We start from the raw sequence: 51,979 nt of genomic DNA, 5'->3' as shown, positions 1-51,979 counted from the left end.
CCTCAATTGCTTTCTTCTCTTCTGGAGTTAAGCTATCTGGATTTGCTACGACTGTCTTAGATGCTGGTGTAACTACATCGTCGCCTGCATTTGGTTTAGCAGCTGCTTCTGCTGTCTTCGTTAATGCTGATGCTGGAATAACTGCTGTCTTACCTGACGGTGTTGTAACAGTTGCGTTACCCTTATCATCCACTACTACCGTAGCACCTGGGTTAACTTCTTTAACCTTATCCTCAATTGCTTTCTTCTCTTCTGGAGTTAAGCTATCTGGATTTGCTACGACTGTTTTATCTGATGGTGTGTTGATGTCGTTTCCTGCGTTTGGTTTCTTAGTATCTTCAGCAGTACGTACTAATTCATCTACAGGAATCACTTGGGTTTGTCCATCTGGAGTTGATACTTTAGCATTTCCTTTTTCATCTACTGTTACTACAGAATTTGGATTTACTGCTTCTACAGCTGCTTTAATTTTTTCTTTTTCAGCATCTGTTAATTTAGCTGGATCTGCTACAACCACTTTATTCGCTGGTTTAACTACATCATTTCCTGCTTTTGGTTCATTTGCTGTATCAGACGTTTTCACAACTTGTTCAGGAGTGATGGTTTCTTGGTGCCCATCTGGAGTTGTAACTGTAACATTTCCATCTGCATCTTGAGTAATTTCTTGAGCATCTGGATTTACTTTCTTAACAGCTTCTAAGACCTTAGCTTTTTCATCATCTGTTAAAGCACTTGGGTCATTTACAAGAACTTTATCAGCCGGAATATTCACTTCACCTACAGCTTTAATAGCCGCTTTATCTGACTCTTCAATTCCATCAACAGCTTCTGCTGTTTTAGCGGCATCTACAGATTTTTTAGCTTGTTCTACAATCTTATCTACTTGAGCTTTAAGATCTTCTTTTGCTTTAGGAGTTAAATCTGGACGTGCATCAATTGCTGCTTTTTTAGCTGTTGCTTCTTCGTCAATTGCTTTACGAGCATTTGGTTTATCCTCAACTAATGGTAAAGATTTTTCGATTTCAGCTTTTGCTTCGTCTTCTAAAGCTTTAACATCTGCATCTGATTTAGCTTTGTCGATTTCTTCCTTAGCTTCATCTGCTAGAGCTTTAGCTGCATCTGCTGCAACTTTCTTCTCATCATCTGTAGCATCTGGAGTATTAGCAATGTCTTCTAATTGTTTTGCTAATTTATCATCAATTGCTTTTTTAGCAGCTGGTTTTACTTTCGCTTCTGGGTTAATTGCTTTAACATCTGATACTCCAGTATTTTTCGCTGCATCTACTGCTGTTTGTGCTGTTTGTGCAGCTTCTGGTGTATCTGCTACATCTGGTTGTTTAGCGATTACTGCTAATTGTGCATCAGCTTTATCTTTCGCTTCTTTCTTAGCTGTAGCTTTTTCTTCTTCTGTTAAGTCCGTACGTTTGTCGATTTCGGCATTTTTATCTTCTAATGCTTTCGCGATTGCTTGTTTAGCTGGTTCTTTTGCTACTGGAGTTACATTTGCAACTGCTGTTTCACCATCTGTTTTAGCTTGATCTACATCCGCATCTGTTGTTGCTTTATCAATAGCATCTTTAGCTGCATCTGCTTTTGCTTTCGCTGCTTCTTTTGCTGCTGTTTTTTGCTCAGGTGTTAAATCATCACGAGCGTCAATTGCGTTGTTTTTAGCTGTTAATGCATCTTCAATTGCTTTCTTAGCCACATTTTTCTTAACCGCTTCTGGATTTACTGCTTTAACTTCCGCAACACCCGTAGTTTTAGCTGTGTCTACTGCTTTTTTGCGCCGCTGTTGCTTTATCTGAAGTATCTGCAATCGCTGGTTGAGCGTTGATGGCATCTGTAGCCTTTTTAGCTAAGTCTTGCGCTTCTTTCTTAGCTGCTGCTTTTTCTTCTGTTGTTAAATCTTTACGTTCATCCAGTTCTTTTTCTTTCTTGGTTAATTCATCTGCTACTGCTTTTTTCGCTTGTTCTTTAGCGATTGGGTATACAGATGTTACATCTGCAACACCTTTATCTTCTGCATCGTTTACAAGTTTTTGTGCTGCTGCCGCTGCTTCAGCCGTTTCTGCATTATCAGGTTGAGCATTAACTTTTGTAAGTTCTGCATCTGCTAATTTCTTAGCTTCAGCCTTAGCCGCATCTTTTTCTGCTTGTGTTAAATCTTTACGACCATCGATTTCATTATTCTTAGCTGTTAATGCATTCCCAATAGCTTCTTTTGCATTTTCTTTTGCAACTGGATTAACCTTACCAATTTCTGTAATTCCAGTACCTTTTGCTGTATCTACAGCTGCATCTGTTGTTGCTGCATCGATTGCTTTTGTTGCATCTTCTGCTGCTTTAGTAACTTTAGCAAGAGCCGCATCTTTTTCTGCTTGTGTTAGATTTTTATCAGCATTAATTGCACTGGCTTTCACTTGGCGCGCTGCTTCAACATCTGCTTTAGCAGCAGCCTTTTTAGCTACTACTGGATTGTCCCCTGCGATTGCTGTAGTGCCAGCATTTTGGGCCTTATCAATAGCATCTTTTGTCGTTACATTAGCATCGTTAATCGCTGCTACTGCTTTTTCTTTATCTGCATTTACTTTGGCGATTGCTGCTGCTTTTTCTTCGTCAGTAGCGTTTGGAGTTTTGTTAATCTCAGCAATCTTATCTTCTGCTGCTTTGTTAACTGCATTAATTGCTGGCTGTTTATCTAAACTTACAAATTCTGATAATTTACGTTTATCTGTAGAACCATCTTTATACGTTACAACAAGATTTCCTTGGTCATCTTTTGTTACTGATTGGATTCTAGAATCTTTATCATCTACATTCTTACCTTTTTTATCAGCTAAGTTAGCATCATCATTGTTGTTAGAATACTCAAGTTTTAGTTTTCCTTCAATCTTCGCTAAGTCTTCTTTAGTTACGTTGTCTGGGTCTGCTACTGCAACTTTTTCTGTTGGTGCAGTAATATCGTATTTAGATGTTTGATCTTTAACGATAAACTGAATATATCCAGGTTTAGATTTTGCATCAGGGTCCTTATCTAAAGCGTTAAAGTTACGCTCTGCTGGCATTGAGCTAAAGTTATCATTGTCATTAGCAACAACAAAACTTGTCCAACGGTCTGACGCTTTAAGTTTAGTGACACCTGTCATTTTAATGGTTGCTTCCTGTTTGTTATCAGAAATTGTACCCCCACCAGTAACAACACCATTATTTACTACACCCATAGAGAATCCAAAATCTGTAGTATTATTCCAGTTAACATCTCCAGGTCCACGCAAGTACATATCTTTAACTGTAGTATCGTCTTTTGCTTTGAATGTCAAGTCTGTATTTTCACCAGTATAAACATAAATTTGTTTCTCAGCTAAATTCGAGTACGGAAGTTCTACTGTTGGAGCAGGATTTTTACGTACAAATTCTGATAATTTACGTTTATCTGTAGAACCATCTTTATACGTTACAACAAGATTTCCTTGGTCATCTTTTGTTACTGATTGGATTCTAGAATCTTTATCATCTACATTCTTACCTTTTTTATCAGCTAAGTTAGCATCATCATTGTTGTTAGAATACTCAAGTTTTAGTTTTCCTTCAATCTTCGCTAAGTCTTCTTTAGTTACGTTGTCTGGGTCTGCTACTGCAACTTTTTCTGTTGGTGCTACAATATCATACTTAGATGTTTGATCTTTAACGACAAAACGAATATATCCTGGTTTAGATTTTGCATCAGGATCAATATCTAAAGCGTTAAAGTTACGATCTGCTGGCATTGAACTAAAGTTATCATTGTCATTAGCAACAACATAACTTGTCCATTGTTTACCCGCATCCAGATTGGTTACACCAGTCATCTTGATAGTTGCTTCCTGTTTGTTATCAGAAATTGTACCCTTACCAGTAACAACACCATTATCAATCTTACCTGTTGTGAATCCAAAAGCTTCAGTATTATTCCAGTTAACATCTCCAGGTCCACGCAAGTACATATCTTTTACAGTAGTATCGTCATTCGCTGTGAATGTTAAATCCGTATTTTCACCCGTATAAACATAAACTTGTTTCTCTGCTTGGTTTGAATATGGCACTTTTACTGTAGGTAGAGGATTGTTGCGTAAAACACTCGTTAAAGCAACAGAATCTGTTGAGCCGTCTTTATAAGTAACAACAATCTGATCTCCTTGTTTAGTTACAGTGTCAATGTAGTTTGAAGCATTTTCTACTAATTTACCGTTTTTATCAAGCAATCTTGCATCGTTTGCTGTATTATAAGTAATTTTTATATTATTTTTAATTTTCTCAAAATCAGCTTGAGAAAGATTGTTTACATCAGCAACAGCAATCTTACCAGCTTCATTAGTTTGTGCTTGAATATCATATTTTTGAGTTTGTTCACGAACCCATAACTTAAAATATCCTTCTGGTAGTGGATTCGCAGTTTCCGTATTGCCGGTAGGTTCTGAGAACACTGCCCCATCTAAATCTTCAGCGACTAGATAACGTGTCACTAACTTACCTGTATAAGTTGGTTTATTTGGCACCGATATATTCCCCGTAATAGTTACCTTAGCAGGATTATCTTGTGTTGCTACAATTCCGTCAGTTTCATTTCTCTGAGATGAGAACGTTAGTCCATACTCATTTTTTATTTTCGAACCAGCAGCACCTGGAGCATTAATACCCCTTGATCCTTCTCCTATACGAATATCCTTAATTTTCCCAGAATCATCTGTTACTGATAATTCAATATTCGTTTCTTCACCTTTATAAACATAAATATCTTTGTCAGTCGCATTAGAGAACGGAATGTTCCCAACTGGTTTCTTATTCGTAACAGCTTCTGTACGGAAAGCATTATCTCTATCTAACGCTTTTCCATTACGTAAATCATTAGAACCTGTATTTTCAATTGAGTTAGAATCAGATTTTTTCTCCGTATTCTCTGCTTTCTTACCTACAGTTTCTTTACCATCTGTAGTATCTACTGTTGGTATATCTTTTTTCTCAACTGGTTTGTTTCTTAATTTTGAGTTAACAGCCATTACAAGTTTATTGTAAGCTGCCGTTAGTTCTTTTTGACTTTTTGCATTAACAACTGTTGATTTTACTGAATCAACTACTCTTTGTAATTCTGATAAACTTTCTTCTGTTTTATTATTATAGGCCCCACTAGAAATCTTTAATTCAATTTCAGCAATATATTGGATTAATGCTGTTTTATCTAGTTCTTCTTTTAAATCAGTATTTTCAACATGTGGAACAGCAGTATTTTTATTAATTACTTTTCCTAATTTATTCAACTCTTCTTTTGGCTGAACAACTACATCGTTTTTATCTACTGGTTCAGAAACGCCCGCTTCATTAGCAAATACCGCTCCATTCCCCATAAATAATAAGTATGATGCAATTGCTACAGATGCTGCACCAAAACTATACTTGCGAATAGAAAACCTCTGGATTCTATTAAAATTATTCTTGTTTTTCAAATATATCCCTTCCTCTCAATATAATAATTTTTTTCAACATATTATATCATACTACATTTTAATTTCCAAAAATTTATATATTCCAAAGAACAGAACAACTTACAGAAACATAAACATTTGTGATATAAACCAGTTTTTTATAACTTGTGTTGATTTGTACACAAATCAATGTATTAACCGATACACATTAATCTAATTGTAACAAGTACTGGTTTACTATTTGGTTTGGAATTTTAAATTATAATACACATCTAGCTTAATTATTCCCACTACTAATATATCTTGTATAAGTTTTCACTACACTATATAAACTTTTAAATACTCAGTGATTCAACATTTAAGATAAATAAAATATTATATTCTTGATTCAAATCCGAAATCTTATTAAGGATAATACGAAAAGTTCGACTACTATTTTAACTAAAAAATGTGAGTTAGCTATTCAATATTGTAACTACTCAAAAACAAAGAAAATACACTTTTTGTATATTTATAATCTAAGTTCCATCTTCTCTTAAATAGTTTAGATACTTTCAACATAAGTAATGAAGCCTTTTTGTATAGAATTAAATAGAATTAATGGATTTTCTCCATCACCCCTATAAATTATAAAACCGATTGTTTCATCAATCCTATTTGACAAAGAGCCAAAAAAATAAACCTACACATAAAGTGTAGGCTTGATTGTTAAAATTATGCTTCTTGAGAAACAACTTCTTTTCCATCGTATTGTCCACATGATGGGCAAACATGGTGGCTTTTTCTTAATGAACCACAGTTAGGGCATGTGTTTAACCCTGGTACTTCTAATTTGAAGTGAGTACGACGTTTAGCTTTTCTAGCTTTTGATGTTTTACGTTTTGGTACTGCCATTTTGTACACCTCCTAATCAATCTTCTTTACATAAAATGCTTTTTACTTTTCAGTCTCATCGGAATCGAAGAAAGACTGTAGAGCCGCTAACCTTGGATCAATTTGTTGTTCTTTTGCAACTGTTCGTCTTAAAGACAACTCTTCTTGAGAAATGACTTCCCAATCTTGACCACTTGGCATTCGGTCTTCACTCAATTCCTCTGGCGATAAGACTTGTAAAGGAATTGAAAGTAAAATATGATCTTCCACAGCAGGTTGTAAATCTATCCAATCAGTTTCTAACGGAATTACAATTTCTGTTAATTCCTGTTCTTCAAATGAAGTTCCTTTTGGAATATATCGTTCAACAATTTCTATTGACAATGGCACAACCACTGGCTCTAGAGACCTGGATGAAGGAAGTGTGATATCGACAGCACAAGTAAATTGCGCAATGACTGTTTCATTTTGATAAACAAGAAAACCTTTTGCTACAGCAGGAGAAACAGCTATTATCGTATCATCACGACTCTTTAAGTTGTCCTCTACTTGCATTTCCTCTTCAAAATAAACAGGCATTCCTTGAGAATTTTCAAGTTGTTTTAATGATATTTTCACATTTTTCACCCCTAAAGCAACATAGAGAATTATACTAAGGAATCTCTTGTTTGTCAATGTTTTCTACTTGACAATTGTATATTTCTCCATCATTTTATTTTATAAACTGATTCTACAGATTTCTGACAAAGATTGCAATCATTTTTTAGTAGCAACTTTTTCTACTACCATAAATAGTCCACCTAGTTCATTATCCCCTTCATCGAAACTTCTACCCTTTCCTTTTTTCTATTTTATCTCCGGCTTAAACTGCTGAGCAGATTTATAATTAGACGGGTTCATTATATCATATATGTTATCAAAGTTCTTTTGTGTTTCTATGGATGAATCCGCATAATTTGTAATAAATTCTGTTTCTTCTTCTCTTAAAGTTTTTAAATATTCTCTTCCTCTTTCATTAAATCCTAAAACAGTCACTTTATTCGGTTTTCGTATACTTTCAAAATGCTTTTCCACTTGTTTCTTTGTAATTCCTAATAACACATATAAGCATAAGCGTTGTAATCTTGCCCAAGTCCAACGTTTATTTTTCAATAATTGAATAAAATCATGAAATGAATTTGCTTGAGGTAAGATTTTTTTTAATCGATATTCAATCCCTTCATCCATTTGATAGATATTTCTCAATTCTTCCACACTACTTCGCTCTAATTGATACTTCAATAACAACCAATATGGTTCCCAATGATTACGATATTTGTCTGAAGAAATTTCTTCTAAATAAGGTAATTGAGCATATAATTTTGGATTTCTTTCAGACTTTAATAGTTGCTTCCGTAATGCAGTTCCGCTAGCAAACTGTCCTTCTAGCAAAATCTCATCCAAATGTCCATTTCCCATTCGTTCAATAGTTAAGAATTTCATTGGTACATTTCTCGAAAAAATTTCTTTTACATAGGCAAATCCTAATTGTTGATTTGGCTGTTGCATTAATCGATAGAGTGGACTATTTTCTCCAAAATTCTCTTTTGCAATGAGTGAAAGTCGACTTGCATAAGTGAGAGATTTCATTTCATCATTTGTGACGTCTTCTTTTATTCTTGTTTGTAAGGCAGTCCATTCATCAAATGCTATTTGATAATCAATTCTTATATTTTCTACACCAAAAGCAATTTCTTGACATTTAGCAGCATGCAAAATACCAACGCCCCCAGCTGCAAACCAATCTGTGGCTTGTGCGCTTGAAAGTGTTGGTAATTCTAATATTAGATCTGCTCCATTTTCTAGAGCCATTTTTGCACGATGCCATTTGTTCTCAATAGCTGGTTCTCCTCTTTGAACGAAATTCCCGCTCATCACAACAACAATGACATCTGCATCTGTTTGCTTTCTAATTTGTTCGATTTGATAATGATGACCTTTATGAAATGGATTATATTCTGCAATAATTCCACAAGCTTTCATGTAATTCCTCATTTCAATGCAATAAAAAACCAACGTGGAGAAGTTTCTTCCACTTCTGATTCACCAAAATTGGCTCTTATCCATACTTTTTTAAATCCTACCATTTCAAGTCCTTCTTGATACCATTCCATAGGGAAAGTTTGCTCCACATGTACTTCTTGAAAATGCTCAAATAATGCTTTACTCGTTTGAGATTCATCACGAACAAACATATCAATGACATGTTCTACACTTCCAGGTTCCTCTAATTCATAACTTTGCCATAAAAACGCTAAATTTTCACTTGTATAATGATATTGATATCCTGGAAATACTTCTTGCATTTGATACAGAGAATGCACATCAAATAAAAATAATCCATTCTCTTCTAAATGCTCGTAAACAGTTTTAAATACTTTGATTGTATCTTCAAACTCCGTTAAATAACAAAGTGAATCAGAATATAATGTAATCGCGTCAAAATTCTCTAATCCTTTTAAATCACGCATATCTTTTTGAACCCAATCAATCGAAGGATAATCTTGTTGATATTTTTCTTTGGCAATATCTAACATTTCGTTCGATAAATCAACTCCAGTCACTTTGTAACCTGCTTCTGTTAGTAATGTCGAAACTTCACCCGTTCCACAAGCCAATTCCATAACTTTTTGAATATTTCTACTCGTATACGTTTTAAAAGAATCTTTTGTAAAATTCACCCATAATTGGTATTGTTCATGATCCATTACTTCGTCATATACATGTGCAAAGGTTTGATAGGTCATTCTTTTTCACTCGCAATATTAACGATTGGTGCGTCATTCCATAATTTTTCTAAATTATAATATTCACGGTCTTCATAGTAGAATACATGTACAATGACATCATTTAAGTCCATTAAAATCCAACGTGCGTTGTCTTTTCCTTCGATGCTTTTCACTTCAAAGCCTTCTTTATGTACTTCTTCTTCAATTGCATCGACAATGGCTTGTACTTGTTTTTCATTTTTCCCATGAGTAATAACAAAGTAATCTGCTACAGGTGTTAAGTGTCCCACTTCTAGCGCAACGATTTCTTGCGCTAATTTATCATCTGCTGCTTTTAATACTACATCTAATAATTGTTTACTACGATTTTCTGTCATACGTTTCCTCTTTCTATTACTAAATAATTATAAACTTCTAATGTTCCAGGATAAATATATACTTCTTTTTCAATTAAATACTGCAAAGTATGTCTCACTAAATATCGAACTGCTTCATCAATATTATGACTAGCAATTTGTCTAGCTTCTTCTACTCCTGGATAATTTCTTCCATCTTCAATGGCATCTGCTACAAATAAACATTTGGATAACAGAGTCATTTTTGTTCCACCAATCGTATGTTCACGAATAGCGTCTAAAATTTCTTCATCTTGAATATCTAATTCATCTTTTAAAATTTCTGCACCTACTGGTCCATGTAAAATTTCAGAAGATTGATTTTGTAGTTGTTCTGACAACTGTTTTTTGACCACTAATTCTTGTAATTCTTCTAAGGGTCTTTCTTTTGCATAATCATGAATTAACGCTGCTAAAGAAGCTTTTATAACATCTGCTCCATATAATGTTGCTAATTCCATGATTTTCTTTTCCACTCTTAAACAATGGTCAAATCTTCTTTGACTCATTTGAGAGCGAACTTGATGTAAAATTTTTTCACGACTCAAAGAAGAATACGGAGAAAAATCTAAAACTGTCATTCTTGATACAGTCCTTTCTCAAAAATATATTCTTCTACACTTTCTGGAACAAGGTAACGAATACTTTGTCCCCATAACACATTTTTTCGAATTTGTGTTGAACTAATTTCCATTTGAGGCGCTTCAATCCATAATACTGGATATGGAGTTTCTTTTGGATATCCTGGACGACAAACTCCCACAAATTGAACTTCATGAACTAATTCATCAATTCGATGCCAAGTTGGTAAATAATCCACCATATCGCCACCGATAATAAAGTAATAATCTACATCAGGATTTTTTTCTTTTAATAGTTGAATCGTATCAAAGCTGTAACTTTTTTCTGTACGTTCTAATTCAATCGTTTCAAGATCAAAATGATAATTATCTCGAATGGCTAATTGGGTCATTTCTACTCGATAATTAGCATCAATCGTTTTCTTTTCATCAACATGAGGTGGAATATGGCTCGGCATAAAATAGATTTTGTCCAAATTCAACTGCACTCTAGCTTGCTCTGCCATAATTAAATGTGCCACATGAGGAGGATTAAAACTTCCTCCTAAAATTCCAACACGCTTTTGTTTCCCACTAAAATCATTTTGTTTTACTTTTGGACAAAGCTTGATGGATTGCATCATAATTATCGCCCTCTTTTTACAAATTCTGCAAATCGAATCGAAATATCACGATTTTTTGGATTTCTAGCTTGTTTATACAATACAATCGTATGTCCAATGACTTGAACAATCGTGCTTCCTGTTTGTTCTGCTAATACTTCAGCAGCTTCCTGAGGTTCTTCCATTGTATTTTGTAATAAACTAACTTTAATTAATTCACGTTTTTCAATCGCAAATTGGATTTGTTGAATCATTTCTTCACTTAAACCGCCTTTTCCAATTTGAAAAATCGGTTTAATGCTGTGTGCTTCTTTTTTGAAAAATTGTCTTTCTTTTCCCTTTAATTCCAATCCAATCCCTCCTTCTTATATTATTGATGGACGTTTAATGACGTCTACTTCTTTCGGACTCCAAACTTCAATCGTCCCTGGTTTTTGAATGGTTATCCACCCTAGACCTGCAATGACAATATCTGATTTTTCTTTTATTGAAAAGACTGTCTTTTGTAGAGCTGGATATTGTTTCACATTATCGCCTGTAGGAGGTGTTAAAATTGTTCCATTATGTCTTGCATAAAACTCATCTGCTTTTTCTAATTTTGTACGATGTAATTCAATCGTTTGTGGAGTATAAAATGTTAAGGAATTTCTTTCCCCTTTTGTATAATCCACTCGTACAAGTCCACCAATAAAAATTGTTTGTTCTGCATTTAATTGGAAAGTTTTTGGTTGTAATTCCTTTTGAGGCAATACTTTTTTCACTTCTTTTTCCGCTAAATAGTGTGCAATTTGATGACGGTGAATAATCCCCGGAGTATCAATTAAGCTTGATTCTTCATCAAATGGAATATCAATTTGTCCTAATGTAGTTCCTGGGAATTGAGAAGTCGTAATCACATCTTTTGTTCCACCAATGCTTTGAATTAATTTATTAATCAAAGTAGATTTCCCTACATTTGTTACCCCTACTACATAAGCATCTTTTCCCTGACGGTATTCATTTATTTTATCCAATAATTCGTCAATTTGAATACGTTTATTCGCACTTACTAAAATGGTATCAACTGGACGAATTCCATATTCTTTTGCAAAACGTTCAATCCAGTTTTTCAAACGATTACGATTCACTGATTTTGGATATAAATCCACTTTATTTGCAACGAATAATACCGGATTATTTCCAATAAAACGTTTCAACCCTGAAATCATACTGCCATATAAGTCAAATAAATCGACAACATAAACAACTAAAGCATCTTCTTCTGCAATCGAAGATAACATTTTTAAGAAATCATCATCACTTAAAGAAGCAGGTTGTAATTCATTATAATTTCTAAGTCTAAAACAACGTTGACAATAAACGGGTTCTTCTTTTTCTAACATTTTCGTCAATACACTTGTAGGAGTATAGCCGATTTCTTCATGATTCTCTGTTTGAATCGTGGCGCCACATCCCATACAAAAGTAGTGGTTTTCAGTCATGGATTTTCTCCTCCCATTTCTCTGAGTAATTTTTTCCATATAATATCGTTAGGATTAAATTTTCAAAAAATCGATTGATTCTTGTTTTCTTAGCATCTGATAATTTTAAAGGTTTAACAAGGATCGTTTTAATTCCAAAAGTTCCAGCCCCTAAAATATCTGTCAATAACTGATCTCCAATCATCACAATTTCATCTTTTGTTGCAGTCGTTTGACTCAGTGCTTCTTTAAATCCTTTATGCAGTGGTTTTAGTCCTGGAAAAACGTACGGTACGCCTAATTGTTCAGCCACTCTTTCAATACGATTTTTACGATTATTAGACACTAAAATAATTTCAATCTGATTTTCTTTTAATTGTTGAACCCATGTTTGTAATGTATCATTTGTATCTAATTCATCCCAATCCACTAATGTATTATCAATATCTGCAAAAATTGTTTGAATCGATTGTTTTTTTAAAAACTCAATGGAAATGGATGAGTACTCTTTAATAAACCACGTTGGTGTTAGTTTAATGGACATATTTCTCCTCTATCTTTATAATCTTTTCTCAACTCGAACGCCTACTTGATCGACGGTTAATACTCGAATGTTATAGTTTCCTAATTCACTTGGTAATTGCTCTTTTAAATAGTCAACAATACTTGGTGTATTTTCTTTTGAAGATAACACCATCACAGTTGGTCCCGCTCCACTTAAGTACGTACCAATCGCTTCTTTTTCTTTTGCAAGCTTACGTACCGGTGTTAAAAACGGAATTAATGTTTCACGATGTGGCTCATGGAATAAATCTTTTTCTACAATTCTAGAAACATTTTCCCAATCTTCTTGCCATAGTGCTGCAACTAATACATTCGAACGACTACTTGCTTGTACCGCTTTTGAATATACAAATTCACTAGGAAGAACTTGTCTACTTGCTTTTGTAGATAATTCAAAATCTGGAATTAACGCAATCCCTTGAATATCAGATTGGATTTCTTTTTGTAAATAATCTACTTCTTGACTTTTTGCATCATAAGTCGCAACGACTAATCCACCTAAAATAGCTGGAGCTACATTATCTGGATGCCCTTCTAATTTTGTTGCCCATTCAACTTTTTGTTGTGGAGTTAAGTTTAAATTCCCTAATTGATTTGCTAATTCAATTCCTGCAACAATCGCACTAGAGCTACTTCCTAATCCTCTTGTCATTGGAATATCACTTTCACACACTAAATAGTGAGGTTGTAAGGTTGGACAAACTGCTAAAGCTGTCTCAATAATTAAATTTTCTTGATTAGTTGGTACAGCTTCTCCAAATTGATGTTCAATTTTCCATTCATTACTAGGTTCTACAACCGTTAATGTTAAATATAAATCAACTGCAATCCCAATGGAATCGAATCCTAATCCAATATTAGCAGTTGTTGCGGGTACAATAATTTTCATTTTTATGCCTCCAACACAGGATAGATTCTAACTGCTTCTACACCGTCTACTTGTTGATATGCGGAAACTTTTTCTTCTAACTCAGCTTCTGAAATTTGAGTAAATCTTGTTAATACTGCTTGATTTGGTAACACAACTCCGTCAAACTCTTCTGGTTTACTTGTTTCAATTACAACAGCATAATCTTTTAATGGAGCTGTTGTTGTATGAACTTTAGTCGCTTCTGTCAATGGTTCAAACGGAACTACTTGAGCGTTACGATTTTGTTGCGTTGCAATCATCATGACATCAGCTACCACACTTGTTGCAGTTGGATGTGAGCCTGCACCTTTTCCGTATAGTAAAATTTCTCCTAAAGCATCACCTGTTACAGAAATGGCATTATTTTCATAAGCAACTTGAGCTAACAAGTGGTTTAAACTTACAAAATAAGGACGTACTTCTAAGTATACTTCTTCACCATTTGCGACAACACTTGCCAATAATTTAATCGTATAGCCTGAAAGTTTAGCTAATTGTAAATCTGTTTTAGTCACTTGTGTAATACCTTTTTTAGGAATCGCATCGAATGAAACATTTGTTCCAAATGCTAATCTTGTTAAAATGATTAATTTATAAGTAGCATCATAACCTTCTACATCACTTGTTGGATCTGCTTCAGCAAATCCTTTTTCTTGAGCTGTTTTTAACACTTCTTCATAAGATAATCCTTGTTGGCTCATAGAAGTTAAAATAAAGTTTGTTGTTCCATTTACAATTCCGTAAATCGCTTCTACTTCATTACTTGAAACATGTTCTACTAAAGGTCGTAATACAGGAATTCCGCCCCCAACACTTGCTTCATAATATAAATACACATTATTTTCTCTAGCAATTTGAGATAATTCAACACCATGTTTTGCTAATAAATCTTTATTCGCTGTTACTACATGTTTACCTGATTCTAAAGCTTTCTTCACACAGTTATAAGCAAAATCCACTCCACCTAAAACTTCTACAATAATAGAGATTTCTTCATCATTTAAAATATAGTCTACATCCGAAGTAAATGTAATGCCTGAAATTTTATCGGCAAATAGTTCTGGTTCTTTTACAAGAGCTTTTTCAATTCGCAATGAAACTCCTGTTTTCTTTTCAATAGACATTTGATTTTTTGTCAAAATATGATAAACACCACTACCAACTGTCCCAAATCCTAATAAACCAATTTTTTCTACTTTCATCGTAATCCCCACTTTTTCTTTATGTATAAATATTGAAAAACCACAGCACACATTTTATAGGCGCCGTGGTTTATCACAAAGTCATTAATCTTGTAATAGTTCAAAAATTTCAATTGCGACTAAATCGATATCATCAAATTGGAATGTTTGTTTTGTCTCACAATCTTCTAACTCAAAGCTATCTGCTTCTTGATTAAATGTCACAACACATTTTTCAACACCATCTTTTTCAAAACGACGAATTTCAATATCCGTGCTTTGATCCGCCATTGTTTGTAGACGTTGCACAATCGCAACTAGTTGTGAAGGTTTCATGTTGCTTTACCCCTTTCAGCTTTCTTAATTTCTATTCTACCATAAAACTTTTTTAGATTATATGAAAATCCCTTTAAAAAACATACTTTTTTATAAATTTATTCAGGAAGTGTCCAATATAAATGAATAAGAGCTTGAGTTCCTAAATCGCCATAACCATCATCACAAACTGTTTCATATAATTTTCTTGCTTGTAAGGTGGCTGGTAAAAATAATCCCATTCTTTCAGATTCTTCCACTGCAATTCTTAAATCTTTTAAGAAATGCTTTGCAAAAAATCCCGGACTATAATCTTTCTTCAAAATCCTTGGCCCATAATTCGATAATGACCAGTTCGCTGCACTTCCCGCTCCAACTGTTTGTAGTACTTTTTCTAAATCTAATTCCGCAGCTTTTGCATAAACTAACATTTCAACTAAGCCTGTCATTGTTCCAGCAATCATAATTTGATTCGCCATTTTAGTATGTTGACCAGCTCCATTTGTTCCTTGTAACGTAATTGTTTTTGAAAAAGTCTCTAAAATTGGACGTACTTCTTCTAATACAGACTCCTTACCACCAACCATAGTTGACAATGTTCCGTTCTTAGCTCCTAAATCGCCACCAGAAACTGGAGCATCTAATGCCTCACAAGAAGATTTTTCAGCTTCTTCTGCAATTTTCTTCGCTAAAGAAGGCGTACTTGTTGTTAAATCAATGAGTATCTTACCTTTTTCTAGCCCTTCAAAAATTCCGTCTTCCCCAAAATAAACTTCCTCTACATCTGTTGGATATCCTACAATCGTTAACACGACATCAGACTGAGCTGCTACTTCTTTTGGAGTATTTGCCCATGTAGCTCCAGCATTGATAGCTATTTCTGCTTTTTCTTTTGTACGATTATAAACTGTAACTGGATAACCAGCGTTTAATAAGTGCTTCACCATAGAAGATCCCATTACGCCTGTTCCAATAAATCCTATTTTCTTCATTCTTCAGTCTCCTTATCATCATCATAGATTTTGAAGAAATTCATTTTTTCTAACCATGTTTTTGTATTTTCTTTATCATGTTGATAATTACTAATCGCATCTTGATAAAATGCTTCTACTTTTTTAGCAAAAGTTACAGAAGAAATTTCTTCTAATAATTGATTTTGTAATTCTTCGACTTGATGAGAAGTTTGATTGCGACATTCTAAATAAGTTAACACGCTAGAAGCAATATCTTCATCTTTTTCAAACAACATTCCTAATTCTGGTTTTGTAATAAATTGTTGTAAATAATCATTTTTCTTCGCAATAACTGGAATTCTATTCACTAAAGCTTCTAAATAAGTTAACCCTTGACTTTCAGACTCAGAAGCATTCACGTATAAATCTGCCATTTGATAATATTTAGACACTTGATGATGCTCCACTTCACCTGCGAACTGTACATAAGGTGTAATCCCTAAACGTTCCACTTGTTTTTCAAGTTCTTCTTTTTCCGGCCCTCCACCAACAATACAACATTTCACAGTTGAATCATTTTCTAAAATTGTAGGCATTGCATCTAATATCGCAGCAATATTTTTTTCTTTCGATAAACGGCTTAATGATAATAAGACTTTATCGTCTTTTGTGTATCCTAATTTTTCACGTAAGTCTGCTGAAATTTGTGGATTCATTTCTGGAATTTCAACACCTGTTGGAATTACTCGAACTTCTTTAGTAACTTCATAAGATAATAACTTATCTTTGGTCATTTGACTTGGTGCAATCACTCCACGAGTTTGATTACAAAAGTTTTTAGAAATATATGCCACATGACTTGGTCTTAAAATTTTTCCATTCGCAATATAGTGTAAATATTTTTCATACATTGTATGGTATGTATGGATTGTTGGAATCCCAAGCATTGCTCCTAAAATTTTCCCAAGTAGTCCTAAACTAAATTCTGTTTGCGTATGAATAATATCTAATTCGTATTCTTGAGAAACTTTATAAGCTTCAATAAAACCTTGAACAGCAATTCTTCTTTCTTTAAATGAAAACAATGGAATACTTCCCAAGCGAACGATATTCCACTCAGGCATCGTAGCATTTGGATCGGTTGTTGTAAAAATAATAACCGTATGTCCAAGGCGTTCTAATTCTTCTTTCAATACTCGAACAGAAGTAGCAACACCACTGACTTGAGGGAAATAGGTGTCTGTAAAAATCCCTACTCGCATAACTTCCTCCTTAAATATCTCTCTTTGTCTTTTTATTCGTTCTATTTTATTTTACACGTATCCCTATTATATACGATAGTCCAATATCTGTCACGGACTACAAAAAAATCGGTGTCAAACACAAGTGATAATGTCTCAATTAAACACAAGTAAAAAAAGGAGGACTTCTACACTTAGGCATACGAAGTCCTCCTTTTTATCAATAATCTAAATAGTCAGTATCTTTATCTTCTTCACATATAATTGATTTTTATTCATTTTTTAAGTTTCTATTCTATCAAATAGTTTGATAATCTCAGAATCCGAAAATCCTAAGGCATATAGTTTTTCAAACAATATTTTTGTTAGCCTGTTAAATTCTGATTTCTTAACTCAATTATTTTCTTCTCAGTTTCAATAACAAAAAATCCTTTACTTCCACGACTAACAATCAGCCCCTGTTTCTCAAGAACTTTTAATGCTTTTTGGACGGTTGCAGGATTATATTCTTTCCTCTCTACTAAAGTCCTTATGGGAGGCATCTGTTGCCCAGTACATACTTACCTCTTAAAACAGTTGCTCTTATCACAGATACTATTTATAAATATGGATACATATTCACTTAAACTTTTTATTTTTCCTTCCTCGTATAAATTTCCAATAAGCAGAATACGGAATAACCGTACCAAACAGAAGATAATATTTATTAGCAAACATATCTGCAACTCCTTTTGCATTGAAATGAACAGGAATTTTCTCTGGAAGAAATATGCAAATAATAAATATTACAACAATCATTAATGTCAACACCAAGATATCTTTTAACAGTCCATCTTTCATAACATTTTCCCTCCTTGAACTAAATAAAATTTAACTTGCTAACTTTTATATAAACTTTGCTTGAAATAACAAGTAAAGTAACTGATATTATCTGCAAAACTGGTATTATCGAAAGATTTAAAAACCAATTGAGAAGAATTGGTGTAATGAGTGCAATTATCCCGACAAGTCCAGATACAATAACAGGCATGCTCTGCTTTACAACCATCATCTCGCTTTCCCATTCATAATTTGGATACTTTTTATTTAAGGAAATTCCTATCACTGTTATAAAAATCGAATAACATATAGGAACAAATATTAGGTTAATAACTTGAATAAAGTTCATATCAAGTTTTAGCGTAAATGCAAATATGGAAATCATATACCCAATCAAATGAAGTGTAAGGTTTACAGCTATCTTGGAATTTAAAATCATTTTTACCTTAACAGGAGAGCTTTGCAAAATCCAAATGTTTTTTCCTTCTAAAGATATCGCTGAAGCTGCCGGGCAGCTGAGCGAGAACATAGATGCAATAAATAATGGAGCAAAATTTGAGAGATATTCATTTATATTTTCTATTCCTGAAGACTCTCCTATTTGTTCTACAGAATTAAAAAGTAAAAATATACTAAAAACACATAAAAGTATTACACCGAGGCCTGCATTCAAGACCGCCATGTACGAGCTTAAAAAGCGTCCCATTTCTTTTTTATACAAGGCAAGAAATATCGATTTTCTATTATAAGATTTTTTGTTATCAGAATATCTTGATGTTTTTTTAGCAAGAGTATTAAGCAATCCATACTTCATCGCAACAATTTTTACAAATATATAAAAAACTGCTGTTGAAAAAGCAATAAATAATCCCATTCCAATATACATTGGAAAATTTGTGTGTTGCACGAATAACCCGGATATTGGGTACAGTTCTGTAATTTGCTTAGAAAGCATGATCTCAATGCTGTCTTCATTACCTGATTTCATAGCTGACACTGCAATATATCCAATTATGCCTATCATTGCAAATGAAAAGATTAGAGCAATAACATTTTTCCTCTTAAAATAAGATGAAACAACAACAACAATCATTCCCATACATGCTGCAATGCACATAGGTATCAATGGAACAAGAATTATGGAGGTAAAATACAATATAATCTGTAATACATTTAAGCTTCCGTTTAACACCCAAACAATGCCCCCCGGAAGCATAAATATGAATCCTATTAAAAAGTTCAATAAATACATAAACATAAACTTGCTACTTATAATGTCTGAGCTTTTTAAAGGTAGCGATAAAAGCATTTCTATATCACGACTACCAAATAAAATTCCATTAGAATAAAATATTGTCAAAAATAATATTGAAAAACTTGATATCGCAACCATATAAGCCGGTATCAATTCCTGCTGTCCAACTTGTACCAGTGTTTTGGCTGTCATAATATTATAGACACAGCAAAATATAGCAAGAGTTATTATTCCAAAACTTGCAATAACAACAGAGCTTTGCTTTTTATTTCTCGGCTCTCTAATTTCGTTGATTAGAAAAAAATTTATCAATTGGGCTCTAATTAGTATCCAAATTTTGCTCATTATCTTGTACCTCCATGAAAAAAGTTTCCAAAGTTTTATCACCTTTAACTTCTTCTGTATTTCCGCTTGCGATTAACTTTCCATTTTTTATAATTGCAATTTTATTACATAGTTTTTCTGCAACATCCAAAACATGTGTTGAAAAGAAAATAGCTCCTCCATCTGACACGCATTCGTGCATTACTTTCTTTAGTAGAAAAGCTGCTTTTGGATCAAGTCCTACAAAAGGTTCATCTAAAATTAGTAACTTTGGAGAATGAACCAGTGCAGAAATAATCGCTGTTCGTTGCTTCATACCATGTGAATACGAAGATATCATCCCCGAAAGATGCTTAGTCATTTCAAATAAATCACTATATTTTTGAATTCTTTCTCTGCGTATTTCAGTAGAAACTTCAAATAAATCTGCAATAAAATTGATGTACTGAAATCCCGTCATATGTTCATATAAGTCTGGATTATCCGGAATATATGCCATCATTTTTTTACAAATAACAGGCTCCTTTTTAATGGAATGCCCATCAATCGTTATACTTCCATTCTCAAAATCATGAATCCCAAGTACGGCTTTTATTGTTGTAGTTTTTCCGGCTCCATTTGCACCAATGAATCCATAAATATCTCCAGACTGTACTGAAATGGATAGGTTATCAATAACTTTTTTGTCTCCATAAAATTTACTAAAATGATTTATCTCTAACATACTTTTACCTCCATTGACAATTTGTCAGTTATTCTTTGAAATAATACCGATAGCTTTTTTAGCATTAGCTATCGGAACATTATTGTTTTTACAAATATTCTATTCTTTTTCAATTGCTAAAGAGTTTTTTTGCATTTAAGCTTTGTTCAAGCATTATCTTAAATGCGTTTAAATAGTCATTGACAGACTCTTTTTTTGAATATCTTATACTTATGTTATTTGAAACAAAAACATAAGCTGTCATAAGAAATTCCGCTGTTTCAGACGGATATTTTACAAAAAGTGTTTTTTCTGATATTCCTTGGTTTATTATCCTTTCAAAATATATTGTCAGTTTTTCAATAATCTTATGAGATAACTTATCTATCATATATCGATTTTCTTCAAGATCAACTGTTTTTTGTAACGCTGTTCCCTCTGCTGAAATATTTTCCGAAGATATAATTGTGGTATCTATAAAAGCTCTAATTTTTTCAATGGCGGTTTTATCTTCATCATAGACAATAACATAAATATCTTTCAATAATTTATCTGAATATTGTTCTACAAGACAATATAAGATATCTTCTTTATTCTTAAAGTGATAGTACAGCAAGCCTCTTGATATATTTACTTTGTCAACAATATCCTGAGTTGTTGTATTAGTATATCCTTGCTCTATAAATAGTTGCATTGCAGCATCCATAATTTCAGCACGTCGTATTTCCGGTTCTTTCACATCTCGCATTTTATCCCTCCTATTTGAAAGAGTATCACTCAACTGACACTTTGTCAATTATGTTTTCTCATTTCTCTTGAATTTTGTCAAACACAAGTGATAATGTCTCAATTAAACACAAAAAGACTCTCCATAGCAATATCTACATTTCTATACAGAGTCTATTAAAATATTCATTTTTAATTTTTCAGTTTCCAAAAACCATTTTTTGAACTTCCGATATATTCTATTTTATTTTCTTCTCTTAATTTAGAAATATCTCTCTCAATTGTTGCTTTAGATACTCCTATAATATCTTTTAGCATACTTGAAGTTACATGATTATTTTCAGCTATCAATACCAAAATTTTATTTCTTCTTTCTGAAATGCTCAATTTTATATTTTGACCATCATTTTGACCATCATTTTGACCATCATTTTGACCATCATAATTTCGATTAAATAAAGTAACAATTACTCCATTATTAGAAATATAGTACTCTGGATTCTTATTAAAATCAGCATAGTCCTCAAAGATTCTTCTAACTCCTGAAGCATAATTTTCTATAACCTCAATTTTATCTAATGTATTTACAATTATTTTATTTCTTTTTGCCACCATTCCCATTTTAATGTTTTCAAGCGTTAATCCATCAGGTAAACTACCAGGAGAAAAAATTTGAACTCTATCATCATAAAATTCAACCTTAATATCTCCACTTAACGTATAATCTCGGTGGCAATAACAATTTACGATAGCTTCTCTTAATGCTCTCTCCGGAATATCTAAATATTCTTCTCTATCCGTTTTTCCAGAAATTGTAATTCTTTTTCTATTCGATAAATTTGAAAAATAGACTATTTCATCTAATTGTTTTATAAGTGATCCTGTAAATTCTTTTTTATCAAGAAATACACTAACATCTGTTCCTTGAAACACTGCAAATTTACTAATTGTAGGATTTTGATCACTTAAAAGTAAAGCTGCATTATTATATCTATTATCTTTTCCAATTAATGATAAAGCATATACATCAAATTTAATTCCTTTTTCTTGGAATCTATTTTCAATATATTTAAAAGTCAAATCATTTGCATCAATACTTATTGATTCAAAATCATTTGAAGAGTGTTGTCGAATCATCCTTTGTATTTCTTCAAAGCTAGCTATTCTTTTTGTTCTACCTATTCTTATATAAACACCTTTAGAATTAAATCCTTCTCCATCTTTATAAAAATATGGTTTATCTTTTCCTTCTAAGATTTTAATTTTAAATGGCACTTGATTTGGAAACACTTGAATTAAGTTAGAAACATCTGGATTAAAAGCATTAAAAACCCAATTTGATATTAATTGTTCCCATTCTTGTTTTTTGTTAGCTATTAAAGTTTTATTTAGAGAGCCATCATCATTTACACCTAAATATATTTCTCCTCCTTCACTATTTAAGAAAGAAACTATTTCTGCTTTTAACTTACTATGCTTATCTGGAATATCAATTTTATATTCAATTTTACTACTTTCCATATTTCCTCCTCTTATTCTATCCAAATTAAGTGTAAATCTATATGTTTATTTTACCACAAAAGAATATTAACCAATAGTAACTCTCCACGATTTTGATAATATATTAAGCTACGAAAAATCATCAGAACTCGCATTTCTATGATACAAAAACAGACTTCCCATAGTAGCTCTAATAATAAAAGCCAAACTGGCTTTTATTATTGGAAAATTTGAGACCAAGGCTCAAATTTTAGCCATGAAACCGCAGGTTTGCTGGCGTCCCCAGCTACTATTCCCAGGGAAGTCTATTAAAAACTTCAAAAACGATAATTAATAATACAAAAATATTGTTTCTAACCTTCTCTACAACGAAATATCATGAAACCTCGAATCTCATATGATACAAAACCAAAGACTTCCCATAGTAGCTCTAGTAATAAAAGCCGATTTGGTTTTTATTACGGGAAAATTTGAGACCATAGGCTCGAATTTTAGGCATGAGACCGGAAGGGCTGCTGCCGTCCCTAGCTACTATCCCCAGGGAAGTCTAAAAAAATTAAAAATACTAAAAAAACTCTTCAAGCATCCCCACTGGAATCTCAAAGAGTTAACAAATCAATATTTCTTAAAAATTATTTTGCAGCTTCATAACGACGAGCTACTTCATTCCAATCAACTACATTCCAAAATGCTGCAATGTAATCAGGACGACGGTTTTGGTAGTTTAAGTAATAAGCATGTTCCCAAACATCTAATCCTAAAATTGGAGTTTTACCATCTGTTAATGGGTTATCTTGGTTTGGAGTAGAAACTACTTCTAATTCACCATTTGAAACAACTAACCAAGCCCAACCTGAACCAAAACGAGTTGCTGCTGCTTGAGCAAATGCTTGTTTGAACGCATCAAAACCACCGAATTTTTTATCGATCGCTGCTGCTAATTCACCAGTAGGTTGATCCCCACCATTTGGTGAAATTACTGTCCAGAATAAGCTGTGGTTTGCATGTCCACCACCATTGTTACGAACAGCTCCACGAATATCTTCTGGTACAGATGCTAAGTCTGCTACTAATTCTTCCACGCTTTTTTCAAATAAAGCTGGGTGTTTTTCTACAGCTGCGTTTAAGTTTGTTACATAAGCATTGTGGTGCTTATCATGGTGGATTTCCATTGTTAAAGCATCCACGTGAGGTTCTAATGCAGAGAACTCATACGCTAATTTTGGTAATTCATAAGTCATAATTAATTCCTCCTATATAGTACAGTTATACGTACTGTTTGATATTTAAAGAATAACACTCTTTGATATGTAAACGCAATTTTTTTGCTTACTTTTTTATGATTTTTCTATTATTTAACGGTTCTCTTTTTAAAATCCTTAAAAACTATGGTATAATAACAACGCTTCAAATTAGATTATAGAAAAGAGATGAAAACATGAAATTTACAGATTATCAATTACAACCATTTTTACAACAGGCATTAGAAAAATTATCATTTTCTACTCCAACTAAAATTCAAGAAAAAATTATTCCTCTATTATTAAAAGGAGAATCTGTAATTGGTCAATCCCAAACAGGAAGTGGAAAAAGTCACAGTTTCTTATTACCACTGATTCATAAAATCAACCCAGATAAACAAGAGTTACAATTAGTTATTACTGTTCCAAGTCGTGAACTAGCCGAACAATTAGTACGAGTAACTTCTCAATTAATTGAAGAAGCTCCTACTCCTATTCTTTTAGAAAAATGTGTTGGGGGAACAGACAAGCTCCGTCAAGTTCAAAAATTACAACAAACTGCTCCTCATATTGTCATTGGAACTCCAGGACGAATTTTCGATTTAATGCGAGAAAATGCTCTACTTGTTCAAACGGCAACGATGATGGTTGTTGATGAAGCTGATATGACTTTTGACTTAGGATTTTTAGAAACCGTCGATGAAATTGCTTCTAGAATGCCGAAAGATTTACAAATGTCAGTATTTTCTGCAACAATTCCAGATAAAATTAAACCATTCCTTAAAAAATATCTTGGAAATCCAAAAATTATTCATGTAGAAAATAAACAGCTAGTTTCTCCAACGATTACAAATCAATTATTAGTAACGAAAACACAAAATCCATTAGAAGTATTATTTGAATTGATTACACTAGGACATCCATATTTAATGTTAATTTTCGTAAATACAAAACAAAAAGCGGATGAAGTTACAGCATTTTTACGTGAGAAAAGTTTAAAAGTTGCAACCATTCATGGAGATATTCCTGCTCGTGAACGTCGTCGTGTGATGAAGCAAATTCAACAAATGGAATATCAATATGTAGTAGCAACAGATTTAGCTGCTCGAGGGATTGATATTGAAGGAGTTTCTCATGTTATTAATTTAGAAATTCCTAGTGAATTAGAATTTTTCATTCACCGTGTCGGTCGTACGGGTAGAAATGGTTTAGCAGGACAAGCCATCACTTTCTACACACCTAACCAAGAACAAGCCATCCAAACGCTTGAAGCAAAAGGAATCTCTTTTGAAACAATGGAATTAAAAAATGGCGAATTAGTGGAAAGTTATGACCGTTCTCGCCGTGAAAAAAGAAAAAATACCCAAAGTTCTGACTTAGATCCTCGCTTAAAAGGTATGATTAAAAAAGCGAAAAAACATGTTAAACCTGGATATAAGAAAAAACTAACTCATGAAATTAAACAAAAACAAAGAATGGAACGAAAAAAACAAAATCGTCAATCTGCAAGAAAGAAAAACAGTAAATAATAAGAAAAAGAGCTGGAGAAAAATTCTCTAGCTCTTTTATGATGGTCGATTATTTTTTAAAAATTCTCGAATACCTAAAACCCAATTAAAGGAAGTTGCTAAAAAGATGAACTCCCCTGGTCCAATAAAACGAATTCCTAATAAATCAATGAATGTATAAATTAATACAGGTAAAACAGCTGCACCTAGAACTACTTGCCAACCAATCGGTTTTGGGAATCGAATAAATACTTTCATAAATAATACAGCTATTGCTTTCACTATGAAAGAAACAACCCATAGAATTATGAATAAGTAAACCGTATTAAAAAGAAAATACATCACAAAAACAATCAATAAACTTAACCAAATATTTTTTTGGAAAGTACTAGCAATATCTTTGAAAAATGATTTATTCATATTTTCTAACTGACTCAACTCAATTTTTTGATGATTGATATTCGTTTCTAAATAAAATCCATCTTTTAATAAAGCAAATACAGGGATTGTGGAAGATGTTTCATTTAACAAATCTTCACTTGTTGTCTTTCCACTTTCATCAAAGACAAATATCAAACTATCTGTTTTATAAACAAAGCCTTTGTTCTTTTCTTGAGTAATTAATTGCTGATTTTTCACTTCAAATTCTGGTATTTGTTGACTAATCTCTACTAAATCCTGCCCTAATGAGTGAAATAATCCAGCCATTTGAATCATACCTGGTAACATTAATATTAAAGTTAATAAGAAAAATACACGCTTTGAGGATTTCATTGGTTTTGCAATAATTTTCCATAATTGTGTTGGATTAAAAATTGCTATCCTCAAAAATTCTTTTATCGTCATTTGATACACTCCTACAAATTGAACTGTTGTGTATAATCTAACACATTTCACTTCATACATGCAAGAAATGCCCTTTATTTCAACACTATCTTTCCTATTCAAAATTTAATTTCATTTTCAGTTTAATTATTAGACTTTTTTTCCGTTATATTTTACACTGGAAAAGAAATCTGAACTAGGAGGCATTCATTATGCAAGAACAAAAAGTATTAATTACTTTTTTTGGTGCAACAGGTGATTTAGCAAGTCGTAAATTATACCCAGCACTATTTCGTTTATTTCAAAAAGGATTTATTCGCAATCATTTTGCGGTCATTGGTACAGCTCGACGCGAATGGACTGACGAATATTTTCGCGAAGTTGTTATAAAATCTGTCCAAAGTTTAACAGAAGATTTAACTCAAGCAGAAGAATTCGCTAGTCACTTCTACTATCAAGCGCATAATGTAACGGATACTCATCATTATGTGGTATTAAAAGAATTATCTAAAAAATTAGACCAACAATATGGTATTGAAGGAAATAGAATTTTCTACTTAGCAATGGCTCCTTCATTTTTCGGAACCATTACTCAACATTTAAAAGACGAAGCTTTATTAACAGAAAACGGATATAATCGTTTAATTATTGAAAAACCATTTGGGAAAGATTATGAATCTGCTCAAATTTTAAACGAACAATTACGCCATTCTTTTGATGAAAATCAAATTTATCGTATCGACCACTATTTAGGAAAAGAAATGATTCAAAATATTACTGCTGTTCGATTTGCGAACCGTGTATTTGAAACAATGTGGAATCGTGATCATATCGATAATGTTCAAATTACACTAGCTGAACAAGTAGGTGTTGAAGAGCGTGGTGGATATTATGAAACAAGTGGTGCTTTACGAGATATGGTTCAAAACCATATTTTACAAATTTTAGCATTAGTCGCTATGGAGCCACCTCAATCATTTGAAGCAGTTCGTCAAAATAAAATTAATGTATTAGAACAATTGCGTCACTATTCTCCTGAAGAAGTTTCTAAAAATTTTGTACGTGGTCAATATGGCCCTTCTTTAGATGGTAGCTTACCTGGTTACCGTCAAGACCAAAATGTTTCGGACGATTCTAATATGGAAACTTATGTGGCTGGTAAAGTCTTTATCGATAATGAACGTTGGAAAGATGTTCCATTTTATGTTCGTACTGGTAAAAACTTAGATTCTAAAACAACGGTCATCGATGTTATCTTTAAAGAAGCTGATTCACCTTTATTTGAACATGAAACAAAAGGGAAATGTGCTTCTAATAGAATTTCTATTCATATTACTCCAAAAGAAGGATTTTGCTTTATCATCAATTCAAAATCAGTAGGAAATACTTATGGACTTCAAACAAGCCATTTAGAAAAAATCTTTGATAAGAGTTTTGGAATTAATAGTCCAGAAGCTTATGAGCGTTTAATTTTAGACTGTATGGAAGGCGATATGACTAACTTCACGCATTGGGAAGAAGTTGCTGCATCATGGAAATTTGTGGATCGTATTCGTCAAGCATGGGATAATGAGTCATCTGTACAATTCCCTAATTATCCTGCAGGTTCATCTGGACCACAAGAAAGTTTTGACTTATTAGCTCAAGACGGACGTTGTTGGGTACAAAAATAGACATAACAAAAAGAGTTAGAGGATTTCCCCTAACTCTTTTTTAATTGAACTAATATAACGCTGTAGTACGAGCATGAGACCACAGGGCTGCTGCCGTCCTAGTACTACCCTAGTCAAGTCTATTCGTTAAACAAATTAATTCTTGTACATAGTCCCCAATTGTTTCAATTGTATTTCTCAATGGCTCATCTGTAGAAACATCTACTCCTGCAGCCTTAGCAAGCTCTTCTGCAGTTTTAGAACCACCCATTTTAAGAACTTCAACCCAATCCTCTGCTTTATCAGGATTCTCTTGAATCATTTTAGCAACTTGAGTTCCGATTGTTAATCCAGCAGAATAAGTATAAGAATATAATCCCATATAATAATGCGGCTGTCTCATCCAAGTTAATTCTGCACCCTCTGTTAACACCACAGAATCTCCCCAGAATTGTTCCAATGTTTGACGATAAATTTGGTTCAATGTTTCCGCATCTAAATTTTTACCTTCATCGACTAATCGATACACCTCTCTTTGATAGTGCGCTTCTAATAAATGCGTCACAAAATTATGGTAATAAGTTTTACCAATAATTTGCGAAATAATCCAACGTTTCATTCTAGCATCTGTTGCCTGTTGCAATAAATAATTTTCTACTAGTAACTCATTAGCAGTAGATGGTGCTTCAACAAAATACATTGATGGTCTAGATAATTGAATATTTTGATTTTGATGTGCTAATTGGAAATGTCCAGCATGTCCTAATTCATGTGCTAATGTCATCACATCATTCATACTTTCTGTAAAGAACATTAAAATAAATGAATTTGCTCCATAAGGGGACGCACAAAATGCTCCTGTACGTTTTCCAATTGTTTCCGCATAATCAATCCATCTTTCATCAAAGGCTCTCTTCATAATAGCTAAATAAGATTCACCTAATGGTTTTAACCCATCTAAAATATAAGCCTTTGCTTCTTCATAACTCACTTTTGGTACAAAATGAGGATCTACTTCTAATTTTAAATCTTCATATCTTACTTCATCTAACTGATAAATTTTTCCAATTAACCCAGCATAGCTTCTCATAATAGGCGCTAAATGTTCCATAATTAAATCAATTTGACGATTATATAATTCTCTAGAAACTTTTTGGCGATCTAGTAAATAATCAATAACTGAATCAAATCCTCTTAAAGTAGCCATTGTTTTTTCTTTTTGAACTTGAGCATTATAAGCAGAAGCTGTACTATGTTCATATTTACGTAATGTATTTGAAAATACTTCGAAAGCTTTTCTTCTGACACTTGTATCTTCATCTGACTCTAAACGTTTTTCAAAACTATTATATGTCATTTCAAATTCTTTTCCGTCTACTTCAAAATTAGGGAATTGAATATCTTTGAATTTTATATCATTGTAGTTTTGATAAGGGAAATCTAATGTATTTCCTAGTGCTGCTAATACAGATTCTACCTCTTTTGATAATAAATGTTGTTTATCTTCTAGTAATCTTTCCAGATAAATACTATTTTCTGGATTTTTTGAAGCTTCTGCTAATAACTCTTCCTCTAATTGGCTTAATTCTGGAGAGAAGAAACTTAATGTTGCATCGCATTCTGCGACTAGTTTTCTCGTTTGTGCTAAACGATTTTGTGTTTCTCTGTCCTTTGTATTTGCATTGACTGCTAAACTTACATATTGAACAATTTTCCCACGTAATTCTAAAATTTCACGATAATCTGCTAAACTTTGATGAATAGCTTCTACTGTGCTCAATTGATTTTCAAAATTTTTATAAAAATTTTCTACCAATTGCTTATAGAATTCGATAGACTTTTTATAATCCTCTTCTGTTTTAAATAATAATGATAAATCCCATGTTTGTTCTACTGGAACTTCTGTTCTTTCTTTCATGTTACCACCTCTTTATAGAATAGTCCTATTTTAGACCGAATTAGAAAACCTGTCAAAATTATTTTCCAAATCACTTTCTCTAAAAAAAATCGAGGCTAGGAAATTCCTAGCCTCTTTCTTAATTGATAAAATTATAGTTTTACTACGTTAGCAGCTTGAGGACCACGTGCGCCTTCTTCAACTTCGAATTCAACAGCTTGGCCTTCGTCTAATGATTTGTATCCTTCTGATTGGATAGCTGAGAAGTGTACGAATACGTCACTTCCGTCTTCGCGTTCAATAAATCCAAAACCTTTTTCCGCGTTAAACCATTTTACTTTACCTTGTTCCATGAACATTTTCCTCCTTGTGCCAAAAGCACGGTTATTCATATTTCTGCTTGTGGTTCAAAAAGGAGTTCTTAAATATCCATTTCTTTCCCTAACAAAAACACTATAGTCAGTATAGCACATTTGAAAGCCTTTTACAAGTCTATTTCCGAACAAATTTAGAAAAGCTCTCAAATGATTCCTTAATAAAATAATGAAAAGAGTGAAAAAATACGAAAAATTTTCACCCTTTTCATTGAAAATGTTATGGTTTTTCAGATAATTGTTTAATTTGTTGCTCTAATTGTTCAATTTTCAACTCTTGCTGTTGCATTTGTTCTTTCAATTGAATAAACTCTTCTCTATAAGCCTCAATCGGTATTTTTGTACGTTTAGATACCGTATTAAATAAATAAACGACTCCAAATAAAACAATAATGATAAATAATAAATAAAGCCAACTTGTATTTTTACGTGAATATTTTGCAAATGAATCACCTAATTCTTTCAATTCACCATTTTGTGGACTTAGGTTATGTTTAGTCATTTCCTTCTATCCCCCTTCATTTCCATTTGTCATAGGAAGTATACCATAAAGTTTAAGAAAACGGTAATTCCTTGGATAATTGTGTCATTGTTTCAAATCTTTCGCCAACTAAACCTTCATCACAGACGACAATAAGGATATCTCCAGGTCGTATAATTGTATCACCACGAGTAATTTCTTCTTTTGCTCCCCTTCTTACTGTTGCAATAACAATATCTTTTGGCCAAGGAATATCACGAATCATTTTTCCAACCAATGGACTTTCTACCATAATCGGCACTTCAAATGTAGTTCGTTTTCCTTTTCTTTCATGTGGATGTTCAGAATCCAAGCGTTCCGCTAAAATTTCATAAATAGGACCCATTTTTAAGAAATCTGCTACAATATACGCTGTTAATGTACAAATTCCTAATGGCATTAATTGGTTTAATCCTCCAACCATTTCTGTTACTAATAATAAAGCTGTTAAAGGAGCTTTACCAATTGCTGAAAAATACCCCGCCATTGCAAAGAATACAAAACTTACTCGTAAACTAGGATCTACTCCAAAGAATTGAATCAAAACTTCTGCATAGACTAACCCTAATAATGCACCTAAAGAAAGAATTGGAAGGAATATCCCACCTGGCAATCCTGTTCCATATGAAATCATTGAATAAAATAAACGAAGAATAAATAAGAACGCTAAAAATTGAACGGTATGATTTTCTTGAAGCAACTCTAAAATCATTTCCCCACCCCCACCTAAGACATGAGGATTCCATAAACCTAGTGGAATAATCGCTATAAAAGCAACCATACAGTAGTAATAATTTGGAATAAACGGAAATAATTTCCCATAAATCGCTGGTAATTGCAATGTATAATGATGATATACCCAGCCAAATAATCCTAAAACAATTCCTAATACAATCACATATCCATAATGCGTCATTGGAAATAATTGATCATTTCCTAAATTTAATGAAGGACGTGCTCCAAAAATATTTAACGATACAAAATTCGAAACGATAGCAGCTGTTAGCGTAGTCAAAGCCACTAATGGACTAAATGTATGATGAACTTCTTCTAATACAAACATTAAACCAGCTATTGGAGCATTAAAAGCAGCTGCTAAACCAGCCCCTGCACCACTGGAAATAAATATATTTTTTTGAACTCGATTACTCTTCAACCCTTCAGCTACTCCTTGAGCCACAGAAGCTCCTAACTGAATAGAAGGGCCTTCTCTACCTAGTAATAATCCTGATCCAATCGAAATGGATCCTGCCACAAATTTTTTCCAACAGACAGACCACCAATTCATGTCCATCTTGCCTTGTAATTGTAATTCTACTTGTGGTATCCCACTCCCTTTAATATCTGGATCACTTTTAACAATTTGACCTAAAATCACAGCCATCACCATAGAAAATAGGAACCATACCGGAATCCATTGAGGAAATTCTTGTAAATATGAATAAACCGTAACAACACCTTCTAATGTTTTCCCAAGAAATAAGCGGAATAAACTTACCGTTGTTCCAACTAGTATTCCTATAATAGCCCCTATTGCAATATAACTACTCTTTCCAAATTGTTTACTATTAAACAATCCCACTTTAAAACATCCTTTCAATTTCTAATTATTTCTATTATACCAAATTCCATTAGAATAAAAACTGTAAATCTGAAATGACTATAAATTTCTGTATAAAAAAAGCAGACACTTATTACAAATGTCTGCCTTTCCATTATTAAGCTTCTTGATTGAAATCTGCTTCGTCTAATTCTGCCATTAATTGATATAATTTTTCTTCTGTTAATGCATCTTTTTCATCTTTTTCGAACACTCGAATAATTTTTCCACGGTGCATCATCATTAAACGATTTCCATATCTTAAGGCATCTGATAAATTATGCGTAATCATTAAAGCTGTTAATTCTTTTTCTTCAATAATTTCCTTTGTTAATTGCATAATTTTGCGTTGTGTTTTTGGATCTAGTGCAGCAGTATGTTCATCTAGTAATAATAATTCAGGAGTTCGTAATGTAGCCATTAATAATGAAACTGCCTGTCTTTGTCCACCAGATAATAATCCAATTTCTGCATCTAATCGTTCTTCTAATCCTAATTGTAAAGGAGTTAATAATGCTTTAAATTGTTCTAATTCTTCAGCAGTATATCCTTTTTTCAATCCACGTTTTAGTCCTCTTCTTAAAGCTAAAGAAAGATTTTCAGCAACTGTCATACGAGGTGCTGTTCCTTGTAAAGGATTTTGGTAAACACGACTAATATATTTTGCTCTTTCGTATTCAGCTGTATGTTCAACTGCTGCTTCTCCCATGTAAATATGTCCTTTATCTAATGGAAAACTTCCTGAAATGGCATTTAAAAAGGTTGATTTCCCTGCACCATTTCCCCCAACAATTGTAATAAAATCCCCTTTATGAATTGTTAAGTTAATATCGATTAATGCATCATGACTTCTATTTGTATTTGGGTAAAATGTTTTATGAACATTTTCAATTCTAATATCCATCTTCTACCTCCTATTGTACACTTTTACGATGACTAATTTTATAAATCGCTTGTTTAATTTGTGGAATTGTTAAGCAAATGGCGATTAATGCTGCAGATAATAATTTGAAATCATTTGGATCAAAAATATTTAATCGTAAAATAGATGCTTGTAATAAACGATAAATAATCGAACCAAAAATAATACATACTAATCTTCCGACAAATGATTCATCTGCAAAAATAACTTCCCCAATAATAATCGCTGCTAAGGCAATAACAATTGTTCCTAAACCAGAGTTCACATCTGCATAACCATTATTTTGAGCTAATACAGCTCCAGCCATTGCAATTAACGCATTGGATAACATTAATCCAAATACTGTCATTTGATTCGTGTTAATTCCAAGTGAAATAGCCATTTTTTCATTATCCCCTGTAGCAATTAATGCTTGACCAATTTCAGTTGCGAAAAAGACATACATCGCTACGATTAGAATTCCAACAAATACAATTCCAATTAAAATAATATCAAAATACTTCGGTAATTCCATTCCCTCTAAAAAACTAAAAATCGTTTTATAATTTAATAAGGATAAATTTGGACGACCCATAATTCTTAAATTCACAGATAATAAGCCTGTCATTGTTAAAATTCCGGCTAATAAGCTAGGTAATTTACATACAGTAATTAAAAATCCTGTAACATATCCTGCTAAGGCGCCTACAAACATCGCAATAAATGTCGCCAAAAGGGGATGTACACCATGTTGAATACACATGACACAAGTTGCTGCTCCTAATGGGAAGCTCCCTTCTGTTGTCATATCTGCAATATTTAAAATTCTAAAACTAATAAATAAACCTAATGATAAAATCCCCCAAAGTATCCCTTGAGAAATCGCTGAAATAACTAAATCCATATTTTCCTTCCTTTTCTGTCAAATCTATATGTATCAAAATCCCTTAGATAACTATACCTTATCTAAACAGTATTAGCTATCATTATATGTCATTTATTTTATAAATCATTGAGGGAAGAGAACTTTCTATCCTCTCCCTCAACAATAATGTTTAACTCTCTAGACATTTGTTTTAATTATTTTTTAGCAGTAACTTTTTGTGCTTTTTGAGCAATATCTGATGGAATTGTAATTCCTAATTCTTTCGCTTTTTCTTCATTTAAGTAGATGACACCTTCATTTGCTAATTTAATTGGTGTATCAGCTGGTTTAGCACCTTTTAATACTTCTACTACCATTTTAGCTGTTTCCACACCAATTTGGTATTGGTCAACCCCTAAACCTAATACTCCACCGTCAGCAACCATTGTATCTGCTGATGGGAATACTGGAATTTTTTTAGCATCTGTTGCTTTTACAACTGTTGCCATTGCGCTAGCAATTGTATTGTCAATTGGAATAAAAATTGCTTCTACTTGGCTTGCTAAGCTTTCTGTTACTTGTTGAATATCATTTGTATTTGCAATTGTTGCTACTTTTACTTCAAATCCTAAAGCTTTAGCATCTTCTTCTGCTTGTTTAGCTTGTTTTACTGAGTTATCTTCACTTGATGTATATAAAATACCAACTGTTTTTAATGTTGGAACCACTTGTTTCATAATTTCTAATTGTTGTTTAATTGGTGTACGGTCACTAACCCCAGTAATATTGTTTCCTGGTTTTTTCTCATCTTTAATTAATCCTGCTTCTACTGGATAAGTAATCCCACCCATTACGATTGGAATATCTTTAGTTACATTTGCTAAAGATAATGTTGCAGGTGTTGTAATCCCAACAATAACATCATTTTTATTAGAAACTAATTTTTCACTCATTGATGCTAAGTTACTTTGGTCCCCTTGTGCATTTTGGAAATCAATTTCTAAGTTTTTACCTACCTCATATCCTTCTTTAACTAATTCATCTTGAATCCCTTGATAGATTGCATCTAAAGCTGGGTGGCTTAATAATTGTAATACGCCTAATTTCACTTTTTTATCTTGAGTTGTTTGTGCTACTTGTTGTGTATTCGTTGTTTTTTGTGATGATTTTTGAACAGTATTGTAAATCAATGACCCTAATAATACTACTAATAATACTAGTGAAAATCCTAAAATTCCTTTATTTTTTTTCATAATAAATTCCTCCAATATAAATAAATCTTTTTCGAATGAACTCGATAAAGAAAAAGAGACCATTTCTGGTCTCTTAATACAAAAAGACCACGTAGGTTCATTTTTATGAGAATCTACGTGGTCGAGTTCATTCATGTTTAAATTTCCACATAGATACAATTTCACGTCAATGAAGGTTGTATCTATATGTACAAAATGTACGTTAAGAACAACCTGTATCTAGTGGCTTTGCCAACGAGTATTTAATTGTAATACTAATACTTGGTTCATGTTCCTAACTCCTTTTCGCTTGATGTCGTTATTATGCACTGATTCAAATCAATTGTCAACAACTTTTTATATTTTTTTATCCCCAATTCTGTAACAATTTTGTAACATATTGAAAATAAATGAAAAATATGATAGGATATTAAAGGTAAAAATAATTTTTTCACAAAAAGGAGAATAGAAATGAAAAAAAGTCTTATGGCTAGTTTAGCTTTCGCATCAGTTCTATTATTATCCGCTTGCGGAAGTAGTAGTACTACAAAAACAACAAAGGAAACGACTAAAACAGAAGCTGTTGCAAGTGCATCTGCTCAAAAATATGCAGATCCTTCAACATTAAAAGACAGCTATGATGTTATCATCGTTGGTTCTGGTGGTGCTGGTTTATCAGCTGCTATCCAAGCTAAAGAAGCTGGTAAAAACCCAGTTATCTTAGAAAAAATGGCAACAGCAGGAGGAAATACAACAAAATCTTCTGCAGGGATGAATGCATCTCAAACTAAATTCCAAGAAGCTGAAGGTATTAAAGATTCAAACGATAAATTCTACGAAGAATCTTTAAAAGGTGGACATGGAACAAACAATCCTGATTTATTACACTACTTAGTAGACAACTCTGCTTCAGCGATTGATTGGTTAGATTCTATGGGCATTACATTAAGTAACTTAACAACAACTGGTGGTATGAGCGAAAAACGTACTCACCGTCCTGCTGATGGTTCAGCTGTTGGTGAATACTTAGTAGCTGGATTATTACGTAATGCTTCAGAACGTGAAATCCCATTATTCGTAAATGCTGTTGTAAACAAAGTGAATGAAAAAGATGGAAAAGTTACTGGCGTTAACGTAACAATCGACGGAAAAGAAAAAACAATTGCTTCAAACGCTGTTGTTTTAACAACTGGTGGTTTCGGTGCAAATATGCAAATGGTGACTGAATACAAACCCGAATTAAACGGATTTGTAACAACAAACCAAAAAGGTTCAACTGGTGACGGTATCGTATTAGCCAAAGAAATCGGTGCTGCAACTGTAGATATGGGAGAAATCCAAATTCACCCTACTGTTGAACAATCAACTTCAACATTAATTTCTGAATCAGTTCGTGGTGAAGGTGCAATCCTTGTTAACCAAGACGGTAAACGTTTCTTCAATGAAATGGAAACTCGTGATAAAGTATCTCAAGCAATTATCGGATTACCAGAAAAATATGCATACTTAATTTTAGATAATGCATTAACTGATCGCGCTAAAGCTGTTAAATTCTATCAAAAACGTGGTTTAGTAAAAACTTCTGATACTGTAGAAGGTTTAGCAAAAGAAATTGGTGTACCTGCTGAAAACTTAAAAGCAACTTTAGAAGCTTGGAACAAAGCTGTTGCTGATAAAAAAGATAGCGAATTTGGTCGTTCAACTGCTATGGATCACGACTTAACAACTGGTCCATTCCACGCAATCAAAATCGCACCTGGTATTCACCATACAATGGGTGGTTTGAAAATTAATACAAACGCTCAAGTATTAAAAGAAGACGGTTCAGTTATCAATGGATTATACGCTGCTGGTGAAGTAACTGGTGGAGTTCACGGTGCTAACCGTATCGGTGGTAACGCTGTAGCTGACATCATCATCTTTGGACGTCAAGCTGGAGCACAAGCTGCTGCTTACGTAAAATAATGAAAATATCAAAAAAGGTTGCCTATATTGGCAACCTTTTTTAATCCTCATCCTTAATATCAATATCTTCCGGAATCGGTTCATCTAAGTATTTTTGGTATTCTTCAATCATTTTTTGACGTTGCTTTATAAAGAAATCAAATTGAGATCGATTAATGAGGACTTCATCATCGACTGTAATCGTAGAAATTTGTTTTTCACGAATTAAATATAATACATACGCAATATCTACTTCTAAATATTCCGCAATACCTTCAATTGTTTGATACATCTTTTTTTCTCCATAAATAAAAGTAACAGTTCTTTTTCAAACTGTTACCTTCTCTTCTATCCTAATTTTTCTACTAAACTTTTTGCAAAAGCTTCAATATTTTTCACATCTTCTTCTTCCGCATTTAAATCTACTAATACATTTTCTGCACCTTTTGTTGCACCTGTTTTAGCAAATTGTTCATCAAAATCTAATACTGATTGACAGAATTTATCATAGAATGTATCTCCAGAACCTAATGCTCCATAGATTTTTCCACTTAAATCTTCTTCTTCTAATTCTTCATAAAAATCAACGATTTCATCTGGTAAATCACCGTCTGTACCATAAGTGTAAGTTGCGACTACACAAATATCATAGTCATGAAATTCATCAGCTGTAGCGGAAGTACATTCTTTAATATCTACTTCTACTCCTTGTTCTTCTAATGATTCTGCTAAAATATCTGCAATTTCTTCTGTGTTTCCTGTTAAACTAGCATATACAATTAATGCTGTTGCCATTTACTTCACTCTCTTTCGTTTCAATTGATTTTATTATACCAAAAGAATTCCTCAAGAGATAGTCATAAGAAAAGATTTCTTATGTCATTTTCATACATCTTTTCAGATAAAACTACCTTCTATAGCATTTTCTTTTTATTTTCACTCTTTTTTTGTTATAATTTTATAATAACTTTTTACAGAATTGAGGAAATAACATGAACGCTACACAACGATTAAAGCAGGCAGAAAGAGGAGCTATCCTTAGCATCATCACCTATATCCTACTTTCCACTAGTAAGTTAGTATTTGGAAAATTATTTTTCTCTCAAGCACTCTTTGCAGATGGTTTAAATAATTTAACAGATGTTTTATCTTCCGTTTTAGTATTTGTCGGATTAAAAATTTCACAAAAACCTGCTGATAAAAATCACCCCTATGGACATTGGAAATTTGAAACTATTGCGAGTTTAATGACTTCTTTCATTATGTGTATTATCGGGATAGAAGTTATTAGAAATGCTTGGCATATTATCATGAATCCAAATCCCGAACTTCCATCACTTATTACTGCTATAGTAGGATTTATTTCTGGTATAATGATGTATGGAGTTTATCGATTTAACCATTCGCTAGCTAAAAAAATAAATTCCATCGGGTTAAAAGCTGCAGCAAAAGATAATTACAGTGATGCTTTAACAAGTATTTCTACTTCCATTGCTATTTTTGCAGCAAGTTTAGGAATCTCATGGTTAGATGGAGTAATGGCTTTTATTGTTGGCATTATGATTTTAAAAACCGCATATGATGTTTTCAGCGAAAGTACCTTCCAATTAACCGATGGATTTGAACCAGAAGAAATGAAAGAATATAAACCTCTCATACTTTCCCACCCAGAAGTTAAAAGTATTGAAGAATTAAAAGCTAGACGATATGGTTCTAATATTTATTTAGATTTAACGGTTTGTATGGATCCTAATTTAACAGTTTGGAGAAGTCATGAAATAACAGAAGAAATCGAAATAGAACTTGCTGACCACTTCGGAATCAATTTCATCGATATTCATGTTGAACCTTATAAAAAAGCTAGAAATTAGGTATTTCCCTAATTTCTAGCTTTTTTTGTACTTTCTCCTAGTTTTACATGAACTGGAATCGTCGTTTTCATCTCACAAGGAACTTTATGGATTAATTTATCCAAAACACCCATCGAAACTCTTCCAGCTTCTTTAAACTGATATTCCACTGTCGTTAATGTTGGATTCATAAATTGACCAATTTCATATCCACCAAATCCTGCAATTGCAATTTCATCTGGTATTTTTCTTCCACATTTTTGAGCTGCTTTCATTAAAGCTACTGCAATATTATCAGTTGCTGCAATAACTAATGATGAAGTTGGATTCTCAAATAATTCTAATCCAATTTCCATTGCTTTTTGAGTAGAAAAATCTCCTTCTAGCTGCTCAATTTTATCGAAATCGTTCGCTCTTGCTCCAGAAAAAATCCCTTCTTTTCGAATAATTCCCACAGCATGATCTCGTTTAGAAACACCCACATAAGTTAATTCATGGTAACCTAATTCTGCAAGATTTTGAACTAATTCAAAACCAGCTTGGTAATCATCATGAATTACACTATGAATTTCATCATGCTCTTGCCCTACAATTACAACCGGGACTGGACAATTTTTAATTGCTGTAATATGTGCTGAAGTTATCTCTGTTGCTATTAAAATAATGCCCGCAACTTTATTTCTAGCAAAACCTTCAATCGCTTTTATTTCCCTTTTACTATCTTGTCTAGCATTATTTATTAACAAATCATAATTTAACTCTTCAACAACCTCATCACTTCCCATTAATGTTAGAGCTGTTGCTGCTGAATCGATTCTTGGAACAATAACACCAATCATCGAACTTGATTTTGCTTTTAAACTACGAGCAAATGGGCTTGGCGTATAATTTTCTTCTTTTATAACTTTTTCAATCTTTTGCGCTGTTTTTAAACTAATCGAACCACCATTTAAATATCTTGAAACGGTACTTTTTGTTACACCAGCCATTTTCGCAATATCTTGAATAGTCGCCAATCACTCCACCTACCTTTATAATGTTGTAAAATCGATATTAAATGCTTGTTTTACATCTTCTGTTACATCACTAATTGGAGTTTTTGAAACAAATTTTCCTTTAAAACTGTAACGATGAGAAGCTTGTAAATCATCACATGTAATTAAAGTGATTTCTGTTTTTCCTGGTACATCATAAATAACTTCTACTTGATAAGCTTCCACTAAATCAATACTAGTTGTTTCATATTCATATACATATTCCATATCTGTTAAATAGATTTTATCGCCAACTTTTAATTTAATTAATGGAGAAAATAATAAACGTTCATCTGAGAAATAGTGATGACTTGCTAATGCGTAATTACCTTCCCCCATTTTTTGTGTAGGCTTCATTGTTCCAGCTCCAGCTAATAATACTGGGTTAGAAATTCCTTTATAAATTGGTAAATTTAACTTTACACTTGGGACAGCAATTGCTCCTAAAGTTAAAAACTTAGAAGTATCCATTTTAGCTTTTACAACTGATTGTAAATCTAAAGGTTCAACCGTTGAAAAATCAAATTCTGCTTCTTGAGTTTCATTTTCTTTTACTTCGGCTGCGGTAACTTTACTTAATTGTTGCGTATGCTCTTGTTGGAATTGTGCTAGCATATACGAACGAATCGGACCAGCAGCAAATAATAATCCCGCAATAATAAACAATAGTCCCGCAACCCACAATCTCCAATTAGACTTTCTTTTTTTCTTTTTCATCTCATCTTTTCTCGTCATAATATTCTCCTTTAAACTTTTGTACTTACTAAAATCCAATATCCTTTATCCCATTGAATTCTTTCACAGTTACCAAATACTTCTTCCATTTTCTTTTGAGCACTTGGTGCTCCTTGTTTTTTTTGAATCACAATAACTAATTGACCATTTTCAGTTAAATAATCATATGCTTTTTCTAAAATGGTATGTACAACTGTTTTTCCTGCACGAATCGGTGGATTACTAATAATAATTTCATACTGAGTTTTCTTAACAGCATCATACAAATTACTTTCATGTATATCTACATTTTTAATGCCATTTTTTTGTGCATTTTCCGATGCTAAAACTAATGCTCGTTCATTGACATCAATCATTTCAATGGATAATTCAGGGTATGCTTTTCCATAAGCAAGTCCCATCGTACCATAACCGCAGCCAATATCCAATAAACTTGCCTTTTGAAACTGCTCAGGAATATCATAAGACTCAACTAATAATTCACTACCAAAATCAACAGTATGTTTTGAGAATACTCCATTATCACTTGTAAAAGAAAGAGTGTTTCCTTTCAAGCGATACGTCCAATGTTTTTGTTGACTTTTACTATCTGGATTTTTTGTATAATAATGATTTGTCATAAATTCTCCTTTATACTCTATAATAATTAACTATACTATTTCTTTTTCAAACTTCCAACACTTATGATTAAAATTTAATCATTCACTGACGATTTTTACAACCAAAAAACCCGTTGCTATTTCTAACAACGGGAAAAGGTTAGGAGGGTTTACTAATAAAAAATGTTGGGAGTTCATTTTTTATTTGGGAGAAGTAAACCTTAGGTGTTTTATTGGGTATGGCTGTATCATAAAGGTAAAATGTGAATTTTTTATGAATTTTTTGTAACACTTTTGTGAATTTTAACTTTTTTTATATTTTCACATCACTATATTCGTCATATTTTTTAAATAAATTAACGACATATGAACATGTTGGATGGATTTTCTTCTGATTTTCCCTAGCATAATTCGCTAATTTATCGACTAGTAATTTTCCAATTCCTTGACCTCTATAAGTTGGATCTACAAAAGTATGATCAGCAATCAATACATCTTCTTCAACTTGAAATGTAATTTCAGCATCCACTTCACCTACTGCATTATAATGTCTAAAGGCATTTTCTTCTTTTACAAATTCCATTCAACTCACTCCTTATATTAAAAACTAGGCTTTATTTTTTGATTTTTCTTGTAATCTTTTTACAACATCTAGTATACTCTGTTTTTCATAAAAATCTACTTGATTTTGAATTTGTTCTTCTTGTAAGTCTGTAAACACTCCACAAATATGATTCGCAACTAGACAAACTTCATCTAATGAAGATTGATATTGTTTCTTTAATCGTTTATCTTCTCCAACTAGAATAAATAAATCTCCTAATGAAATATCTTTTGGATCTACTTGAATCTTATATCCTCCATTAACTCCATTAACAACATCAACATAACCTTTAGAAGAAGCTAAACTCATCACTTTTCTAACAATAACAGGATTGCTACATGCATTATGTGCTAATTGTTGGCTTGAAAATCTTCTATCATGATGTACAGATAAATAGGTTAAACAATGAATAATCACTATAAAGTCGTTTCCCATTTCGATTCCTCTATTTAATTAATCCAAAAACATCATTTAATGCTTCTGCCATTGTTGGGTGAGTAAAGATTTGATCACGTAAAGCTGTATAAGGTAATTTTGCTTTAATAGCAGTTGCAATGATATTAATTACTTCATGAGATTCTTCCGCAAATAATGTTGCACCAACAATTTCATTTGTTTGTTCATGTACTAAAACTTTGTAGAATCCAACTTGGTTACCTAAAATTTTTGCTTTTGGAACAGCAGCCATTGGTAATTTTGCAACTTTCACAGGAATTCCTGCTGCTTGCGCTGCTTTTTCATTTAAACCAACACTTGATAATGTAGGGCTAATAAATGTTGAAGTAGGAATTAATGAACGTTCTTTAGTTGAGTATTCTTTATTTCCTGCTAAGAAGTTTTTCACGATTCTGAAGTCATCTAATGAGATAAATGTAAATTGAGGGCCTCCATTTACATCTCCTAATGCAAAGATATGTGGTTTATTTGTTTGTAAAAATTCATTTACTTTAATTGCACCACGTTCAGATAATTCAACACCAGCTTTTTCTAAGTCTAAGCCTTGGATATTTGGTTTTCTACCAGTTGCTACTAAAACAGCATCTGCTTCAAGTACTTTTTCTTCATCATTTTTAGCATAGTAAACTGTTGCTTTGTTACCTTCTGTTTCAACTTTTTTAACAGAAATTCCTAATTCAAAAGTAACGCCCATTTCTTCTAAACGTTCTTTAACTGCAGCAGAAACATCATCATCTTCACGAGGAATAAATGCATCAAATACATCTACTACTGTTACTTTTGATCCAAATTGTGCATATGTTGCTGCAAATTCTAATCCGATAAATCCACTACCAACAATAACAACTGATTCTGGGAATTCTTCTAAATCCATAATTGTTTCATTTGTATGAATTGGTCCTCCAACTTTCAATCCTTCAATTGGTGGGATGAATGGAGTACCACCTGTATTAATAAAGATTCTTTCTGCTACATATTCTTCTACTCCATTAGCTGTATCTACAGCAACTGTATGTTCATCTACAAAACGTCCAAATCCATCTACAATTGTTACATTAGGAGCCGAATTAACTTTTTGATAATTTGCTTGATTTAAAGCAGCGATTAAAGCTTTTTTCTCTTGAATTGATTTTTTATAATAACTAGCTGCATCTTCTTGACTATATTTTTTACGAGCTGCTGCAGTTGCAATTTTTTTAGTTGGGATACATCCAACATTAATACATGTACCACCGTACATTACAGGAGATTTTTCAATTAAAACTGTTTCTTCTCCTTGTGTTCCTAAGTAAGCAGCAATTGTTTTACCTGCTTTACCAAACCCGATAATAATATTTTTTACGTTTTTTGACATATGAATCACCTTTCTTTAAATGTAATATTTTTGATTACATTTAATATCATAAACCTCTTTTTTTATTTTGTAAATAGTTTTGCTTAAAAAAAATAAAAGTCTGATAAAACAGACTTTTATTTTCTACTCTACAGTATGTGGTTTATAAAATGTTCGATTGTCTAATCCAAAAATTCGTTCACTAAATTGTCCTGGTTCTGTCTTTTGTAAAGCTGATGTAATCATTGTGACACTCGCATCCATTAAGTCCACATGATGTAAAATTTCTGCTTCTAATAATAATGGACGAACTGGAGAACCATATTCTAATTTGCCATGATGAGCTAATACTAGATGTTTTAATAAAACAACATCTTCATGACTTTGATCAATATCTAATTCTTCACAGGCTTTTGTAATTTCTTCATCCATTAACACAATATGTCCCATTAATTTACCTTTTAAAGTATATTCAGTGCCAATTGCTCCTGATAATTCAATAATCTTACCAATATCATGTAGTAGAACACCCGATAATAATAATGAACGATTCACTTCTGGATATTGTTCTGCAATTGCTTTTGCTAAACGCAACATCGATAAAGTATGATAACTTAATCCTCCTGCAAACGCATGATGGTGACGTTTAGCTGCAGGATATTCAAAGAAATCTTGTTGATATTTCCCTAAAATTTTATGCACAATTCTTCTCATTGTTGGATTAATAATTTCAAAAAGAATAGAATTCAGCTCTTCTTCCATCTCTTCTCTTTTCATTGGAGCATGTTCTAAGAAATCTGAAACTTCATTTGGTTCGCCCATTTCTGGTCTAGAAAGACGTAAGCCAGTTATTTTTATTTGAGGCATTCCATTAAAAATTTCTCTTTTTCCAACTAAATAAACAATACTTCCTGATGAAAATCGTTCAATTTCTTCAGGAGTCGCTGACCAATATTTTCCATCCATTTGTCCGGACTTATCTTGGAATGTAAAAGCTAAAAACGGTTTTCCATTTTTTGCTAATCTCACATCAGCTGTTTTAATTAATAAAAACAATTCTAAAGATTCATCTACTGCATAATCATATAATTTTTTTACCATGAATTCCTCTTCTTTCTATCTTTGTAGCCTAATGAGGCTAGCAGGTGTTTCAGCAATCGTAAAAGGCTCATCATCTAATGAAAAATAGATTACTTGTACTTTACTTGAAAGCTCTTTAATTAATTGTAACATAATCTGTTTACGTTCACTATCAAAATTAACAAAACCATCATCAATTAAAATAGGTAATGCTATTTTTGAAGAAAGATTTTCAATAAATGCTAAACGAATACTGACTAATAATTGATCTAATGTACCTCTAGACAATTCACTAGCAAATAACCAGTTTTCATCATTCTTTTGCACCACTATTTTCAAGTTTTCCATTTGTATTCCTTGATATCTACCTTGAGTTAATCGATTAAAATAATGACCCGCTACCTTTATCACATCATTTGTTTGAGAAGGTAACTGTTTTTGTAAACTTTCTAAAATCCATTTTGAAGCATATAAATAACTTGCCCATTCTACTAATTGTTCTTCTACTTCTGCCTTCCATAATTCAAATTGAATTAGCTGTTCATGATATGTTCCATCTGTTGCTAGTTGTTGAATCTGTTGTAGTTTTTGTGCTTGTTCTTCTATTAACGACTGATTTTTTTGAAGAAGATTTAATAATGAGTGATGTGAACTCTCCATTTTTTGTTCTAGTTCTTCTTTACTTTTAATTGCTTCTAATTCTTCTAAATAATTCTGTAATTGTTGCTTTATCTGAGTATATTCTTGAATTAGTAGACGATTCCTTTCAAATGCTTCATCTTTTTGATAAAATTCTTCAACATTTTGAACATTAGCTTTCTTAAACATTGACATCTTTTGACTTTCTAAAAATTGTTTATCACTATACAGCTGTTGAATTTGCTCTTGTAATTTTAACCCTTCATTCATTTGAAGAATTTCTTTCTGATAAAAATTTTGAACTTCTTGAATTATTTTTTTCAACAGTTTCCATTCTAATTCAATTGCATTTGGAATAGCTTCCTTCTTCACTTCAAAAACCCACTGCCAGGTCATTTGTAATTGAGTTAATTCTTTTTCAATTTTTTGAAGTATTCCTTCTTTTATTTGTCTTTGTTCAATAAAATATCGAAGAGATTTTAAAACATCTCCTTGGTAAAGTTGTTCAACTGTAATATTTGAATCAGCATATCCATATTTATTTTTCCAACTAAATAATTCCAGAGAAATTTTTTCAAGTTTTTCTTTATTATTTTTTCTTTGTAAAGCATCCTTTTCTAATTCATCACTGATTTCTTCTAATCTTGCTGAAAAATACTCCTGAATTTGACTCGTATAAACAGATTTTTTTTCATACATCCAACTAGGTAAACTAATCATGACTCCAATGACTACTCCAATAGCTCTAAATACTGGATTTGATAGTAGTAAAATAGATGCAAGACTAGTCACTACTGCACTAAAAATCAAAACTCCCGTAATATTAAATCGATGATTAGTGGGACTTTGATTTTTAGAATGGTGATTGATTTTTTCTTTTTCCTCTTTTAGTCGATTCATTTTAGTATCTAATTCTATTTCTTCAAATTGTAAAGTTTTTTGCTGATTAATTTTTTCTTTTAACTGTTCAATTTCATATTTTGGGATTTCTAAAGGCATATTTTCATGATGAATATTCCATATTTCTTCTTCCTTTTGAATATTTTCTTGTAATTCATCTAATTCTATTTTCATTTTTTTTCTAAGCAAAATTTTTTCTTCTATTTCATCTTCCATTAAAGAAATATTTAGTAACTGAGACCATCTTGGATCTTCTTTTAGTAGCTGTTCACTTTGATGTCTCTTCTTCCATAAATGATACTCCTGTTGTAATTCATGAATTTGTTGTTCATTCCATTCATCATCTAAATGATTTCTTTCTAATTCATATTTCCACTCTGGATTCCAATTTTTTTCCTGATTAAAATTAATTTTTTTGCTGATTAGTTTCCATCTTTCATAGCTATTCCAATGAGACTGTAATAATTGAAGTTTTCTTTCTTCTTCCTGATTTTTTTGAATCATCAGCGAATTTCTTTGAATTTCTTGCTTAATCTCTTCAGATTTTTGAAGTGTCTCTTCATAAACATCATTATTTTTTGCTAATTCTTCTATTTTAACCATTTGTAAATCTAATTGATGTAATTGCTGATTAATGACTCTTTTAACAGCTTTAGGAGTAAAGATTGAGTCCGCTTGTTTTTGTAATCTTGTTGATAATTTCATCCATTCTTCGCTACCAGTTAAACTAACACTATAGAGAAATTGATCCATTTCCTCCATTGAAGAAAATTGAAATTGGTCTAATTGTTCTTTATTAAATCCAAAAACTTGTGCATATTGTTTTTCATCAATTTGAAAAAGCAATTGTTGCCATCTATCTTCGGATAAACTTTTTCCTGAAGTCGTTTCACATTTAAAACATTGCTTACCATTTTTAATATATCTTTCTATGAAAAGGGATCCTTCTAATGTTTCATCTAACCAAATTCGTCCTCCCATAATCCCCCCATTTTGAGGCTCATAAGAGTATTTACCAGAAACTTTCTTTGGAAAACCAAATAAGACATGTTGAATAAAAGAACGTAAAGTCGATTTCCCTGATTCATTTTTCCCTTGAAATATTTGTAATTGATGATGAAAATCCATTCGTACTTTTGACCATTTTCCATACCCAAAAATTTCAACTCTATTAATGTACATTTTCATCACCTACTTCCATATTTGTTTCAATTAAAACTTTCGCTCTTTGAATCATTTTATGTTGAAATGCTTCACTACTCATTTCTTTGGAAAAATATTTTGCCAATAGAGTATGTTGCATAGCAATATTTTGAATATCTTGCAGTCGGTTTAGATGACTTTCCTCATCCTCCAATAATTCAATGCTTAGTTGATTATTTCTTTTTAACTTCCTAAATTCGATATCCATTTCTATCAAATATAATTTTTCGTATTTCGTGGAAATTTCCTTTTGTAAAATTTCTTCTATCAATTTCAACCATGATTGATTAAAGCCTCTCTCTACTATTAGATTAAATTTTAACAAATAAATTTTATCACCATTCCATTTTTGGATTAAAATTTCTCTATACATCTGTGATACGATTTGTTCTATAGAATGAACTTCTTCCACTAAAAATTCTATTTCCACCCATTCAATTGGATTACAAGAAACAAATTGTCTATTCATCGGTAAGTTTTTAGTTAAAGTAATTAGATAAAAACCTTTTTCGCCTATCTCTTTAAAATTTCGACCTTGAATCGTTCCAGAGTATGCAATTCTACCATTAGAATCTAAATCCATCGCTCGATGAATATGTCCTAATGCCCAATAATCATAATGAAGCTTTTCTAAATCACTGATTTTAAAGGGAGCATATGCTGCAGATGAATCGGATGCCGTTCGTGTTTGACCATGATACATCCCAATATGAAAATCCACTAAGGAATTTCTCATTGGAAAATGCATTGCCATTGACTCTGCTATCCATCTTGCATCATAACTAAATCCACTAATAGCAATACTTTCACCGGAAGAAGTTTTCAAGATTTCTGTTGAAACCTCTTCTTTAAATACTTTTACCCAGTCATTATTCCAATCTTCAGTAAATCCTCCATAATCATGATTCCCATGAATTAAAAAAGTATAAATACCTGCTTGAGCTAATCTTTGAAATTGTTCTTTTAAAAAAATTTTTTCTTGAATATGTTGATGACTAGAATCAAAAATATCTCCTGAAATTAGCACAAAATCAACATGATATTCAATGGCAGTATCAATCAACGTTAAAAAGGCTGTTTTAGTAGCTTCAATTGCTCGAAATGCAATCGTACTATTTTTTTGTTGAAGTCCAGTGAAAGGACTTCCTAAATGTATATCGGCACAATGAATAAAGCGAATCATAAAAACTCCTTATCTGTAAAAAAATAAAACGATCTATTCACTTCTAGTCCATTATGAATTTTATTCACTAGACTAAAAATCAATAAGACCGTTTCGATCAATATTATTATTGATATAATTCTTGTAATGAAGTCGTTAAAATACGGTTAATATCTTGCATTACTGTATTTAAACGTTGTTCTGCTTGCATTAATGTTTGAATCGCTTCATTCGAACTTGCTTTTTGATATAAATCATTTGCATAAGTCGAATCTTCTTCAGTCAATTCTTCACCATTCACTTGTTTTTGTAAGAATTTCGCATTCATATCACGGAACTCTTCAAATAAAGCTTTTGCTTCTTCAGATTGTTGTACTGCTTCAAAAGCTGATTTCACTGCAGCAAACTCTTCTGATTGACGAAGTTCACGTTCTAATTGATTCGCTGTATCGTATAAATTGCTCATCATTATACCTCCTTCTTTTCTTTTATTATAGCATAACTTTTATGATTTCTTCTACTTTTTTCGCACATATGTTCGTACACAAAAAGCCGGCATAATCACCGGCTTCATTTTAACGATAATGATATGAATTCCCTTGATTTCTACGAGCTGCTCGTAAAGAAATCTTTTCATGAGAAATTCCTGATTGCACCCATAATGCAAAATTTTTCAATGGAATATACAACAAGTAATACAATACAATATTTAATATTAAACTAGATCCTAATCGTTGAACTAAAAATTGTTGAACTGTTAGATGCTGAATTCCAATTAAAGTATAAATGATGTAAACACCCGTCTCAGTTATTGTTAATAGAAAAATTAAAGCCAATCCTAACGTAAAAGGATTAATACTAATTTTCCCTCTAATATGTCCAATTACTCGAACGATTACAGCAAAAATCGCCATATAAACTCCTAAAATTCCTGAATAGTAGCTGTCATACATAAATCCAACCATTACTGCAAACCAAAACATACTTGAATGGTCAATAATAAAGGTCAATAATACTAATGTTATGACAACAATTCTTGGGACAAGAGTATATCCAGATTCAATTAGAAATACTGAAAAATGATTCATCATTACTCCATCCATTAAAAAAGCAATAATCATCAAAATGGGTAACCAATAAATACGTTTTGAAGTATGCATTATTCAGTCCTACTTTCACTTGTTCGCTTCACTACAGTTACATAACGAACATCATTTGTATCAGCTGCCGGTTTAATACGAACTTCTTTATAAAGTCCAAAACGATCCATCGCTACTTCTTCTACCGTTCCAATATATAAAGAACTTGGAGAAACTCCTCCTAAACCCGAAGTAACAACTTTATCGCCTACTTTAATTTCTTGAGTTGCTTGAATTTGACTCATAATTAAAATATTTTTTTCATGATCAAATCCGGTTAATGTTCCATAAATAGATTCTTTTTCTCCTTGAATCATCGCTGCAACACGAACTAATGTATTATCATTATTCGATAATAAAGCAACTCTAGCACTCGTAGGATTCACATCTAATACTTTACCTACTAATCCATTGTCACTCATTACAGACATTTGAGGAGTTAATCCATCATTTGCCCCTTTATTAATCGTAACAATATCTCTCCAAGTATCTGGATTTCTAGCAATTACAGTTGCATTAATTAAAGAATAGTCGTTTAAAGTATCTTTTAACTTCAACGGTTCCTTCATTTTTTAATTATGTTTTTTTAAGTCATTTAATTTAACTTCTAATTGATAGATTGTCTCTACTTTTTGTTTTAACGTCTGATTTTCTTGATAAGTATTTGTTAAATTTGAAATACTCTCCATAAAATCATTGACACTATTGGCAGGATAAGCAAGCATTCTTCCTAAAATGTTTGTCACATCATTGACACCTTGCGAAACGATATTACTACCAACAGTGAGTGAAAAGGTAATTAATAATAGTGTTACAATTCCACCTAAAACCCAACCAATTAATTTCTTGTTCGAAAATATTGGATTCACTGTTCAGTCTCCTTTTTATTATTTTTTCATTAATAATGGATTTGCTAAAATTATTCCAGTTCCTAACGCAACACAATCCAAAGGATCATTTGCTACAAAAGCAGGAACTTGTGTATGGTCAGAAATTACTTCTGCTAAATTCCTTAACAATGCCCCACCACCTGTTAATACAATGCCGTGATCAATCACATCAGAGGCAATTTCTGGTGGTGCTTGTTCGAGAACATCTTTTACTGCGTCAATAATTTGCGTAATAATTTCACTCATTGCTTCTGCAATTTCTACAGCTTCTACTTCAATAATCCTTGGTAATCCAGAAACCATATCACGTCCACGAACTTGCATACTTCCATAAGCAGAAGCTTTTTCAACGGAAGCTGATCCTAATTGAATTTTTAAGTCTTCGGCAGTTCTTTCACCAATCAATAAATTATATTTTTTTCGAACATGTAATACAATTGCTTCATTTAATTCATCTCCACCAATGCGGATAGATTGGCTATTTACAATTCCACCCAAAGAAATTGTTGCTACATCAGTCGTTCCTCCACCAATATCGACAATCATACTACCAGTTGGGTCTTGTACAGGTAATCCTGCTCCAACAGCTGCTGCAAATGGTTCTTCTACAACATAAGCTTCCTTAGCACCAGCATATTTTGTAGCATCTAATACAGCTCTTTTTTCAACATCCGTAATTCCACTTGGAACACAAATCATTACAATCGGTTTAAAGAAAGAACGACCTACAATTGATTGTACAAAATATTTTAACATTGCTGTTGTTGTATTATAATCTGCAATCACACCGTCTTTCATCGGTCTAACTGCCACAATATTTTCTGGTGTTCGTCCAATCATATCAAATGCATTTTGACCGACAGCTATAATTTCTTCCGTAATTGTATTTTTTGCGACAACTGATGGTTCACGTGTCACAATACCTTCATTTTCAAGATAAACAATCGTATTGGCAGTTCCTAAATCAATACCAATATTTTGTGCTCTTAAACTTAATGCAACCACAAACGGCCCTCCTTTTTGTGCCTAATAAGGCACTCTATATACCTTGTATAGTATATCATACAATGACTTAATAATAAATATTAGTCCACACAGTATGCTAAAGAAAGTTCTAAGAAACACAAACATTTGTGACACGAACCAGTGTCAATACAACTTGTGGGA

52 protein-coding genes are annotated in these 51,979 nt (G+C 32.4%); 4 read left to right on the top strand and 48 right to left on the bottom strand.

Going from position 1 to position 51,979, the window contains the following annotated elements:
• From RWR88_RS04850 to RWR88_RS04735, 24 genes are all read right to left on the bottom strand, one after another.
• The coding region (locus tag RWR88_RS04850) for a DUF1542 domain-containing protein (protein WP_314450894.1) at positions 1 to 1,840 on the bottom strand (1,840 nt) is incomplete at its 3' end.
• The gene (locus RWR88_RS04845; protein WP_314450892.1) at positions 1,761 to 5,480 is read right to left on the bottom strand and encodes a DUF1542 domain-containing protein; all 3,720 of its coding nucleotides are present in this window, start codon (positions 5,478 to 5,480) and stop codon (positions 1,761 to 1,763) included. The genes RWR88_RS04850 and RWR88_RS04845, both read right to left, overlap by 80 nt.
• A gap of 693 nt (positions 5,481 to 6,173) precedes the next feature.
• Entirely contained in the window at positions 6,174 to 6,353 is a 180-nt protein-coding gene (gene rpmF, locus RWR88_RS04840; protein WP_314348811.1) for a 50S ribosomal protein L32, read from the bottom strand.
• A gap of 42 nt (positions 6,354 to 6,395) precedes the next feature.
• On the bottom strand, positions 6,396 to 6,950 hold the full coding sequence (locus RWR88_RS04835; RefSeq protein ID WP_314348810.1) for a YceD family protein: 555 nt from the start codon (positions 6,948 to 6,950) through the stop codon (positions 6,396 to 6,398).
• A gap of 228 nt (positions 6,951 to 7,178) precedes the next feature.
• Positions 7,179 to 8,354: a nucleotidyltransferase gene (locus RWR88_RS04830; RefSeq protein ID WP_314450891.1), complete on the bottom strand. Its 1,176-nt coding sequence runs from the start codon at positions 8,352 to 8,354 to the stop codon at positions 7,179 to 7,181.
• Positions 8,355 to 8,362: 8 nt separating this feature from the next.
• Positions 8,363 to 9,118 (bottom strand): class I SAM-dependent methyltransferase, encoded by a 756-nt coding sequence (locus tag RWR88_RS04825; RefSeq protein ID WP_314450890.1) that lies wholly within the window; start codon positions 9,116 to 9,118, stop codon positions 8,363 to 8,365.
• A complete protein-coding gene (rsfS, locus tag RWR88_RS04820; RefSeq protein WP_006703047.1) occupies positions 9,115 to 9,477 on the bottom strand; it encodes a ribosome silencing factor in 363 nt (120 codons plus the stop codon). Before rsfS ends, RWR88_RS04825 begins: the two co-directional genes overlap by 4 nt.
• Positions 9,474 to 10,076, bottom strand: a complete 603-nt coding sequence (yqeK, locus tag RWR88_RS04815; protein ID WP_314450889.1) for a bis(5'-nucleosyl)-tetraphosphatase (symmetrical) YqeK — start codon at positions 10,074 to 10,076, stop codon at positions 9,474 to 9,476. The genes rsfS and yqeK overlap by 4 nt, the downstream gene beginning before the upstream one ends.
• Positions 10,073 to 10,699 carry a nicotinate-nucleotide adenylyltransferase gene (locus RWR88_RS04810; RefSeq protein ID WP_314450888.1) on the bottom strand — a complete coding sequence of 209 codons (627 nt, stop codon included), beginning with the start codon at positions 10,697 to 10,699 and terminating at the stop codon, positions 10,073 to 10,075. The genes yqeK and RWR88_RS04810 overlap by 4 nt, the downstream gene beginning before the upstream one ends.
• Positions 10,700 to 10,701: 2 nt before the next feature.
• Positions 10,702 to 11,028: a ribosome assembly RNA-binding protein YhbY gene (yhbY, locus tag RWR88_RS04805; protein ID WP_314348805.1), complete on the bottom strand. Its 327-nt coding sequence runs from the start codon at positions 11,026 to 11,028 to the stop codon at positions 10,702 to 10,704.
• Positions 11,029 to 11,043: 15 nt separating this feature from the next.
• Positions 11,044 to 12,159, bottom strand: a complete 1,116-nt coding sequence (gene yqeH, locus RWR88_RS04800) for a ribosome biogenesis GTPase YqeH (RefSeq protein ID WP_314450887.1) — start codon at positions 12,157 to 12,159, stop codon at positions 11,044 to 11,046.
• Positions 12,152 to 12,682 (bottom strand): YqeG family HAD IIIA-type phosphatase, encoded by a 531-nt coding sequence (locus RWR88_RS04795; RefSeq protein ID WP_314450886.1) that lies wholly within the window; start codon positions 12,680 to 12,682, stop codon positions 12,152 to 12,154. Before RWR88_RS04795 ends, yqeH begins: the two co-directional genes overlap by 8 nt.
• A gap of 15 nt (positions 12,683 to 12,697) precedes the next feature.
• Positions 12,698 to 13,591, bottom strand: a complete 894-nt coding sequence (thrB, locus tag RWR88_RS04790) for a homoserine kinase (RefSeq protein ID WP_314450885.1) — start codon at positions 13,589 to 13,591, stop codon at positions 12,698 to 12,700.
• 2 nt (positions 13,592 to 13,593) lie between these two features.
• Positions 13,594 to 14,814: a homoserine dehydrogenase gene (locus RWR88_RS04785; protein ID WP_314450884.1), complete on the bottom strand. Its 1,221-nt coding sequence runs from the start codon at positions 14,812 to 14,814 to the stop codon at positions 13,594 to 13,596.
• An 84-nt stretch (positions 14,815 to 14,898) separates the two neighbouring features.
• Entirely contained in the window at positions 14,899 to 15,129 is a 231-nt protein-coding gene (locus RWR88_RS04780) for a YkuJ family protein (protein ID WP_006703055.1), read from the bottom strand.
• Between the two features lie 98 nt (positions 15,130 to 15,227).
• The gene (locus RWR88_RS04775; protein ID WP_314450883.1) at positions 15,228 to 16,100 is read right to left on the bottom strand and encodes an NAD(P)-dependent oxidoreductase; all 873 of its coding nucleotides are present in this window, start codon (positions 16,098 to 16,100) and stop codon (positions 15,228 to 15,230) included.
• Positions 16,097 to 17,323, bottom strand: coding sequence for a glycosyltransferase family 4 protein (locus RWR88_RS04770; RefSeq protein WP_314450882.1), 1,227 nt, complete (start codon positions 17,321 to 17,323; stop codon positions 16,097 to 16,099). The genes RWR88_RS04775 and RWR88_RS04770 overlap by 4 nt, the downstream gene beginning before the upstream one ends.
• A gap of 344 nt (positions 17,324 to 17,667) precedes the next feature.
• Positions 17,668 to 17,844: a GntR family transcriptional regulator gene (locus RWR88_RS04765; RefSeq protein WP_314450881.1), complete on the bottom strand. Its 177-nt coding sequence runs from the start codon at positions 17,842 to 17,844 to the stop codon at positions 17,668 to 17,670.
• A 76-nt stretch (positions 17,845 to 17,920) separates the two neighbouring features.
• Positions 17,921 to 18,142: a DUF1648 domain-containing protein gene (locus RWR88_RS04760; protein WP_314450880.1), complete on the bottom strand. Its 222-nt coding sequence runs from the start codon at positions 18,140 to 18,142 to the stop codon at positions 17,921 to 17,923.
• 19 nt (positions 18,143 to 18,161) lie between these two features.
• Positions 18,162 to 19,721, bottom strand: a complete 1,560-nt coding sequence (locus tag RWR88_RS04755; protein WP_314450879.1) for a hypothetical protein — start codon at positions 19,719 to 19,721, stop codon at positions 18,162 to 18,164.
• The gene (locus RWR88_RS04750) at positions 19,696 to 20,424 is read right to left on the bottom strand and encodes an ABC transporter ATP-binding protein (protein ID WP_314450878.1); all 729 of its coding nucleotides are present in this window, start codon (positions 20,422 to 20,424) and stop codon (positions 19,696 to 19,698) included. The genes RWR88_RS04755 and RWR88_RS04750 overlap by 26 nt, the downstream gene beginning before the upstream one ends.
• A gap of 109 nt (positions 20,425 to 20,533) precedes the next feature.
• Complete coding sequence (locus RWR88_RS04745) at positions 20,534 to 21,151, bottom strand: TetR/AcrR family transcriptional regulator (protein WP_314450877.1); 618 nt, start codon at positions 21,149 to 21,151, stop codon at positions 20,534 to 20,536.
• Between the two features lie 170 nt (positions 21,152 to 21,321).
• On the bottom strand, positions 21,322 to 22,650 hold the full coding sequence (locus tag RWR88_RS04740) for an ATP-binding protein (protein WP_314450876.1): 1,329 nt from the start codon (positions 22,648 to 22,650) through the stop codon (positions 21,322 to 21,324).
• Between the two features lie 611 nt (positions 22,651 to 23,261).
• Positions 23,262 to 23,870, bottom strand: coding sequence for a superoxide dismutase (locus tag RWR88_RS04735; protein ID WP_314450875.1), 609 nt, complete (start codon positions 23,868 to 23,870; stop codon positions 23,262 to 23,264).
• A 197-nt stretch (positions 23,871 to 24,067) separates the two neighbouring features.
• Here RWR88_RS04735 and RWR88_RS04730 point away from each other — a divergent pair, with 197 nt between their 5' ends.
• Positions 24,068 to 25,399 carry a DEAD/DEAH box helicase gene (locus tag RWR88_RS04730; protein WP_314450874.1) on the top strand — a complete coding sequence of 444 codons (1,332 nt, stop codon included), beginning with the start codon at positions 24,068 to 24,070 and terminating at the stop codon, positions 25,397 to 25,399.
• A 36-nt stretch (positions 25,400 to 25,435) separates the two neighbouring features.
• On the opposite strand, the gene RWR88_RS04725 is transcribed toward RWR88_RS04730, so the two are convergent.
• Positions 25,436 to 26,224 (bottom strand): DUF1189 family protein, encoded by a 789-nt coding sequence (locus RWR88_RS04725; RefSeq protein ID WP_314450873.1) that lies wholly within the window; start codon positions 26,222 to 26,224, stop codon positions 25,436 to 25,438.
• 191 nt (positions 26,225 to 26,415) lie between these two features.
• Between RWR88_RS04725 and zwf the strand changes: the two genes are divergently transcribed.
• The gene (zwf, locus tag RWR88_RS04720) at positions 26,416 to 27,876 is read left to right on the top strand and encodes a glucose-6-phosphate dehydrogenase (protein ID WP_314450872.1); all 1,461 of its coding nucleotides are present in this window, start codon (positions 26,416 to 26,418) and stop codon (positions 27,874 to 27,876) included.
• A gap of 109 nt (positions 27,877 to 27,985) precedes the next feature.
• On the opposite strand, the gene pepF is transcribed toward zwf, so the two are convergent.
• The 7 genes from pepF to trpX all read right to left on the bottom strand — a co-directional run bounded on the left by pepF (position 27,986) and on the right by trpX (position 35,265).
• The gene (gene pepF, locus RWR88_RS04715) at positions 27,986 to 29,773 is read right to left on the bottom strand and encodes an oligoendopeptidase F (protein ID WP_314450871.1); all 1,788 of its coding nucleotides are present in this window, start codon (positions 29,771 to 29,773) and stop codon (positions 27,986 to 27,988) included.
• 131 nt (positions 29,774 to 29,904) lie between these two features.
• The gene (locus RWR88_RS04710) at positions 29,905 to 30,105 is read right to left on the bottom strand and encodes a cold-shock protein (RefSeq protein WP_006703068.1); all 201 of its coding nucleotides are present in this window, start codon (positions 30,103 to 30,105) and stop codon (positions 29,905 to 29,907) included.
• Between the two features lie 241 nt (positions 30,106 to 30,346).
• Positions 30,347 to 30,628, bottom strand: a complete 282-nt coding sequence (locus RWR88_RS04705; protein ID WP_314348787.1) for a hypothetical protein — start codon at positions 30,626 to 30,628, stop codon at positions 30,347 to 30,349.
• Between the two features lie 52 nt (positions 30,629 to 30,680).
• Complete coding sequence (locus RWR88_RS04700; RefSeq protein WP_314450870.1) at positions 30,681 to 32,228, bottom strand: ClC family H(+)/Cl(-) exchange transporter; 1,548 nt, start codon at positions 32,226 to 32,228, stop codon at positions 30,681 to 30,683.
• A gap of 136 nt (positions 32,229 to 32,364) precedes the next feature.
• Entirely contained in the window at positions 32,365 to 33,150 is a 786-nt protein-coding gene (locus tag RWR88_RS04695) for an ATP-binding cassette domain-containing protein (RefSeq protein ID WP_314450869.1), read from the bottom strand.
• A 10-nt stretch (positions 33,151 to 33,160) separates the two neighbouring features.
• Positions 33,161 to 34,051, bottom strand: coding sequence for an ABC transporter permease (locus tag RWR88_RS04690; protein WP_314348784.1), 891 nt, complete (start codon positions 34,049 to 34,051; stop codon positions 33,161 to 33,163).
• 176 nt (positions 34,052 to 34,227) lie between these two features.
• A complete protein-coding gene (gene trpX / locus RWR88_RS04685; RefSeq protein ID WP_314348782.1) occupies positions 34,228 to 35,265 on the bottom strand; it encodes a tryptophan ABC transporter substrate-binding protein in 1,038 nt (345 codons plus the stop codon).
• Positions 35,266 to 35,715: 450 nt separating this feature from the next.
• On the opposite strand from trpX, the gene RWR88_RS04680 reads away from it, so the two are divergent.
• Entirely contained in the window at positions 35,716 to 37,209 is a 1,494-nt protein-coding gene (locus tag RWR88_RS04680) for a flavocytochrome c (protein WP_314450868.1), read from the top strand.
• A gap of 40 nt (positions 37,210 to 37,249) precedes the next feature.
• On the opposite strand, the gene RWR88_RS04675 is transcribed toward RWR88_RS04680, so the two are convergent.
• Both RWR88_RS04675 and RWR88_RS04670 read right to left on the bottom strand, forming a co-directional pair.
• Positions 37,250 to 37,480 (bottom strand): hypothetical protein, encoded by a 231-nt coding sequence (locus RWR88_RS04675; RefSeq protein WP_314111568.1) that lies wholly within the window; start codon positions 37,478 to 37,480, stop codon positions 37,250 to 37,252.
• Between the two features lie 56 nt (positions 37,481 to 37,536).
• A complete protein-coding gene (locus RWR88_RS04670) occupies positions 37,537 to 37,983 on the bottom strand; it encodes a flavodoxin (RefSeq protein ID WP_006703079.1) in 447 nt (148 codons plus the stop codon).
• 197 nt (positions 37,984 to 38,180) lie between these two features.
• On the opposite strand from RWR88_RS04670, the gene RWR88_RS04665 reads away from it, so the two are divergent.
• Positions 38,181 to 39,059 carry a cation diffusion facilitator family transporter gene (locus RWR88_RS04665; protein ID WP_314450867.1) on the top strand — a complete coding sequence of 293 codons (879 nt, stop codon included), beginning with the start codon at positions 38,181 to 38,183 and terminating at the stop codon, positions 39,057 to 39,059.
• Positions 39,060 to 39,067: 8 nt separating this feature from the next.
• On the opposite strand, the gene RWR88_RS04660 is transcribed toward RWR88_RS04665, so the two are convergent.
• From RWR88_RS04660 to RWR88_RS04595, 14 genes are all read right to left on the bottom strand, one after another.
• Positions 39,068 to 40,054: a LacI family DNA-binding transcriptional regulator gene (locus RWR88_RS04660; protein ID WP_314450865.1), complete on the bottom strand. Its 987-nt coding sequence runs from the start codon at positions 40,052 to 40,054 to the stop codon at positions 39,068 to 39,070.
• Between the two features lie 15 nt (positions 40,055 to 40,069).
• Positions 40,070 to 40,807 carry a class A sortase gene (locus RWR88_RS04655; protein ID WP_314450864.1) on the bottom strand — a complete coding sequence of 246 codons (738 nt, stop codon included), beginning with the start codon at positions 40,805 to 40,807 and terminating at the stop codon, positions 40,070 to 40,072.
• An 11-nt stretch (positions 40,808 to 40,818) separates the two neighbouring features.
• Positions 40,819 to 41,427 carry a class I SAM-dependent methyltransferase gene (locus RWR88_RS04650; protein ID WP_314348774.1) on the bottom strand — a complete coding sequence of 203 codons (609 nt, stop codon included), beginning with the start codon at positions 41,425 to 41,427 and terminating at the stop codon, positions 40,819 to 40,821.
• Between the two features lie 292 nt (positions 41,428 to 41,719).
• Positions 41,720 to 41,989, bottom strand: coding sequence for a GNAT family N-acetyltransferase (locus tag RWR88_RS04645; protein WP_314450863.1), 270 nt, complete (start codon positions 41,987 to 41,989; stop codon positions 41,720 to 41,722).
• A 24-nt stretch (positions 41,990 to 42,013) separates the two neighbouring features.
• Positions 42,014 to 42,445 (bottom strand): Rrf2 family transcriptional regulator, encoded by a 432-nt coding sequence (locus RWR88_RS04640; RefSeq protein ID WP_314450862.1) that lies wholly within the window; start codon positions 42,443 to 42,445, stop codon positions 42,014 to 42,016.
• 10 nt (positions 42,446 to 42,455) lie between these two features.
• On the bottom strand, positions 42,456 to 43,820 hold the full coding sequence (locus RWR88_RS04635) for an FAD-dependent oxidoreductase (protein WP_314450861.1): 1,365 nt from the start codon (positions 43,818 to 43,820) through the stop codon (positions 42,456 to 42,458).
• Positions 43,821 to 43,943: 123 nt separating this feature from the next.
• Positions 43,944 to 44,900, bottom strand: a complete 957-nt coding sequence (locus RWR88_RS04630; RefSeq protein WP_314450860.1) for an HD domain-containing protein — start codon at positions 44,898 to 44,900, stop codon at positions 43,944 to 43,946.
• Positions 44,901 to 44,915: 15 nt separating this feature from the next.
• On the bottom strand, positions 44,916 to 47,600 hold the full coding sequence (locus tag RWR88_RS04625; RefSeq protein WP_314450859.1) for an AAA family ATPase: 2,685 nt from the start codon (positions 47,598 to 47,600) through the stop codon (positions 44,916 to 44,918).
• Positions 47,590 to 48,804, bottom strand: coding sequence for a DNA repair exonuclease (locus tag RWR88_RS04620; protein WP_314450858.1), 1,215 nt, complete (start codon positions 48,802 to 48,804; stop codon positions 47,590 to 47,592). The genes RWR88_RS04625 and RWR88_RS04620 overlap by 11 nt, the downstream gene beginning before the upstream one ends.
• 106 nt (positions 48,805 to 48,910) lie before the next feature.
• Complete coding sequence (locus tag RWR88_RS04615) at positions 48,911 to 49,249, bottom strand: YlbF family regulator (RefSeq protein ID WP_020991276.1); 339 nt, start codon at positions 49,247 to 49,249, stop codon at positions 48,911 to 48,913.
• A gap of 109 nt (positions 49,250 to 49,358) precedes the next feature.
• Positions 49,359 to 49,943 carry a rod shape-determining protein MreD gene (mreD, locus tag RWR88_RS04610; RefSeq protein WP_314450857.1) on the bottom strand — a complete coding sequence of 195 codons (585 nt, stop codon included), beginning with the start codon at positions 49,941 to 49,943 and terminating at the stop codon, positions 49,359 to 49,361.
• Positions 49,943 to 50,479 carry a rod shape-determining protein MreC gene (mreC, locus tag RWR88_RS04605; protein WP_314450856.1) on the bottom strand — a complete coding sequence of 179 codons (537 nt, stop codon included), beginning with the start codon at positions 50,477 to 50,479 and terminating at the stop codon, positions 49,943 to 49,945. The genes mreD and mreC overlap by 1 nt, the downstream gene beginning before the upstream one ends.
• A 15-nt stretch (positions 50,480 to 50,494) precedes the next feature.
• Positions 50,495 to 50,791: a hypothetical protein gene (locus tag RWR88_RS04600; protein ID WP_314450854.1), complete on the bottom strand. Its 297-nt coding sequence runs from the start codon at positions 50,789 to 50,791 to the stop codon at positions 50,495 to 50,497.
• 18 nt (positions 50,792 to 50,809) lie between these two features.
• Positions 50,810 to 51,817 (bottom strand): rod shape-determining protein, encoded by a 1,008-nt coding sequence (locus tag RWR88_RS04595; RefSeq protein ID WP_314450853.1) that lies wholly within the window; start codon positions 51,815 to 51,817, stop codon positions 50,810 to 50,812.
• Between the last annotated feature and the right edge of the window lie 162 nt (positions 51,818 to 51,979).

The organism is uncultured Granulicatella sp. (assembly GCF_963528195.1).
In the GTDB taxonomy this organism is placed as follows: domain Bacteria; phylum Bacillota; class Bacilli; order Lactobacillales; family Aerococcaceae; genus Granulicatella.
This window is presented reverse-complemented; position numbering and strand designations above follow the sequence as displayed.

Excerpts from the sequence above, each read along its gene's own strand:
- rpmF (WP_314348811.1), bottom strand. The coding sequence starts at position 6,353 with ATGGCAGTACCAAAACGTAAAACATCAAAAGCTAGAAAAGCTAAACGT.
- RWR88_RS04830 (WP_314450891.1), bottom strand. The coding sequence starts at position 8,354 with ATGAAAGCTTGTGGAATTATTGCAGAATATAATCCATTTCATAAAGGT.
- RWR88_RS04825 (WP_314450890.1), bottom strand. The coding sequence starts at position 9,118 with ATGACCTATCAAACCTTTGCACATGTATATGACGAAGTAATGGATCAT.
- rsfS (WP_006703047.1), bottom strand. The coding sequence starts at position 9,477 with ATGACAGAAAATCGTAGTAAACAATTATTAGATGTAGTATTAAAAGCA.
- yqeK (WP_314450889.1), bottom strand. The coding sequence starts at position 10,076 with ATGACAGTTTTAGATTTTTCTCCGTATTCTTCTTTGAGTCGTGAAAAA.
- RWR88_RS04810 (WP_314450888.1), bottom strand. The coding sequence starts at position 10,699 with ATGATGCAATCCATCAAGCTTTGTCCAAAAGTAAAACAAAATGATTTT.
- yqeH (WP_314450887.1), bottom strand. The coding sequence starts at position 12,159 with ATGACTGAAAACCACTACTTTTGTATGGGATGTGGCGCCACGATTCAA.
- RWR88_RS04795 (WP_314450886.1), bottom strand. The coding sequence starts at position 12,682 with ATGTCCATTAAACTAACACCAACGTGGTTTATTAAAGAGTACTCATCC.
- thrB (WP_314450885.1), bottom strand. The coding sequence starts at position 13,591 with ATGAAAATTATTGTACCCGCAACAACTGCTAATATTGGATTAGGATTC.
- RWR88_RS04785 (WP_314450884.1), bottom strand. The coding sequence starts at position 14,814 with ATGAAAGTAGAAAAAATTGGTTTATTAGGATTTGGGACAGTTGGTAGT.
- RWR88_RS04780 (WP_006703055.1), bottom strand. The coding sequence starts at position 15,129 with ATGAAACCTTCACAACTAGTTGCGATTGTGCAACGTCTACAAACAATG.
- RWR88_RS04775 (WP_314450883.1), bottom strand. The coding sequence starts at position 16,100 with ATGAAGAAAATAGGATTTATTGGAACAGGCGTAATGGGATCTTCTATG.
- RWR88_RS04770 (WP_314450882.1), bottom strand. The coding sequence starts at position 17,323 with ATGCGAGTAGGGATTTTTACAGACACCTATTTCCCTCAAGTCAGTGGT.
- RWR88_RS04765 (WP_314450881.1), bottom strand. The coding sequence starts at position 17,844 with ATGCCTCCCATAAGGACTTTAGTAGAGAGGAAAGAATATAATCCTGCA.
- RWR88_RS04760 (WP_314450880.1), bottom strand. The coding sequence starts at position 18,142 with ATGAAAGATGGACTGTTAAAAGATATCTTGGTGTTGACATTAATGATT.
- RWR88_RS04755 (WP_314450879.1), bottom strand. The coding sequence starts at position 19,721 with ATGAGCAAAATTTGGATACTAATTAGAGCCCAATTGATAAATTTTTTT.
- RWR88_RS04750 (WP_314450878.1), bottom strand. The coding sequence starts at position 20,424 with ATGTTAGAGATAAATCATTTTAGTAAATTTTATGGAGACAAAAAAGTT.
- RWR88_RS04745 (WP_314450877.1), bottom strand. The coding sequence starts at position 21,151 with ATGCGAGATGTGAAAGAACCGGAAATACGACGTGCTGAAATTATGGAT.
- RWR88_RS04740 (WP_314450876.1), bottom strand. The coding sequence starts at position 22,650 with ATGGAAAGTAGTAAAATTGAATATAAAATTGATATTCCAGATAAGCAT.
- RWR88_RS04735 (WP_314450875.1), bottom strand. The coding sequence starts at position 23,870 with ATGACTTATGAATTACCAAAATTAGCGTATGAGTTCTCTGCATTAGAA.
- RWR88_RS04730 (WP_314450874.1), top strand. The coding sequence starts at position 24,068 with ATGAAATTTACAGATTATCAATTACAACCATTTTTACAACAGGCATTA.
- RWR88_RS04725 (WP_314450873.1), bottom strand. The coding sequence starts at position 26,224 with ATGACGATAAAAGAATTTTTGAGGATAGCAATTTTTAATCCAACACAA.
- zwf (WP_314450872.1), top strand. The coding sequence starts at position 26,416 with ATGCAAGAACAAAAAGTATTAATTACTTTTTTTGGTGCAACAGGTGAT.
- pepF (WP_314450871.1), bottom strand. The coding sequence starts at position 29,773 with ATGAAAGAAAGAACAGAAGTTCCAGTAGAACAAACATGGGATTTATCA.
- RWR88_RS04710 (WP_006703068.1), bottom strand. The coding sequence starts at position 30,105 with ATGGAACAAGGTAAAGTAAAATGGTTTAACGCGGAAAAAGGTTTTGGA.
- RWR88_RS04705 (WP_314348787.1), bottom strand. The coding sequence starts at position 30,628 with ATGACTAAACATAACCTAAGTCCACAAAATGGTGAATTGAAAGAATTA.
- RWR88_RS04695 (WP_314450869.1), bottom strand. The coding sequence starts at position 33,150 with ATGGATATTAGAATTGAAAATGTTCATAAAACATTTTACCCAAATACA.
- RWR88_RS04690 (WP_314348784.1), bottom strand. The coding sequence starts at position 34,051 with ATGGATTTAGTTATTTCAGCGATTTCTCAAGGGATACTTTGGGGGATT.
- trpX (WP_314348782.1), bottom strand. The coding sequence starts at position 35,265 with ATGAAAAAAAATAAAGGAATTTTAGGATTTTCACTAGTATTATTAGTA.
- RWR88_RS04680 (WP_314450868.1), top strand. The coding sequence starts at position 35,716 with ATGAAAAAAAGTCTTATGGCTAGTTTAGCTTTCGCATCAGTTCTATTA.
- RWR88_RS04675 (WP_314111568.1), bottom strand. The coding sequence starts at position 37,480 with ATGTATCAAACAATTGAAGGTATTGCGGAATATTTAGAAGTAGATATT.
- RWR88_RS04670 (WP_006703079.1), bottom strand. The coding sequence starts at position 37,983 with ATGGCAACAGCATTAATTGTATATGCTAGTTTAACAGGAAACACAGAA.
- RWR88_RS04665 (WP_314450867.1), top strand. The coding sequence starts at position 38,181 with ATGAACGCTACACAACGATTAAAGCAGGCAGAAAGAGGAGCTATCCTT.
- RWR88_RS04655 (WP_314450864.1), bottom strand. The coding sequence starts at position 40,807 with ATGACGAGAAAAGATGAGATGAAAAAGAAAAAAAGAAAGTCTAATTGG.
- RWR88_RS04650 (WP_314348774.1), bottom strand. The coding sequence starts at position 41,427 with ATGACAAATCATTATTATACAAAAAATCCAGATAGTAAAAGTCAACAA.
- RWR88_RS04645 (WP_314450863.1), bottom strand. The coding sequence starts at position 41,989 with ATGGAATTTGTAAAAGAAGAAAATGCCTTTAGACATTATAATGCAGTA.
- RWR88_RS04640 (WP_314450862.1), bottom strand. The coding sequence starts at position 42,445 with ATGGGAAACGACTTTATAGTGATTATTCATTGTTTAACCTATTTATCT.
- RWR88_RS04635 (WP_314450861.1), bottom strand. The coding sequence starts at position 43,820 with ATGTCAAAAAACGTAAAAAATATTATTATCGGGTTTGGTAAAGCAGGT.
- RWR88_RS04630 (WP_314450860.1), bottom strand. The coding sequence starts at position 44,900 with ATGGTAAAAAAATTATATGATTATGCAGTAGATGAATCTTTAGAATTG.
- RWR88_RS04625 (WP_314450859.1), bottom strand. The coding sequence starts at position 47,600 with ATGTACATTAATAGAGTTGAAATTTTTGGGTATGGAAAATGGTCAAAA.
- RWR88_RS04620 (WP_314450858.1), bottom strand. The coding sequence starts at position 48,804 with ATGATTCGCTTTATTCATTGTGCCGATATACATTTAGGAAGTCCTTTC.
- RWR88_RS04615 (WP_020991276.1), bottom strand. The coding sequence starts at position 49,249 with ATGAGCAATTTATACGATACAGCGAATCAATTAGAACGTGAACTTCGT.
- mreD (WP_314450857.1), bottom strand. The coding sequence starts at position 49,943 with ATGCATACTTCAAAACGTATTTATTGGTTACCCATTTTGATGATTATT.